Genomic DNA, 49,708 nt, shown 5'->3' with positions numbered 1-49,708 from the left:
TCTCCCCACGGGGGAGAGGGGAAAGGGAGCCGATCAGGGAATCTTCAAATCCTGAGTTCGACTTGAGTTTTTCAGGTCGCATTATTTAGAACAAACACCTCGGTCAGTCCCCTCGCCCCTCTGGGGCGGTCCGACGTTTCGGGAGGGTTAGGGTGAGGGGTCGGTTGCAAGTCGAACAAAAATCCAGGCCACGCACTGTCAAAAAAGCTTTTTGACAGCATCACATTTCAACAGGTTAGAATCGCTGGCACGCAGACTGCATGGTCAGTTTGCGCCCGCCTTTCAGCTTTCTGGAGTACTGCCTTTGAATGCGACGACCATCAACAGCCTGTTCTTGATCGGCGCGTTGCTGGTAGGTGCAAGCATTCTGGTGAGCTCACTTTCATCGCGCCTCGGTATCCCGATTCTGGTGATCATCCTCGCGGTGGGCATGTCAGCCGGCGTCGACGGCGCCGGCATTATTTTCGATAACTACCCAACGGCTTATCTGGTCGGCAACCTCGCACTGGCCGTCATCCTGCTCGACGGCGGCTTGCGCACCCGGGTTTCCAGCTTCCGCGTGGCTTTATGGCCGGCGCTGTCGCTGGCGACGGTCGGGGTTTTGATCACCACCGGGCTGACTGGCATGGCAGCCGCGTGGCTGTTCAACCTGAACCTGATTCAGGGCCTGCTGATCGGCGCTATCGTCGGCTCCACCGACGCCGCGGCGGTATTCTCGCTGCTCGGCGGCAAAGGCCTGAACGAACGGGTGACCGCCAGCCTCGAGATCGAGTCCGGCAGCAACGACCCGATGGCGGTGTTCCTCACCGTGACCCTGATCGACATGCTCGCCAGCGGCCAGACCGGTCTGCATTGGAGCCTGCTCGGGCACTTGATGCGTGAGTTCGGTATCGGGGCCGTCATCGGCCTGGGCGGCGGCTGGGTCATGCTGCAACTGGTTAACCGTATCCACTTGGCCACCGGCCTTTATCCGATCCTGGTCATTGCTGGCGGATTGGTCGTGTTTGCCCTGACCAACGCCTTGCACGGCAGCGGCTTTTTGGCGGTTTACCTGTGCGGCCTGGTCATCGGCAATCGCCCGGTGCGCAGCCGCCACGGCATTTTGCACATGCTCGATGGCATGGCCTGGCTGGCGCAAATCGGCATGTTCCTGGTACTGGGGCTGCTGGTAACGCCCCACGACTTGTTGCCGATTGCCCTGCCCGCTTTGGGCCTGGCGCTGTGGATGATTCTGTTTGCCCGGCCGTTGTCGGTGATCGTCGGCCTGCTGCCCTTCAAGGCGTTCCATGGACGCGAGAAGGCGTTCATTTCCTGGGTCGGGTTACGCGGCGCGGTCCCGATCATTCTGGCGGTGTTCCCGCTGATGGCCGGCCTGCCCAACGCCCAGCTGTATTTCAACCTCGCCTTCTTTATCGTGTTGGTGTCGCTGCTGGTGCAGGGCACGAGCTTGCCGTGGGTGGCGAAGCTTTTGAAAGTGACCGTTCCGCCGGAGCCGGCGCCGATTTCCCGCGCTGCCCTGGAAGTCCACGTCACCAGTGAGTGGGAGTTGTTCGTTTATCGCCTCGGTGCCGAGAAATGGTGCATCGGCTCGCCCCTTCGCGAACTGAAAATGCCCGAAGGCACCCGGATTGCAGCACTGTTTCGTGGCCAGCAACTGCTCCACCCGTCGGGTAGTACGGTGCTCGAAGTCGACGATTTGCTGTGCGTAATCGGCCATGAACACAACCTTCCGGCCCTCGGAAAACTCTTCAGTCAGGCACCGCAACGGGGCCTCGATCTGCGCTTCTTCGGCGACTTCGTACTCGAAGGAGACGCCCAGCTGGCTGCGGTTGCGGCGCTTTACGGGTTGAAAGTGGAAGGCATCGATCCGGACATGTCGCTAGGCCATTTCATTGCCCAGAAAGTGGGCGGCGCCCCCGTAGTCGGTGACCAGGTGGAGTGGAACAACACCATTTGGACCGTTGCGGTCATGGAAGGGAACAAGATCGGTAAAGTGGGCGTCAGATTCCCCGAAGGAAGTCGCCCCGGTCCGGGCTTGTTCCTTTAAACTCCAAACTTCGTCTCGCTTTCGATCGGTCTCTATGTCAACCCTGCGCACGTTTATCATCACGGCCCTGCTGGGCTTGAGTCTTTCTGTCGGTACATTGCAAGCGGCCGAACCGCCGTCCAGCGAAGCCGTGCAGGCGAACCTGGACAAGATCGCCGACCGCAAACTGCCGGAAGCCGATCAGAAAGCCCTGCAGAGCATCCTGCAAAGCACGCTGACACAGCTCAACAACCAGCGTGATTACGAGCAGAAACTGGCCGATCTCAAGCAGCAACTGGTCAACGCCCCTAAGCAGAACATCGAGAACCAGCGAGAACTGACCAAGCTCAAAGCCACCAAAGTGCTGCCAGTACCGCAGCGCTATGCCAAAGAGCCTATTCAGCAACTGGAGCAAATGCTCACCGAGCGCTCCACGCAGCAAAGTGATCTGCAGAAAGCCCTGGCCGAGGCCAACAGTCTGGTGATTACTGCCCAGACCCGCCCCGAGCGCGCACAGGCCGAAATTTCTGCCAGCCAGACACGCATCCAGCAGATCAACAACATCCTCAAGATTGGCAAGGACGCCGGCAAGACCTTGACCCCTGAGCAACGCGACCTGCTCAACGCCGAACTCGCGGCACTGAACGCCCTGATCCCGTTGCGTCGCCAGGAACTGGCCGGCAACAACCAGTTGCAGGACTTGGGCAACAGTCAACATGACTTGCTCTCGGAAAAATCCGATCGCCTGGATCAGGAAATCCAGGAGCTGCAAACCCTGATCAACCAGAAGCGCCTGGCCCAGTCCCAGGAGACGGTGACGCAGCAGTCAATCGAAGCGCAGAAGTCCGGCGGCAGCAGCCTGCTGGCTACCGAAAGCGCGGCCAACCTGAAGCTTTCGGACTACCTGCTCAAAAGTACCGACCGCCTCAACGAAGTCACCCAGCAGAACCTGCAGACCAAGCAGCAGCTGGACAACGTGACCCAGAGCGATTCGGCGCTGGACGAGCAAATCAACGTGCTCAAGGGCAGCCTGCTGCTCTCCAAGATTCTCTACAAACAGAAACAGTCACTGCCACGCCTCAGGCTCGACCGTGACCTGGCCGACCAGATCGCCGACATTCGCCTCTATCAATTCGAAGTCAGCCAGCAACGGGAACTGCTCAGCAACCCGGCGACCTACGTCGACAACCTGCTGTCGACTCAGCCTCCCGAGCAAGTCACCCCGCAACTGCGCAAGAGCCTGCTGGAACTGGCCACTACCCGCGCGGACCTGCTGGAACGGCTGAACCGCGAACTGAGTGCGGTGCTTAACGAGTCCATCACGTTGCAGCTCAATCAGAAACAACTGCTCAGCACCGCGCAAAGCCTGCGGGCGACCCTCGATGAGCAAATGTTCTGGATTCCCAGCAACAAGCCGCTGGACCTGGAATGGATGCGCGCCGTGCCGGAGCGCCTGGAACGCCAGGTCACCACGCTGCCGTGGGCTTCCAGCCTGAGCGAATTAAGTGATGGTCTGACCCAACGGCCGCTGCTGTTCCTGCCCTTGGCACTGTTGATCGGTGCCCTGCTGTGGCGGCGCAAAAGCCTGTATGCCCGACTGAGCAAGGTTCACCAGGACATCGGCCACTTCAAGCGCGACAGCCAGTGGCACACGCCGCAGGCAATCCTGATCAACATTCTGCTGGCGATGCCGGTCTCGCTGGGCTTGGCCTTGTGTGGTCTGGCCTTGCAAATCGACGCCCGCGGACAGAACGCGAACATGGGCGCGGCACTGCTGCAAATGGCCCAGGCCTGGCTAGTGTTCTACACCGCTTACCGGGTCCTTGCGCCGGGCGGCGTGGCCGAACTGCATTTCCGCTGGGAAAAACCTCAGGTCGAATTCCTGCAGGGCTGGGTCCGTCGACTCGGACTGGTGGTCATGGCGTTGGTCGCGGTGGTGGCGGTCGCCGAGCTGCAACCCGCGACCCTGGCCGATGACGTACTCGGCATGCCGGTGGTGCTGACCTGCTACGCGTTGATGGCCTGGCTGCTCAGCCGCCTGCTGATCAGCAGCCCGACTCACCAGAACGCTTCGCTGTTCCGCAAGGCCGTGGGGATCATGTTCACCGTCCTGCCTGTCGCGCTGTTCGTGGCGGTGTGCTTTGGCTACTACTACACCGCGCTGAAGCTCAGCGACCGGTTGATCAACACCCTTTACCTGCTGATGTTCTGGCTGGTGATCGAGGCCACCTTCGTACGCGGCCTCAGCGTTGCGGCACGCCGTCTGGCCTACCAGCGCGCCCTTGCCAAACGCCAGGCCGCGAAAGAGGCCGGCGACGGTGAAGCGGTGATCGAAGAGCCAACGCTGGATATCGAGAAGGTCAACGAACAGTCCCTGCGCCTGATCCGCCTGGCACTGCTTGGCGGTTTCATCGCGGCGCTGTACTGGGTCTGGTCGGACCTGATCTCGGTGTTCTCGTACCTGGACAACGTCACCCTCTACGAATACACCAGCGGCACCGGCGCCAACATGAGCATGGTGCCGATCAGCATTGGCGACATGCTCGGCGCGCTGATCATCATCGGCATCACCTTCGCCCTCGCGCGCAACTTGCCCGGGTTGCTGGAAGTGTTGGTGCTGTCGAAGCTGAACCTGGCTCAGGGCAGCGCCTATGCCACCACCACCTTGCTGTCCTACGTGATCGCTGGCATCGGCTTCGTCTCGACCCTGTCGACACTCGGCGTGAGTTGGGACAAGTTGCAATGGCTGGTGGCGGCGCTGTCGGTGGGTCTCGGCTTCGGGATGCAGGAGATCTTCGCGAACTTCATCTCCGGGATCATGATCCTGTTCGAACGTCCGGTGCGGATTGGCGACACCATTACCATCGGCAACCTGTCCGGTACGGTGAGCAAGATCCGCATCCGCGCCACGACCATCACCGACTTCGACCGCAAGGACATCATCGTCCCGAACAAGACGTTCATTACAGGACAACTGATCAACTGGTCCCTGACTGACACCATCACCCGAGTGACCCTCAAGCTCGGTGTCGATTACGGCTCGGACCTGGACCTGGTCAAGGAGTTGCTGCTCAAGGCTGCTCGTGAAAACCCACGGGTGCTGAAGGATCCCGAACCCCACGTATACTTCCTGAACTTCGGCGAAAGCACCCTCGACCACGAGTTGCGTATGCATGTGCGCGACCTGGGCGACCGTAACCCGGTGCTCGATGAGGTCAACCGCTTCATCAATCGCGAGTTCAAGAAACAGCACATCAATATCTCGTTCCGGCAGATGGAGGTTTACCTCAAGAACATCCAGGGCCAGGAATACAGAATGGTGCCCGTCGATCCGGAAGCCAAAACCATTGCGCCGCTGGTGGATGGCCAATCACCGTTACAGCCACCATCGGCCAAGCTCGACTAAGCGGCTTATCCCTAGCAGAATGCTCGGACATTCTGCTGGAGATGGCCGTTGAAAGCCCTCGACGAACTGACCTTCGATAACCGTTTCGCCCGCCTGGGCGATACGTTTTCCGCCCATGTGCTGCCTGAGCCCATCGACAACCCGCGTCTGGTGGTGGCAAGCCCCGCCGCCATGTCATTGCTCGATCTCGACCCTGACGTGGCCGAAACCCCGGAGTTCGCCGAACTGTTCAGCGGCCATAAGCTCTGGGCTGACGCGATCCCCAGGGCGATGGTCTATTCAGGTCATCAATTCGGTTCCTACAACCCACAGCTGGGCGATGGTCGCGGTCTGTTGCTGGGCGAGGTCTACAACGAGGCCGGCGAGCATTGGGACCTGCACCTCAAGGGTGCCGGCCAGACGCCTTTTTCGCGCATGGGTGATGGCCGGGCGGTGCTGCGGTCCTCGATCCGCGAATTTCTTGCCTCCGAAGCGCTGTATGCCCTGAACATCCCGACCACCCGCGCGCTGTGCGTCATCGGCTCCGACACGCCGGTGTGGCGCGAGAAGCAGGAACGCGCCGCCATGGTCCTGCGCATGGCGCCGAGCCATGTGCGTTTCGGGCATTTCGAATATTTCTACTACACCAAACGTCCCGAGAAGCAGAAAGAACTCGGCGACCACGTGCTGGCCATGCATTTCCCGGAATGCCTGGAACAGCCGGAACCGTACCTGGCGATGTTTCGCGAAATCGTCGAACGCAATGCCGAGCTGATTGCCAAATGGCAGGCCTATGGCTTCTGCCACGGCGTGATGAACACCGACAACATGTCAATCCTCGGCATTACCTTCGACTACGGCCCGTTCGCCTTCCTCGACGACTTCGACGCCCACTTCATCTGCAACCACTCCGATGACCAGGGCCGTTACTCCTTCAGCAACCAGGTGCCAATCGGCCAGTGGAACCTCAGCGCCCTCGCCCAGGCCCTGACGCCATTCATCAGCGTCGAAGCCCTGCGTGAAACCCTCGGCCTGTACTTCCCGTTGTACCAGGCCCATTACCTGGACCTGATGCGCCGCCGCCTCGGCTTCACCACGGCCGAAGACGATGACCAGAAACTGCTGGAGCACCTGCTGCAACTGATGCAGAACAGTGGCGTCGACTACAGCCTGTTCTTCCGCCGTTTGGGGGAAGAATCACCTGAACTGGCCGTCGCCCGTTTGCGCGATGACTTCGTCGACATCAAAGGCTTCGATGCCTGGGGCGAGCTCTACATCGCCCGAGTGGCGCGTGAGGGCGAGGCTGATCAGGAACAACGCCGCAAACGCATGCACGCCGTCAATCCGCTGTACATCCTGCGCAACTACCTGGCGCAGAAAGCCATCGATGCGGCGGAGAGCGGCGACTATTCAGAGGTTCGTCGTTTGCACGCGGTGCTGAGTAATCCGTTCGAGGAGCAGCCGGGGATGGAGAGCTATGCCGAGCGTCCGCCGGAGTGGGGCAAGCATTTGGAGATCAGTTGCTCTTCCTGAATCCGATCAGATAAAGATCTCCACCGACACTCCAAAGCGCTCGGCCAACCAGCGGATCTGCCGCAGGTTGAGCTGACGCTTGCCGCTCAAGATCTCGGATACCACCGACTGGGTGCCGACGCCGGGCAGATCGCTTTGGCTCAATCCGTGTTCGCGCATCATGTAGCCGAGAACGTCGACACCGCTGGGCTTCGGCATTGGGTGATGCTTGTGATCCCATTCCTCGATCCAGTCACCGATGATATCCACCAGACTCATCAACGGATGGGACTCATCATCGCCCGTCATCTCGAGCAACTCGTCTAGCGCCTGCGCCAACATGTCATAGTCATCTTCATTTTTTGGTTTGCGCAGCACAGGCGAGACGAACTCCCAATGCTCGGCAGCTCTTTTGATAAGAACACTCATGCTCGTTCCTCCTTCCATTTTCCGCGGTCATATTCGCGGTGATCCAGCACATGCTTGATGTAAAGCTTTTGCGATCGATACCTGACAACAGCGATCAGCCGCAACTTGTTGCCACCGATGTCAAAAACGTGAAACTCACCCACCTTGTCGATAGCAGGAAACAGAGCCCTCATCGCCGCGAAATCCGGCGGCTTGCTTCCTTTGGCCACTTGATACCAATGATCCAATGCGGAAGCTGCCTTTGGCCATTTAGTCTTGGCTTCACGTATTCGTTTTTCGGTGATGACATGCATGCAACATCCTTATCGCATTCTGCTATGGGGAGTTAATCACAGACCAAAAATATCGCAAGTTGCGATAATCCTGAGCAGACCAACGGTCTCGCTCAGTACGACTCAGCCTAGTTTTATCGCCGGACGCTGCACGATTGAAAATGTGAGCAGACGTCTCCACATAGAGATGATCGGCTTCTTCCCAGGATCATCCGCATGACTGACCCACTCCACATCCCCTGTCCCCACTGCAACGGCCTCAACCGCATCCCCGCCGAGCGCCTCAACGACCATCCAAAATGCGGTCGCTGCAAGGCCGAAGTTCTGCTGAATAAACCCTTTGAACTGAAGCAAAGCGATTACGCCAGCCAGATCAAAGGTGATCTGCCGTTGCTGGTGGACGTTTGGGCGGATTGGTGTGGGCCGTGCAAGTCGTTTGCGCCGGTGTTCGAGCAGGCGGCGGTGCAATTGGCGGGCAAGTGTCGACTGGCCAAGCTGGACAGCGAGGCGAACCAGCAGTTGTCGGCGCAACTGGGGATCCGTTCGATCCCGAGCCTGATTCTGTTCAAGAACGGCCGGGAAGTGGCGCGTCAGAGCGGCGCCTTCCCGTTACCGCAGTTGATGAGCTGGTTGCGTAGCCAAGGGATCTGACGACGAGCTGTCAGGCATTTTCCAGCAGGTTGTGCAGATCGACGAATTGCTGCGTCAGTTTATGACGCGGATCGAGGTGGATCAGCGGCGTGTTGGCCTGGTGGGATTCACGCATGCGCACCGAGCTGCCCAGGTACACCGGTAATACCGGCAGGCCTTCGGCGATCAGTTCGTCGAGAATTTGTTGGGGCAGGCTGGCGCGAGCCTGGAACTGGTTGACGACAATCCCTTCGACTTCCAGCCCTTCGTTGTGATCGTCCTTCAATTCTTCTATTTCTGCCAACAAGCCGTACAACGCCTGACGCGAGAAGCTATCGCAATCGAAGGGAATCAGCACACGATCAGCGGCAATCAATGCAGATACCGCATAGAAATTCAACGCTGGCGGGGTATCGAGGTAGATCCGGTCGTAATCGCCATCCAGCTCCTCGAGTAATTTGCGCAGCTTGTTGATCTTGTGTTTGGCCTCGAGCTTGGGCTGCAAGTCAGCCAGCTCGGCAGTGGCCGTGATGACGTGGAGGTTGTCGAACGGGGTTTCGTAGATATCAACCCGGTTTTTCCTGGAGAACGGCCCGGAAGACAGGGTCTGTTTGAAAAAATCGGCAATGCCCATAGGAATGTCATTACCGGTGAGGCCCGTCAGGTACTGAGTGGAGTTGGCCTGGGCGTCGAGATCCACCAAGAGGGTGCGATAGCCCTCGCTGGCACTGACCGCCGCCAGATTGCAGGCAATGCTGGATTTGCCTACGCCACCTTTCTGATTGAACACCACGCGCCGCATGTCAAAACCTCCGTGTATCAAAGAATGACCGAGTGTAGTAGTCCACGGCGCTGCTTAGCTACCTCGCCAGCATCGGGACTACACAGTCATCGGCAATCTCTCAATAAAAAAGCCGCTAACTCTGCCGTTGACCACTGACAGAGCCGACAGACATACCCACCACGATGTGGATAATGGCCAATTGACAGCCATACACGAACCAACCGGTACATTTCATTGAGCAAAATGTAACCATCATTTGCTACACGCCCGCTGCAACGGGATAATGCGCACCACTCGGCGCTAAGCGCTACGTAAGGTAGTTCGCGTTTTTTGCGACTCACCGCGTCAACGAAGCCCGCAGGGGCGGGATGAATGTCTGTGATCAATTTCAACATCGCCCAATGGCGCGCGTGGGCCCCTGGGCTCGAAAGCGTGGACGATTGGCAGGCCTGGAGCCGACAACCGGTCGTGCTTGCGAGCAGCGATGCCGCCCCCGACGTCTCGTTTCTGCCGGCCATGCAGCGCCGGCGACTCAGTCGTCTGGCGCGGATGGCGTTCAGTGTCGGCTGGCCCTTGGCCGATGGCCGCCAGGACCTACCGTTGGTCTTTATTTCTCGCCACGGCGAAACCCCGCGCACTTTCGATATTCTCAGCGATCTGGCTGCCGGTCAGCCGCTGTCGCCGACCCAGTTCAGCCTGTCCGTGCACAACGCGATCATCGGCCTTTGGTCGATCATGCGCGGCGAAACCAGCGAAATGACCGCCCTCGCTGCAGCCGGCGATGGCCTTGAAAACGGCATGCTAGAGGCCGCGGCTTTGCTTTCAGAGGGCGCTCCCGCAGTACTGCTGATCGTCACCGAAGAGCAACCGCCCGAAGCCTACTCGACCTGGATCGACGACGTGCCGTTCCCTTACGCGGTCGGCCTGCTGATCACCCCCGGAAATGACTGGCAGCTGTCCCTGAACAGCGCCTCGGATGAGTTGTCCAAAGCCCAATGGCCCCATGCACTGGACCTATTGCGTACCCTGCTCGGCCAGCAGACAACCTGCCAACATGCCTGGAAAAATCGTGTATGGACCTGGCAACGCAACCTGTAACCGAAAAAAACCGCGACGCCTACTACTGGCGCCTGCTGGCTACCGCCGCAAGCTTCACCCTGTTCGGGTTGGGCGGGCTGTGCCTGCGACTTGTGGTTTTCCCGCTGCTGAACTGCCTGCCCGGCGATGCCCGGACACACCGGCGGCGAGCGCGGCACACCGTCGCCCGACTGTTCTGGTTTTTTGTGCGATTCATGGCCCGCACCGGCGTGCTGACTTACGACATCCAGGGCGCCGAAAAACTCGGTCGACCGGGGCAAATGATCATTGCCAATCACCCGTCGCTGATCGATGTGGTGTTCCTGATCGGCCTGGTGCGCCACGCCAACTGCGTGGTCAAGAAAAGCCTCTGGGAGAACCCTTTTACCCGCGGCCCGCTGCGCTGCATCGAATACATCAGCAACGACGGCAGCATGGACATGCTCGATGCCGCTGCCGACGCGCTGAAAAGCGGCCAGACCCTGATCATCTTTCCTGAAGGTACCCGCACTCAGCCCGGTCAGGCGCCAGCCTTCCATCGGGGCGCTGCGGCAATCGCTCTGCGCGGTGCGAAAATCCTCACCCCGGTGATCATCAAGGTCAACCCGACCACGTTGACCAAGGCCGAGCCCTGGTATCGGATCCCAAAACGCCGTGTGCACTTCAGTTTCCGTGTCGGGGCCGATATAGACCCACAAGCCTTCGCCTCGCTGGGCCCTGCTCCTCAGGCCTCGCGCAAGCTCAATGACTATTTGCATCATTACTACATTAAGGAGCTCGCCGAAGATGAGCGATCTACACCGTGAAATCAAAGAACTGATCATCGACGCCCTGGGCCTTGAAGACATCAGCGCACAAGACATCGGCGACGACCAGACACTGTTCGGCGAAGGCCTGGGCCTGGATTCGGTAGACGCTCTGGAACTTGGCCTGGCCATCCAGAAAAAGTACGGCATCAAAATCGACGCCGACGCCAAAGACACCCGCAATCACTTCAGCAACGTGGCGAGCCTTGCGGCGTTCGTCACTGCAAAACAGGCAGCTTGAGACCGGACCATGCAAACTCGTGACGACATCTTCAACACCCTGCGCGATGCTCTGGTCGAACTCTTCGAGCTGGACCCCGAGCGCGTAAGCCTCGAATCCAATCTGTATCAGGACCTGGAAATCGACAGCATTGACGCGGTCGACCTGATCGATCACATCAAACGCCAGACTGGCAAGAAAATCGCTGCCGAAGAGTTCAAATCGGTGCGTACCGTCAGCGACGTGGTCGAGGCGGTCTACCGTCTGGTTCAGCCGGCCGCATGAGCCGACTGATCGGCCTCGGCCTGCTGCTGGCGGGCCTGCTGTACCCCTTCGCGGTGTATTTCGGCATGGAACATTTCGCGCCGTGGCAGTTTGGTCTGCTGCTGGGCAGCCTGTGGCTGGCCCGGGCACTGCTCGGTACGCGCAAGCCCGGCAGTTTGTGGATGGCGATCACTGCGATCACTTTTTGCCTGTTGCTGGCGCTGTTCGATAGCCCGCTGTTGCTGCGCTGGTACCCGGTGCTGATTAGCGCGTTCATGCTCGGGCTGTTTGGCCTGAGCTTGATCGTTGGCCCGCCGATCATCGAACGCCTGGCGCGTTTGCGTGAACCGCAACTGCCGGCCAAGGCGATTGTTTATACCCGCCAGGTGACGATCGTCTGGTGCGTGTTTTTTCTCTGTAACGGTTTGCTCGCCGCCGCCCTGACCCTCTGGGCGCCGCTAAGTTGGTGGATGTTGTACACCGGCCTGATTTCCTACGTATTGATGGGCCTGCTGTTTGCCATTGAATGGCTTATACGACAACGGGTACGAGGCCACCCATGAATTGGATAAAACTTGAGCACCTGTTGCTCAAGGCGCAACCGGAACGTGCCGTGACGGCCGAACCGGCACTGAATCACGCTCAGCTGTGCGAACAGGCGTTGAGCCTCGCCGCGGGCCTGCAAGCCCAGGGTGTGCGGCGCATTGCCGTGCACCTTGAGGATGCCGCCGACCTGGCGATTGCCCTGCTCGGTGCCTGGCGCGCCGGGGTCAGCGTGTTGCTGCCCGCAGACCTGCAAGCGCAGACTCGCCAGCGCTGGTCGACCGAAGTCGATCTGTGGCTGACCGATCAGGCCGATGACGCACACCTGAGCGATTACCGGCATCCGCCGTTGATGGCCGCCGCGCTGGATCTGGATCGCTGTTCGCTGAGCCTGTGCACGTCCGGTTCCAGCGGCGAGCCCAAGCGCATCGACAAAACCCTGCGCCAACTGGCCAATGAAGTCGAAGCGCTGGAGCAGCTCTGGGGTGCCGATCTTGGCGCGGCCTGCATCATCGGCAGCGTCGCCACTCAGCATATTTATGGATTGTTGTTTCGAGTGCTATGGCCGCTGTGCGCCGGGCGCTCGTTTGTGCGCAAGCAGCTGGCATTCCCTGAAGACCTGCAGCGCGCCAGCCGCGAACACCCGGTGTTCGCCTGGGTCGCCAGCCCGGCGCTGCTCAAGCGCATGGGCGACAACCTCGACTGGCCCGCGTTAAGTACGGTTCGCCGGGTATTTTCCTCCGGTGGTGCATTGCCGACCGAGGCTGCACAAAGCCTGCACCAACGCCTGCAACAGTGGCCGACGGAAATCCTCGGCAGCTCGGAAACCGGCGGCATCGCCTGGCGTCAGGGCCACGCGCTCTGGCAACCCTTTGCTGATATCGAGTTGAGCCAAGACAGCGACGGCGCCCTGCTCATTGCTTCGCCGTACTTGCCTCCCGGGCACATCGAACACACCGCGGATGCCGCGCGGATCGCTGCCGACGGCCGATTCGAACTGCTCGGACGGCTGGACCGGATCGTCAAACTGGAAGAAAAACGAATCTCACTACCGATGCTGGAACAGGCCCTTATGGCCCACGACTGGGTCGCCGAAGCGCGTCTTGGCGTGGTTCAGGAAAACCGCGCTTCATTGGGTGCGCTGCTGGTGCTGACCGAGTCAGGCCTGCATGCCTTACGCAATCAGGGTCGACGCACCCTCACGCAAGAACTGCGTCAGCATTTGAGCCAGCATTGCGAAGTTCTGGCGTTGCCACGACGCTGGCGCCTACTGCGGCAACTGCCGCTGAACGCTCAGGGCAAACTGCCCCAGGCCACTGTTGAAGCCCTGCTGCTGGCGCCGCGCCCAAAGGCGCCGGAAGTGCTGGATCAGGTCGAAGTCGATGGCGAATGGAGCCTGCAACTGGCAGTACCACCCGACCTCGCCTACTTCAGCGGCCACTTCCCTCAGGCGCCGGTATTGCCCGGTGTGGTGCAAGTGGAATGGGCGTTAACGCTGGGTCAGCAATTGATGGACCTGCCGGCAAAATTCGCTGGCATGGAAGTGCTGAAATTCCAGCAACTGGTGCGCCCTGGCGATGAAGTCCAGCTGCACCTGCGCTTCGACCCGACGCGCAGCAAGCTGTATTTCACCTATCGCAACGAGACCGCGACCTGCTCCAGTGGGCGGATCTTGCTGGAGGCTGCAGGCGATGCATAACCTTGGTGAGTGCGGCGCACTCAATCGCGAGCAAGCTCGCTCCCACATTGGATCTCTGTTCAACACGAATCCCCTGTGGGAGCGAGCTTGCTCGCGATGCAGACACCTCGGTCTTTCAGGTGAACACCAACATGCATAACCCCTGTGCAATCGTCCCGGTCTACAACCACGAAACCGCCATCACCACGGTGGTTGATGCGCTGCTCGCCACCAGCCTGCCATGCATTTTGGTGGACGATGCCAGCAGCCCGGCCTGTGCAAAGGTACTCGATCAATTGGCCCTTCGCGACAAGGTGTTCCTGATCCGGCTCAGCGCCAACCAGGGCAAGGGTGGCGCGGTCATGACCGGTTTTCGCGAAGCCTCGCGCCTGGGCTTCAGCCATGCCTTGCAGGTGGATGCCGACGGTCAGCATGATCTGCAGGACGTCCAGACCTTCATCGAATTGTCCCGCGCCCATCCCGAGGCGGTGATCTGCGGCTATCCGCGATACGACGCCAGCGTGCCGAAAGGTCGCTTGTACGCCCGTTACCTGACTCACGTCATGGTCTGGATCAACACCCTGTCGTTGCAGATTCGCGATTCGATGTGCGGCTTCCGTGTCTACCCGTTACCACCGACCCTGGCGCTGATCGATTCGGCGAAGATCGGCAAGCGCATGGACTTCGACTCGGACATTCTCGTACGGCTGGCCTGGCGCAATCTCCCCATGCAATGGCTGCAAACCAATGTCCACTACCCGCTGGATGGCGTCTCGCATTTCCGCCTGTTCCACGACAACGTGTTGATTACGAGCATGCACACGCGGTTGTTCTTCGGCATGTTGCTGCGGGCGCCCGTGATCCTCTGGCGGCGGTGGCGACCATGAGCACTGAAGCGGATAAAAAGCACTGGGCTGATCGCGAAGAGCGTGGCAGCTTCTGGCTGATGAAATTCACCGCATTCTGCGCCAAAGTACTTGGTCGAAAGGTGTTGAGCCCGCTGCTGTACGGCATCGTTCTGTACTTTTTCCTGTTCGGCCGCAGCGCCCGTCACAGCGCCTGGCAATACCAGCGGAGGCTCGCTGACTGGAGTGGTCGCAATGAATTGCGCCCGACCCATTGGCGAGTGTTCGGCCAGTTCATGGCCTTCGCCGATTCCATGCTCGACAAGCTCGACGTATGGAACGGCAAGTTGAGCATTGAGCAGATCGAGATCATCGACCCGGCCTTGCTGCGCAATCAACTGCGCGGCACCCGCGGGCAGATGCTGGTGGGCGCGCACCTGGGCAATCTCGAGGTCTGCCGCGCGCTGGCGGAGATCGGTGAAAAAGTCACGATGAACGTGCTGGTGCATACCAAGCACGCCGAACAATTCAACCGTTTGCTCGGCGAAGCCGGCGCGACCAATTTGCGGCTGATTCAAGTCAGCGAACTGGGCCCGCTGATCATGTTGCAACTCCATGAACGCCTTGAGCGCGGCGAGTGGCTGGCGATTGCCGGCGACCGCGTGCCGCTGCATGGCGGGCGTAGCGTGACCGTGGATTTCCTCGGCCATCAAGCCGCGTTCCCTCAGGGGCCATGGTTGCTGGCCGGCCTGCTGAAATGCCCGATCAACCTGATGCTATGCCTGAAGAAACCGACGGGCGACTATCGACTGACCCTCGAACCGTTCGCCGAGGCCGTGGTGTGGAAGCGCAGCGACCGCGAGCAGGTCATTCATCAGTGGGCCTCCCGCTATGCCGAACGCTTGGGTCACTATTGCCTTGAAGCGCCCCAACAATGGTTCAACTTTTACCCTTTCTGGAAGACCGATGACGACGCCAACGCTTGAGCCGGTAACCTTCGGCGAACTCCCTTTGCGCATCGAAGACGTGCTGGCCCTGGCCAACCGTCAGGTGCCGACGCAGTTGCAAAGCGACCCTGCGTACCGCGAGCGTATCGCCAAGGGTGCGCGATTCCTGGACTCCCTGCTGGACAAGGAAGGCGTGATCTACGGCGTGACCACCGGTTACGGCGATTCTTGCGTGGTCGCGGTGCCGCTGCATCACGTCGAGGCGTTGCCCCGTCACTTGTACACGTTCCACGGCTGCGGGTTGGGCAAGCTGCTCGACGCACAAGCCACTCGCGCCGTACTGGCGGCGCGTTTGCAGTCGCTGTGCCACGGCGTGTCCGGGGTGCGTGTGGAACTGCTGGAACGCCTGCAAGCCTTCCTCGAACACGACATTCTGCCGCTGATCCCGGAAGAAGGTTCGGTGGGTGCCAGCGGTGATTTGACGCCGTTGTCCTATGTCGCCGCGACCCTGTCCGGCGAGCGCGAAGTGATGTTCCGGGGTGAACGCTGGCAAGCGGCCGACGTGCACCGCGAACTGGGTTGGGAGCCGTTGGTACTGCGCCCGAAAGAAGCGTTGGCACTGATGAACGGCACCGCCGTCATGACCGGCCTAGCGTGCCTGGCCTACGCCCGCGCCGATTACCTGCTGCAACTGGCCACGCGCATCACCGCGTTGAACGTGGTCGCGTTGCAAGGCAACCCCGAGCACTTCGACGAGCGCCTGTTCGCCACCAAACCTCATCCTGGGCAGATGCAAGTCGCCGCGTGGCTGCGCAAGGATCTGGCGATCGACGCACCGACCGCGCCGCTGCATCGCCTGCAAGACCGTTATTCACTGCGTTGCGCGCCCCACGTCCTCGGCGTATTAGCCGACAGCCTGAACTGGCTGCGCTCGTTCATCGAGATCGAACTCAACAGCGCCAACGACAACCCGATTATCGACGCCGAAGCCGAGCGCGTGCTGCACGGCGGGCACTTCTACGGCGGACACATTGCGTTCGCCATGGACAGCCTGAAAAACCTGGTGGCCAACGTCGCCGACCTGCTCGATCGTCAACTCGCCCTGTTGGTGGACGAGCGTTACAACCATGGCCTGCCAAGCAACCTGTCCGGCGCCACCGCTGACCGGGCGATGCTCAATCACGGTTTCAAAGCCGTGCAGATCGGCACCAGTGCCTGGACCGCCGAAGCGTTGAAAAACACCATGCCGGCCAGCGTCTTCTCACGCTCCACCGAGTGTCACAACCAGGACAAAGTGAGCATGGGCACCATCGCCGCCCGCGATGCGATCCGTGTGCTGGAACTGACCGAACAGGTCGCCGCCGCCACCCTGCTGGCCGCCAACCAAGGCGTCTGGCTGCGCAGCAAGGCCGAGGATGCACGTCCATTGCCGCCAGCCCTGGCCGCCATGCACGAAGAGTTGGCGAAAGACTTCCCGCCGGTCATCGAAGACCGCGCGCTGGAAGGTGAATTGCGCCTGTGCCTGCAACGTATCGCCGAACAACACTGGAGGCTGCATGCGTAGCAAGGGAGTGCTTCACACCGATACGGAAATCCTCGTACCGTTCTTTGATGTCGACACCATGAACGTCGTCTGGCACGGCCATTACATCAAATACCTGGAAGTCGCCCGCTGCGCGCTGCTGGACAAGATCGGCCACAACTACACGGCCATGGTCGAGTCGGGCTACGCCTGGCCGGTGATCGATCTGCAATTGCGTTATGTGCGCGGCGCCGTGTTTGGCCAAAAACTCAACGTGCGCGCCAATCTGGTGGAATGGGAGAACCGTCTGAAGATCAGCTACCTGATCAGCGATCTGGAAACCGGCGAACGCTTGACCCGTGCCAGTTCCGTGCAGGTTGCCGTCGACATGAGCAGCCGCGAAATGCAGTTGGCCTCACCCAAGGTCTTCACCGATGCTGTTGAAAGGATGCTCGCATGACCCTGCTGAAAACCCTCTGTAACAGCTGGCGAAGCCTGCGTTGGCCGGTCCGCGCTCGGGCGCAGCAGTCGCCCTGCATTTCTCCTGATGCACCGCGTGTTCAGGTTTTACGACGGCTTCGCCGCCGAACGCAGCCTCGCGGGCTCGGCAGCTGCTACGGGTTCGTGGCGGGGCTGGTATTGATGCTGGGGTTTTCTTCGCTGGCGCAGGCTTTTGATTTGCAGCAGTTGAGCGATCAACTGGCAAAACCCGACGTGATCCACGGCAATTTCATCCAGGAAAAACACCTGCGCGCCCTGCCCCAGCCGCTGACCAGCAAGGGTACTTTCGTTCTCGCTAAAAACCACGGTTTGCTCTGGCTGCTGAAAACCCCGCTGCAACAGGATTACCGCATCAGCGCCAACGGCATCGCCCGGCGTGACGCCAATGGCTGGCAAATGCTGCCAAGCAAAAGTGCCGGCGCCGAGCAGAACCGCTTGTTCCTTGCCGTGCTGCAAGGCGACAGCAGCGGGCTGCAACGAGACTTCGAGCTTTCACTGAGCGGCGACGCACAGAACTGGAAGCTGACGCTGACCCCGCGCTCCATGCTGCTCAAGCAGGTGTTTACTCAGATCAACATTGCCGGCGGCGAACTGGTGCACAGCATCGAGTTGCTCGAAACCCAAGGCGATAGCACGCTTTTGCGCATGCAGGACAGCACCAGCACCCAACCGTTGAGCGACGCGGAGCAACATGACTTTGCCGAGTGAACGGAGGCTTCCGCGGCTATTTCTGATCCTGCTGCTGGCGGTGCTCGCGCTTGCCGGGTGGCAATGGCGTGACGGCGCCCCGCTGTCGGCCAACCTGATGGAACTGGTGCCGGGCACGGCGCCTGACGCGCTGGAATTGCGCGCCGAACAACGCATACAAGAACCGCTGAACCGCGAAATGCTGGTGCTGGTCGGCCACACCGATCGCCAGCAAGCGGTCGCGATGGCGCAGAAACTGGGTGAACAGTGGCAAGCCAGCGGCTTGTTCGAAAAGGTCCAGTGGAACCTGCAAGCCGACCTGCCGGCGCTGCGCACTCAATTGCTCAATGGTCGACTGGCGATGTTGTCAGCGGCTGACCGGCAGCAACTGATCGAGCATCCCGACGCCTTTATCCAGCAGCGAGTACAAGCGCTGTTCGACCCTTTCACCGGTTTCAGTCTGGTGCCGAGTCAGGATGACTGGCTGGGCCTGACCGGACGCATCCAGAACAGCCAGCCGCAGCACGGTTCGGTGCAACTGGACATCGGCAGCGGTGCGCTGGTCGCCGATGCCGACGGCAAGAGTTGGGTGCTGCTGCGCTCGCGAACCACGGGCAACGCCTTCGACATGAACTTGCCGCTGCAAGTGGCCGACCTGCTGCAGCACAGCCGTGAACAAGCCGCCCAGGCAAACGTTCAACTGCTGGCCGCCAGCGGACTGCTCTATGCGGCCAGTGGACAAAAACAAGCCACCCGGGAAATGACCTGGGTCGGTGGCGGTGCCACGGTGGGCATTCTATTGCTGTTGCTACTGGCCTTCCGGCGCTGGCGGGTGTTGCTGGCCTTCGTCCCGGTGCTGGTCGGCATGCTTTTCGGTGCGGTGGCCTGCGTGGCGCTGTTCGGCCATATGCATGTGATGACGCTGGTGCTCGGTTCAAGCCTGATCGGCGTGGCGGTCGATTACCCTCTGCACTACCTGTCCAAGAGCTGGAGCCTGAAACCCTGGCACAGTTGGCCGGCCTTGCGCCTGACGTTGCCGGGCCTGACGCTGAGCCTGATCACCAGTTGCATCGGTTACCTGGCCCTGGCCTGGACACCGTTCCCGGCGCTGACCCAGATCGCCGCGTTCTCTGCCGCCGGCCTGCTCGGCGCATATTTGTCCGCGGTGTGCCTGCTGCCGGCACTGCTCAAGGGCACAGAGCTGCGTCCAGCGCAGTGGCCACTGCGGGTGGCCGAGTTTTTGTTGGGGTGCCGTGAAGCGCTGCTCAAACTCGCGAGTACGCCGGTGCTGTTGGCGCTGCTGATTGCCTTTTGTGTGGGCGGCCTGTTGCAGCTCGACACTAAAAACGACATTCGCCAATGGGTCGGTGCACCGCAGCAACTGACTGACGAAGCACAAACCATTGCACGCATCACTTGCTATCAACCCACCAGCCAGTTCTTCCTGGTGCGCGCGGCCAATCAGCAGCAACTGCTGGAGCGCCAAACCGCGCTGAACGAGCGACTGGATCAGTTGGTCAATCTGGAAAAACTCCAGGGTTATCTGTCGCTCAATCAATTGGTCAGCCAACCCACCGAACAGCGCAAAGTGCGTGAAGCGCTGAACACGTTGCCGCAGTTCTGGCAGCCGCTGCTCGATGTCGGCGTGCCGGCCGAGGCGCTGCAAGCAGAGCTCACGAAGTTGCAGGCACTGCCCACCGAAGACATCGACGCAGCGCTGGTCGGTCCGCTGGCGGAACCCTATCGCACGCTGTGGCTGGGACCGACCGATGACGGTGTAGCGGCGATGGTCAGTCTGCAAGGCCTGAACAACCCCGCTCTGTTACAAGTCCAGGCGTTGGATTTGCCGGGCGTGGAACTGGTGGATCGCCTCGGTGAGTTGAACAAAGTATTCGCCGACACCCAGATCAGTGCCGCCGAGTTGAAACTCGCTTCCTGTGTGCTGATCGTGCTGGTGCTGATCCTGCCGTTCGGCTTTGGCGGCGCGCTGCGGATCGTCTCTCTGCCGCTACTGGCCGCGCTGTGCAGCCTGGCCAGTCTCGGCTGGCTGGGGCAGCCGCTGACGCTGTTCAGCCTGTTCGGCCTGCTGCTGGTGACGGCCATCAGCGTCGATTACGCGATCCTCATGCGTGAACAGGTCGGCGGCGCTGCCGTGAGCCTTCTGGGCACCTTGCTGGCGGCGCTCACCACTTGGCTGTCGTTCGGTTTGCTGGCGGTGTCCAGCACGCCGGCGGTGAGCAACTTCGGTCTGTCGGTGAGCCTGGGGCTGGCCTTCAGCTTCATCCTTGCGCCGTGGGCCGGACGCCAGGTTCACGCCGCCCCGGTCACGGAGTCAGCCGCATGATGATCGCCGTGTTCTGGGTCATGGCCCTGGCGCTGTTCGCCGTGGCCACCCGTGTCGGTCGTCACTTCGGCGTGATCCCGATTGTCAGCCAGTTGTTGCTGGCCACCTTCGGCCTGCCGCTGCTGATGTACTTCTGGATCGAACCCCAGTGGCAATTGAGCGGCGCTGTGCTGGTCGCGCCGGCCTGGCTGAAAAACCTCTACAGCCTGAGCTTTGCCTTGTTGCTGGGGCACATTCTCAGCGACGTGATCGACCTGCGACTCGACCGTCAAAGCCTGAAAATAGCCCTACCGAGTTTCTGCATTCCGTTTGGCTGCGGCCTCGCGACAGCGGTGTGGCTGTTACCGTCGCAACCCTGGATCAGTTCGCTGGCGGTCGGCCTGTTGTTCGCCATCACCGCGATTCCGGTGTTGTATCTGTACCTACGACACATCAAGTACCCGCCTGCCGCTACCCGGCGATTGGTGCAGACCGCGATCCTGATCGACCTCACTTGCTGGACCCTGTTCGCCATCGCCCAGGGCAGCCTGCACCTGAGCAGCCTCTTGCTGCCGCTGGCCGGCGCCTGCCTACCGTTGCTGCTGCGCCTGCTCGGCTTGCGCCAACCGTTGCTGCACAGCGGCTGCTTCTTCGCACTGCTGGTCGTGGCGGAACACTTTAAGCTCAATGCGCTGATTTTCGGCATCGGTTACCTACTGTGGATGGCCGCGCTAAAAGTGCCGCTGGTGCTGCCGTTGCCGGTGATCTGGATGAGCCACTTGCAGACGTATATCGCGATCCCGCTGATCCTCACGTTCGGCATCGTGCAGATCAACGTCCACGCGGCCATGGCCAGCCTCGGTTGGGTGCAACTGGCCGCACTGCTGCTGTTCCCGATTGCCAGCAAACTGCTGGGCAACTGGCTCGGCCTCGGCTGGGCCGGCGCCTCGTTTGAAGGCGCCAGTCGCTGGCGGGAAAGCGTCTTGCTGAATATTCGTGGCTTGAGCGAGATCGTCTTTCTCAACTTGCTGCTGCAACAACAACTCATCAGCCCGGCGCTGTACTTCGCGCTGATGGTGATGGGCTTGATCGCGACACTGCTGCCGGCACTCGCCGGCATGCACCGAACCCCTCTGAACATCGCCGTCCCGGCAAGGAGCCCCCATGCCAACAGTTGAAATGGAACATCGTCAGGTCGTGGTGATCGGTGCAGGTCCATCGGGCGCCATCGCCGCCGCGCTGCTCAAGCGCAAAGGTCACGATGTATTGATGATCGAACGCCAGCATTTCCCACGGTTTTCCATTGGTGAAAGCCTGCTGTCCCACTGCCTGGATTTCGTCGAAGAAGCCGGCATGCTCGAGGCGGTGAACGCCGCCGGATTCCAGTTGAAAAACGGTGCGGCATTCGCTTGGGGCGAGCAGTACAGCGCCTTTGATTTCGGCGAGACGTTCAGCAACGGCAAGCCGACCACCTTCCAGGTCCAGCGTGCCGATTTCGACAAGCTGCTGGCCGATCAAGCCGCGCTGCAAGGTGTGGAGGTTCGTTACGGCGAAGCCATCATCAGCGTCGATTTCACCCTGCCGAAACCGCAGCTCGACGTGCTTCGCGAAGACGGCAGCCAGTACCGCGTCGAAGCCGATTTCGTGCTGGATGCCAGCGGCTACGGCCGCGTGTTGCCGCGCTTGCTCGACCTTGAGGCGCCGTCAGATTTCCCGGTGCGCCAGGCCGTGTTCACCCATGTCGAAGATCACATCGACAACCCGACCTTCGAGCGGGAAAAAATCCTCATCACCACCCATCCGATCCACCGCGACATCTGGTTCTGGACCATCCCGTTCAGCAATGGCCGTTGCTCGGTGGGCGTGGTCGCGGCAGCCGAACACTTCGAAGGCCGCATGGAGAACCTGGACGAGTGCCTGCGCGGGTTTATCGCTGAAACCCCAAGCCTGGCCGGCGTGTTGAACAACGCCGTGTGGGATACGCCTGCTCGAACCATCGGCGGCTACTCGGCCAACGTCAAAACCCTCCACGGGCCAGGCTTTGCCCTGCTCGGCAACGCGGCGGAATTCCTCGACCCGGTGTTCTCCTCCGGCGTGACCATCGCCATGCGCTCGGCGAGCATGGCCGCCGCGGTTCTGCATCGCCAACTGCAAGGCGAAAGTGTCGATTGGCAAACTGAGTTCGCCCTCCCGCTCAAGCGCGGCGTCGACACCTTCCGTTGCTACGTCGAAGGCTGGTACGCCGGGACGTTCCAGGATGTGATTTACCATGAGGGTGGCTCGCCCGATATTCGCCGCATGATCAGTTCGATTCTGGCCGGTTATGCCTGGGACGAGCGTAATCCGTTCGTTGCCGAACCCAAGCGCCGGCTGCGGATGCTCTCGGAGCTCTGTGCAAAGGACGTCACATGAGCTACTTGAGCGACACTTACGTCGAAGAAACCCGCTTTGGTTTCTGGTTCCTGCGCAGCCACACCTGGCAGCACCATGTACTGCGGGTGGCAATTGCCGATTTGCGCAGCCTGTTCAGCGAAACACCGCCGAGCAACCCGGTGCTGCTGGATGCCGGTTGCGGTCAGGGCAAGTCGTTCCAGTACTTGCGCCAGACCTTTGCCCCCCAGCGCCTGATCGGTCTGGACGCCGACCCTCACAGCCTGAAGCTGGCCGGCGAAGAAGCCGTCCGTCAGGGCATGGAGGTGGAATTGACCGGCAGCGACTGCGCGAGCATCAACGTCCCGGACGCCAGCGTCGATCTGCTGTTCTGTCACCAGACCTTCCATCACCTGGTGCAGCAGGAACAGGCACTGGCCGAGTTCTACCGCGTGCTCAAGCCCGGTGGCTATCTACTGTTCGCCGAATCCACCGAGGCTTACATTGATACCTGGGTGATCCGCTGGTTGTTCCGCCATCCGATGCATGTGCAAAAGAGCGCCGCCGGGTATCTGGACATGATTCGCCAGCAGGGTTTCGAACTCGGCCCGAAAAACGTGTCTTATCCATACTTGTGGTGGAGCCGCGCCAAGGATTTCGGCCTGTTTGAACGCTTGGGTCTGCGCCGGCCGAAGCCCTTTGGCCAACGGGAAGAAACCCTGGTCAATGTGGTCGCGCGCAAACCCCTTGAAAGGTGTGTTTGATGTTCATTGTCAGTCGCTCAAACTACGACCCCTGTGGGAGCGAGCTTGCTCGCGATAGCGGTGGGTCAGCCAATATAACTGTTGAATGTAGAGCCCTCATCGTCGGATCGCCGCCCGGAGACAAGCTCGCTCCCACAGGGATAGCGGGCATCCTGAGATTTTTGCTCCTCGGCGCAGTCCTGTTGCTGAGCGCCTGTGCCAGCCGGGCGCCGCTGCCCGAGCAAACCCCGAACCTGTCGTTGCCGCTGCAATTGCACATCCAGCGTCTGGTGGCCGACCAACGGCAGGACTGGGTGCTGGTGATCCAGCGTGAAGGCCCTGGCATTCGCTGGTCGATGATGGACTTGCTGGGCATTCCACAGGCACGCCAGAAACTGGTAGACGGCGAGTGGCAGGCTGACGGTCTGCTACCGCCCAATCCGGAAGCGCGAGAGCTGTTCGCCGCGCTGCTGTTTGCGCTGACCCCCAAAGATGAACTGTCGGGCAACTATCCCGCCGCGTGGCAGCATGGCTCGCAACGGTCCTTGCCAGCGCACTGGGAAGTCCGCTACTCACAACCTATGAGCTTTGAATTGAACCTGCCCAAAGGCCCGAAATATCAAGTCACGCCGCTCAGCGGGGAGGCGCCATGACGGCCTACCTGAACGCCCTCGGGGTGATATGCGCCCTGGGCCGTGACAAATCCGAAGTCACTCGCAACCTGTTTGCCGGTGACTGTTCGGGCATGCGCAATGAGGCCGGCTGGGTGGCGGAACGGTCGTTGCCTGTGGCCGCGGTCCACGGCGAACTGGCGCCGATCCCGGCTGAGCTTGCGCCGCATGACACCCGTAATAATCAATTGCTGCTGGAAGCCGCGCTGCAAATTCGCGAAGACATCGACCAGGCGATCCAGACCTACGGGCGCGACCGCATCGGTATCGTTCTGGGCACCAGCACCTCGGGCATCGACGAAGCCAGCAGCGGTCTGGCCCATTACATCCGCGAGCATCAGTTCCCGGCCGATTACGACTACCAGCAACAGGAGCTCGGCGCTCCAGCAAACTTCCTCGCCGACTGGCTGCAATTGAGCGGCCCGGCCTATGTGATTTCCACGGCCTGCACTTCCAGCGCCCGAGCGCTGATGAGTGCTCAGCGACTGCTGGACCTGGGCGTGTGCGACGCGGTGCTGTGCGGCGGTGTCGACAGCCTGTGCAAGTTGACCCTCAACGGGTTCTCGGCGCTGGAAGCGGTGTCCGGGCAACGCTGCAATCCGTTTTCGGTGAACCGTAACGGCATCAACATTGGCGAAGCGGCGGTGCTGTTTTTGATGAGCAAGAATGTCGGCGACAGCCAGCCGATCGCCCTGCTCGGCAGTGGCGCCAGCTCCGATGCCCATCACATTTCCGCACCGGAACCCAGCGGCCGTGGCGCCCTGCAAGCGATGCGCAAAGCCTTGAGCCGAGCACAACTTCAGCCGCAGCAGATCGGTTACCTGAACCTGCACGGCACCGCCACTCAACACAACGACGCCATGGAAAGCCTGGCGGTGGCGACGCTATTCCCGACGGGTGTGCCGTGTTCGTCGACCAAACCCATGACCGGCCACACCCTCGGTGCGGCCGGCGCTCTGGAAGCGGCGTTCTGCTGGTTGAGCCTGAGTGCGGGCAATCGCGAGCACGCCCTGCCGCCTCACGTCTGGGACGGACAACCGGATCCCCAATTGCCAGCCCTGAATTGGGTGACCCCGGCCAATCGCCTGACGTCCATTGCACCTCGCTATCTGATGAGCAACTCCTTTGCCTTCGGTGGCAACAACGTCAGCCTGATTATCGGAGACGCCCCATGATTGACTGGCCGATCGCCGAACTGCTGCCGCATGCTGGCGACATGATCTTCATCGAACAGATCCTGTCGTTCGATGACGAGCAGATTTACACCCGTCTCACGGTCAGACCCAACGGCCTGTTCAACCGCCCGGACGGCAGCCTGCCGGCCTGGGTCGGCATCGAACTGATGGCTCAGAGCGTCGCCGCCTACGCCGGTTGCCATGCCCGTCAGCGTGGCGATGCGGTGGAGCTGGGGTTTCTGCTCGGCACCCGCAAATTTGAATGCAACGTCGAACACTTCCCCGCCGGCACCGAACTGACCATCCACGGCATCCGCTCGCTGGAAGACGACAACGGCATGGGCGTGTTCGAATGCCACATCACCGCCCCCGGCATTCACGCCACCGCTCGTCTGAACGTGTTCCGTCCGCCTCAGGCTGCTCAATACCTTCATGAAACCCAAGGAACCCAGCCATGACTGAATCCGTACTGATCACCGGTTCCAGCCGTGGCATCGGCCGCGCCATCGCTTTGCGCCTGGCTCAGGCCGGGCATGACATCGTGCTGCATTGCCGCAGTGGCCTGGCGGACGCTGAAGCCGTGAAGGCGGAAATCGAAGCCTTGGGGCGCAACGTGCGCATTCTGCAATTCGATGTATCCGACCGCGCCAGCTGCAAAGCCATTCTCGAAGCCGACGTGGAAAACCACGGCGCCTATTACGGCGTGGTGCTGAACGCCGGCCTGACACGCGACGGTGCTTTTCCGGCCCTGAGCGAAGATGATTGGGACATGGTGATGCGCACCAACCTCGACGGTTTCTACAACGTGCTGCACCCGGTGATGATGCCGATGATTCGTCGTCGCGCCGCCGGACGGATTGTTTGCATCACTTCGGTTTCCGGGTTGATCGGCAACCGTGGCCAGGTCAACTACAGCGCTTCCAAGGCCGGTTTGATCGGCGCGGCGAAGGCGTTGGCGATCGAGTTGGGCAAGCGCAAAATTACCGTTAACTGTGTCGCACCCGGCTTGATCGACACCGCGATGCTCGATGAAAACGTGCCGGTGGAAGAACTGATGAAAATGATCCCCGCACAACGCATGGGCACCCCGGAAGAGGTGGCCAGCGCGGTGAATTTCCTGATGTCGGCGGAAGCGTCGTACATCACCCGGCAGGTTCTGGCCGTTAACGGAGGCCTGTGCTGATGAAGCGCGTCGTCGTCACCGGCATGGCCGGCATCACCTCACTCGGCAGCGATTGGGACACCATCGCCGCTAACTTCGCGGCCAACCGCAGCGGTATCCGCCGGATGGACGAGTGGGATCGCTTCACCGAACTCAACACGCGCCTGGCGGGGCCGATCGACGACTTCAAAGTGCCAAGCCACTGGACCCGCAAACAATTGCGCAGCATGGGCCGGGTCTCGCGCCTGGCGGTCGGCGCGGCAGAACAGGCATTGGCCGATGCCGGGCTGTTGGGTGACGAAACGATCAAGGACGGGCGCATGGGCGTTTCCTGCGGCTCATCCACCGGCAGCACCGACGAGATCAAGGCGTTCGGCAACATGCTGCTCAATTCGGTGGCCGAGGGCCTGAATGCCAACTCCTATGTGCGCATGATGCCGCACACCACGGCGGCGAATATCAGCATCTTCTTCGGCCTTACCGGCCGGCTGATCCCGACCTCCAGCGCTTGCACCAGCGGCAGTCAAGGCATCGGTTATGCCTACGAGTCGGTCAAGTTTGGTCGCCTGCCATTGATGCTCGCCGGCGGCGCTGAAGAACTGTGCCCCACCGAAGCGATGGTCTTCGATGCGCTCTACGCCACCAGCCTGAAAAACGATGCGCCGCAGACTTCCCCACGCCCGTACGACAACGGCCGCGATGGCCTGGTGATCGGTGAAGGCAGCGGCATGCTGGTACTCGAAGAACTCGAACACGCATTGGCTCGCGGTGCGCACATCCACGCCGAACTCGTCGGTTTCGGCAGCAACGCCGACGGCCAGCACGCCACCCGCCCAGAGCAGGTCACCATGCGCCGGGCCATGGAACTGGCCCTGGAAGACGCCGGGTTACAGCCTTCTGACATCGGCTACGTGAATGGTCACGGCACCGCCACTGAACAGGGCGACATTGCCGAAACACTGGCAACGAGCGCGTTGTTCGGCGAGCACATGCCGATCAGCTCGCAGAAGAGTTTCCTCGGTCACACCCTCGGAGCCTGTGGTGCGCTGGAATCCTGGTTCAGCATCGAAATGATGAACCGCGACCTGTACATCCACACCCTCAACCTCGACGACGTCGACCCGCACTGCGGCAAGCTCGATTACCTGCGCGGCGAGTTCCGGCAGATGAGCAACCAGTACGTGATGAACAATAATTTTGCGTTTGGCGGGGTTAACACGTCGCTGATCTTCCGGCGCTGGTCGTAAGACTCCGCGAACTTGATCGTTCCCACGGGAGCGTGGGAACGATCCGCTGTGTAGAGCTGACGCTTACTGAGCTTGAATCAATTTGCTTTCAGCGACGCCAGCGCGGCCTGTCTTGTCGTCGACGACTTGCAGGTTGTTGCGCGCCTTGATGAAACCCACTTTCACTTCCTGCCAGACAAAGTAGTTCTTGCCGGCTTCTGCGGTGAGTTTCAGTTCAGAATCGTTTTCCGCCGAAGACACCAGGGTCTGTTGACCGGCCGGGACGGAAAGCATCAGGTAAGACTTGGCGACGGTCTGCCCTACCGGCTTGCCATTGAGCGCGACCGGCATTTTCACGCCTGCACCCATACTCTCGTTGCGATAAACATAGATATTGGCTTTATCCGGGGTGACCTGGAAGGTCTTGGCCTGAGCATCCTGGCTTTCATCAGCCATTTTTACCGAAGCACAACCACCGGTCAGAGCGGTCAATGCCAGCAAAGCGGTGAAGGTTAACTGCTTGAACATCCTGTATCTCCATTGTTTTGATGAGTCCAACAACAGTTATCGGCCGTGCCCAACAAAACCTTGAAGCGCTATGGCGTCAGCCATTCGATCAAAGTAACTGCTCCTTTTTTAGTGAACTTGCGGACGCTTTCGCGAGCAAGCTCGCTCCCACAGTGGATGGGTGGTGGAACAAAAATAGGTTCACACCGCAAATCCCTGTGGGAGCGGGCTTGCCCGCGATTGACTGCGAAGCAGTCACGCCTTCAGCGGCTCAACCTTCCGCGTCAACAACTCCACAAACGCCTTGGCCATCGGCGACTTCTGATCCTTGCGCTGCACCAGCCACACCGCCGACACCGCCTCTGGATCGAGCAGAGGCCGATAGACCACCCCTTCGATGCGCATCCGCTGATAAGACGCCGGCAGCACCGAAACACCCAACCCCGCCGCCACCAACCCGATGATCGTCATCGCCTCGCCAGCCTCTTGCGCGAAGTGCGGACTGAAACCGGCATCCCGGGCCAGGCTGAGCAATTGTGCGTACAGACCACTGCCATAGCTGCGTGGGAAAAATACAAAGGGTTCGAGCGCCAGGGCTGACAGAAACAAGCCTTCCTCACTATCGGTCACCAACGGATGCTTGGAGCTGAGCACCGCCACCAGCGGCTCACGCATCAGCTCCACCACGCTGAGCGAGTCCGGCAACCCAAGCGGCCGCATGATCCCAACTTCAATCGACTCATCCACCAACGCATCGGCGACCTGGGTGCTGCTCATCTCCCGCAGGTTCAGGTGCACCGCCGGGAATCGCTGGCGAAACGAAAAAATCGCCTGAGGGATAGTCGAGTTGAACGGCGCCGACGAGGTGAAGCCAATCTTCAGTTCGCCCAGCTCACCCAACTGCGCCCGCCGTGCAACATCCGCCGCCTTGTCGACCTGCGCCAACACCAGTCGCGCCTCTTCCAGAAACAGCCGGCCGGCTTCACTGAGCTCGACCCGACGATTGGTGCGCTCGAACAACCGCGCGCCCACCTCCTGCTCCAGCGCCTGAATCTGCTGACTCAGCGGCGGTTGCGAGATGCCCAGCACCTGGGCGGCGCGGCCGAAGTGCAGTTCTTCGGCAACAGCAATGAAGTAGCGCAGGTGACGCAATTCCATGAAAACTCCATTAGGTCGTAAAACCTATCAAACAGGTCGAACAATATATTGGATTGAATCATTAGGCAGCTATATGCTTTTTTCATTGCCTGACCGGCTGCGTCCTCCGAGGTCCGAAGTGAAAACTGCTGTCGCTCCACTTGCCCATGAAGTTCCGCCCGCAGCGGTGGACGATGTTGTCGCCGAACTCAAGGAGATCTACATCGAAAAAGGCACACCGATGTTCATGCGCACGGTGTTGGCGCTGTTCTGCGGCGGATTCGCGACCTTCGCTCTGCTCTATTGCGTGCAGCCTATGATGCCGCTGCTGTCCCATGAGTACTCCATCAACGCGGCCCAGAGCAGCCTGATCCTGTCGGTCGCCACCGGCATGCTCGCCATCGGCCTGCTGATCACCGGCCCGATCTCTGATCGCATCGGGCGCAAACCGGTGATGGTCGCGGCGCTGTTTGCCGCCGCGCTCTGCACAATCGCCAGCTCAATGATGCCGAGCTGGCACGGCGTGTTGCTGATGCGCGCGCTGATAGGGTTGTCGCTGAGCGGTCTGGCAGCAGTCGCCATGACTTACTTGAGCGAAGAGATCCACCCGCAGCACATCGGCCTGGCCATGGGTTTGTACATCGGCGGCAACGCGATTGGCGGGATGTGCGGACGCTTGATCACCGGCGTGTTGATCGACTTCGTCAGCTGGCACACGGCGATGCTGGTGATCGGTGGTCTGGCGCTGATCGCGGCGGCAGTGTTCTGGAAAATCCTCCCCGAGTCGCGCAACTTCCGCGCCCGCTCACTGCACCCGCGAAGCCTGATTGACGGCTTCACCATGCACTTTCGCGATGCCGGCCTGCCGCTGCTGTTCCTCGAAGCTTTTGTGCTGATGGGCGCGTTCGTCACCCTCTTCAACTACATCGGTTATCGCCTGCTGGCCGAGCCGTACCACATGGATCAGGCCTTCGTCGGGCTGCTCTCGGTGGTGTATCTGTCGGGCATCTACAGTTCAGCGAAAATCGGCTCGTTGGCCGACAAACTGGGCCGGCGCAAAGTGCTTTGGGCGACGATCGTCCTGATGCTCGCAGGCCTCGCCCTGACCATGCTCACGCCGCTGCCGGTGGTGATCATCGGGATGCTGATCTTCACCTTCGGCTTCTTCGGCGCCCATTCGGTGGCGAGTAGCTGGATTGGGCGTCGTGCGATCAAGGCCAAAGGGCAGGCGTCGTCGCTTTATCTGTTCAGCTATTACGCCGGCTCGAGCATCGCCGGGACGGCGGGCGGGGTGTTCTGGCACATCGGCGGGTGGAACGGGATCGGGTTGTTCATTGGCGGGTTGCTGGTGATTGCGCTGCTGGTGGCGTTGAAACTGGCGAAGTTGCCGCCACTAGAAAATGTGAAAGCCTGACGCAATTCCAGTGTAGGAGTGAGCCTGCTCGCGATAGCGGAGTATCAGCCAATACATTCGGCGACTGATTCACCGCTATCGCGAGCAGGCTCACTCCTACATTAAAAACAAAAACGCCCGGCATAAGCCGGGCGTTTTTTATCGGGCAACAATCACTCGTGATACTGCGCCGACAGTTCATGCACCGCGCGCAGGAAGGCGCCAGCGTGTTCCGGGTCGACTTCCGGGGTGATGCCATGGCCGAGGTTGAACACGTGGCCGCTGCCTTTGCCATAGCTGGCGAGGATGCGCCCGACTTCCGTGCGGATGGCTTCTGGCTTGGCGTAGAGCACGGTCGGGTCCATGTTGCCTTGCAGCGCGACTTTGCTGCCGACACGATCACGGGCGCTGCCGATGTCGCAGGTCCAGTCCAGGCCGAGCGCATCAGCGCCAGCGTCGGCAATGCTTTCGAGCCACAGGCCGCCGTTCTTGGTGAACAAAATGACCGGCACTTTGCGGCCTTCATGTTCGCGGATCAGGCCGCTGACGATTTTGCGCATGTAGGCCAGGGAGAATTCCTGGTATGCCGCCGCCGAAAGGCTGCCACCCCAGCTGTCGAAGATCTGCACCGCTTGCGCGCCGGCCATGATCTGGCCGTTGAGGTAGCTGGTGACCGTCTGCGCGAGTTTATCCAGCAGCAGGTGCAAGGCTTGCGGGTTGTCGTAGAGCATGGTTTTGGTCTTGCGGTAGTCTTTCGACGAGCCGCCTTCGACCATGTAGGTGGCCAGGGTCCATGGGCTGCCGGCGAAGCCGATCAGCGGCACGCGGCCGTTCAGTTCGCGGCGAATGGTGCTGACCGCGTCCATGACGTAGCCGAGGTCTTTGTGCGGATCAGGAATCGGCAGCGCTTCGATGTCAGCCATCGTGCTGATGACTTTCTTGAAGCGCGGACCTTCACCGGTTTCGAAGTACAGGCCTTGGCCCATGGCATCGGGGATGGTCAGGATGTCGGAGAACAGGATCGCCGCGTCCAGTTGCGGATAGCGGTCGAGCGGCTGCATCGTGACTTCGCAAGCGAACTCCGGGTTCATGCACAGGCTCATGAAGTCGCCGGCCTTGGCACGGCTGGCGCGGTATTCCGGCAGGTAGCGACCGGCCTGACGCATCATCCAGACAGGCGTGACGTCTACGGGTTGCTTGAGCAGGGCGCGAAGGAAACGGTCGTTCTTCAGGGCAGTCATGTCGGCATCCGGAAAAAAAGTGCGGGCATTTTCTCAGAGCGCGACGCAAAAGGCACGGTTGCAGGTCAGCCTTTTGTCTATCGGGTCAATTTGTCGCGGTGGAATGCGGTCTTCCCGACACCGCAAAACAACTGTAGGAGTGAGCCTGCTCGCGATAGCGGAGTGTCAGTCATTGCATCTGGTGACTGATTCACCGCCATCGCGAGCAGGCTCGCTCCTACAGGTTTTTGTGTCGCTTGGTTAGACGCCCAGGTAATCCAGGATCCCTTCGGCGGCATTGCGGCCTTCGAAGATCGCCGTCACCACCAGGTCAGAACCGCGAACCATGTCGCCACCGGCGAAGATTTTCGGGTTGCTGGTCTGGTGCTTGTACTGACCTTGCTCCGGGGCCACAACGCGGCCCTGGCTGTCGGTCTGGATGCTGTGCTGTTCGAACCACGACGCCGGGCTCGGACGGAAACCGAACGCGATGACCACGGCGTCGGCCGGGATGATCTCTTCGGAACCCGGAATCGGCTCAGGGCTGCGACGGCCACGGACGTCCGGCTCGCCGAGACGGGTCTCGACTACCTTCACGCCTTCGACGCGGTCTTCGCCGACGATGGCGATTGGCTGGCGGTTGTAGAGGAATTTCACGCCTTCTTCCTTGGCGTTCTTCACCTCTTTGCGCGAGCCCGGCATGTTCGCTTCGTCACGACGATAAGCGCAGGTCACCGACTTGGCGCCCTGGCGAATCGACGTACGGTTGCAGTCCATCGCCGTGTCGCCGCCACCCAGTACCACCACCTTCTTGCCTTTCATGTCGACGAAATCTTCCGGCGACTTTTCAAAGCCCAGGTTGCGGTTGACGTTGGCGATCAGGAAGTCCAGCGCGTCATGCACGCCCGGCAAATCTTCACCGGCAAAGCCGCCCTTCATGTAGGTGTAGGTGCCCATGCCCATGAACACGGCATCGTATTCTTCGAGCAGTTGCTCGACGGTCACGTCCTTGCCCACTTCGGTGTTCAGACGGAACTCGATGCCCATGCCGGTGAAGACTTCGCGACGATTGCTCAGTACGGTCTTTTCCAGCTTGAACTCGGGGATACCGAAGGTCAGCAGACCGCCGATTTCCGGGTTCTTGTCGAACACCACCGGGGTCACGCCGCCGCGTACCAGCACGTCGGCACAACCCAAACCTGCCGGGCCTGCGCCGATGATCGCAACACGCTTGCCGGTCGGTATGACCTTGGACATGTCCGGGCGCCAGCCCATGGCGAACGCGGTGTCGGTGATGTACTTCTCGACCGAACCGATGGTCACCGCGCCGAAGCCGTCGTTGAGGGTGCAGGCACCCTCGCACAGACGATCCTGCGGGCACACCCGGCCGCACACTTCCGGCAGGGTGTTGGTCTGGTGCGACAGCTCGGCGGCCTGGAGGATGTTGCCCTCGGCCACCAGCTTCAGCCAGTTCGGAATGAAGTTGTGCACCGGGCACTTCCATTCGCAATACGGGTTACCGCAACCCAGGCAGCGGTGGGCCTGATCGGCCGAATGCTGGGGTTTGAAGGGTTCGTAGATCTCCACGAACTCTTTCTTGCGTTGACGCAACAGTTTCTTCTTCGGATCCTTGCGCCCGACATCGATGAACTGGAAGTCGTTATTCAGACGTTCAGCCATTGTTAAAACCTCATCAAACTCTTCAGGCGCATATCACTGCGGGTTGGCACGGGTGCTGGAAAGCAACGATTTCAGGTTGGCAGCCTTGGGCTTGACCAGCCAGAAACGACGCAGATAGTCATCGAGGTTTTCAGCGAGGTTACGACCCCACTCGCTGTCGGTTTCCTCGACGTATTCGTTCAGCACGCGTTGCAGGTGGCTGCGATAGGCTTCCATCGCCTCACCGCTGATCCGCTGGATTTCCACCAGTTCGTGGTTGACCCGGTCAACGAAGGTGTTGTCCTGGTCGAGCACGTAGGCGAAACCGCCGGTCATGCCTGAGCCGAAGTTGTAACCGGTCTTGCCCAGTACGCAGACGAAACCACCGGTCATGTACTCGCAGCAGTGATCGCCCGTGCCTTCCACCACGGTGTGAGCACCGGAGTTACGCACTGCGAAACGCTCGCCCGCGGTACCGGCAGCAAACAGCTTGCCGCCAGTGGCGCCGTACAGGCAGGTGTTGCCGATGATGGCACTGTCCTGAGTCTTGTAGACACTGCCCTTCGGCGGAACGATGACCAGCTTGCCGCCGGTCATGCCTTTGCCGACGTAGTCGTTGGCGTCGCCTTCCAGGTACATGTTCAGGCCGCCAGCGTTCCACACACCGAAGCTCTGACCGGCCGTCCCTTTGAAGCGGAAGGTGATCGGCGCATTCGCCATGCCCTGGTTGCCGTGCTTGCGAGCGATTTCACCGGAGATCCGCGCGCCGATCGAACGGTCGCAGTTGCAGATATCCAGGGCAAAATCGGCGCCGCTCTTGTCGTTGATGGCCGCGGTGGCCATGTCGACCATTTTCTCGGCCAGCAGGCCTTTGTCGAACGGTGGGTTGCGGTCGACCTGGCAGAACTGAGGTTTGTCTGCCGGGATGTGATCGCTGCCCAGCAATGGCGTCAGGTCCAGGTGTTGCTGCTTGGCGGTCTGGCCTTCGAGGATGTCCAGCAGATCGGTACGACCGATCAGCTCTTCGAGGGAGCGCACGCCCAGCTTGGCCAGCCACTCACGGGTTTCTTCGGCGACGTAGGTGAAGAAATTCACCACCATGTCGACGGTGCCGATGTAGTGATCCTTGCGCAGCTTCTCGTTCTGAGTCGCGACGCCGGTAGCGCAGTTGTTCAGGTGGCAGATACGCAGGTATTTGCAGCCCAGCGCGATCATCGGCGCGGTGCCAAAGCCGAAGCTTTCAGCGCCGAGGATGGCAGCCTTGATCACGTCGAGGCCGGTTTTCAGGCCGCCGTCGGTTTGTACCCGCACTTTGCCGCGCAGGTCGTTGCCGCGCAGGGTCTGGTGAGTTTCGGCCAGGCCGAGTTCCCACGGAGCGCCCGCGTATTTGATCGAGGTCAGCGGCGACGCACCGGTGCCACCGTCGTAGCCGGAGATGGTGATCAAGTCCGCGTAGGCCTTGGCCACACCGGCAGCGATGGTGCCGACGCCTGCTTCTGCTACGAGTTTCACCGAGACCAGGGCCTTCGGGTTGACTTGTTTCAGGTCAAAAATCAGCTGCGACAAATCTTCGATCGAATAGATGTCGTGGTGCGGCGGAGGCGAAATCAGGGTCACGCCCGGCACTGCGTAACGCAGCTTGGCGATCAGACCGTTGACCTTGCCGCCGGGCAACTGACCACCTTCGCCGGGCTTGGCGCCCTGAGCGACTTTGATCTGCAGCACTTCAGCGTTGACCAGGTATTCCGGGGTCACACCGAAACGGCCAGTCGCAACCTGTTTTATTTTCGAGCTCTTGATGGTGCCGTAACGCGCCGGGTCTTCGCCGCCTTCGCCGGAGTTGGAACGCGCACCGAGGCGGTTCATGGCTTCGGCCAGGGCTTCGTGAGCTTCCGGCGACAAGGCGCCGAGGGAGATGCCCGCGGAATCAAAGCGCTTGAGCACCGATTCCAGCGGTTCGATCTCGCTGATGTCCAGCGGCGTGTCCAGGGTTTTCACCTTGAACATATCGCGGATCATCGACACCGGACGGTTGTCCACCAGCGCCGTGTATTCCTTGAACTTGCTGTAGTCGCCCTGCTGCACAGCGGCTTGCAGGGTGTTGACCACGTCCGGGTTGTACGCGTGATATTCGCCACCGTGGACGAACTTCAGCAGACCACCCTGTTGGATCGGCTTGCGCGGGCTCCAGGCTTCGGCTGCCAGGGCTTTCTGCTCGGCTTCGATGTCGACGAAACGCGCACCTTTGATGCGGCTCGGAACGCCACGGAAGCTCAGGTCGCAGACTTCTTCAGACAGGCCGATGGCTTCGAACAGCTGCGCACCGCGGTACGAGGTGATGGTCGAGATGCCCATCTTCGACAGGATCTTCAGCAGACCTTTGGTGATGCCTTTGCGGTAGTTCTTGAACACCTCATAGAGGTCGCCCAGGACTTCACCGGTGCGGATCAGGTCGCCCAGCACTTCGTAGGCCAGGAACGGATAGACCGCCGAGGCGCCGAAACCGATCAACACGGCGAAGTGGTGCGGATCGCGAGCGGTGGCGGTTTCCACGAGGATGTTGGAGTCGCAACGCAGGCCCTTTTCGGTCAAGCGGTGGTGCACCGCGCCGGTGGCCAGGGAAGCGTGGATCGGCAACTTGCCCGGGGCAATGCGACGGTCACTCAGCACGACCTGGGTACGACCGGAGCGCACAGCTTCTTCAGCCTGATCGGCGACGTTGCGGATCGCCGCTTCGAGGCCGACGCTTTCGTCGTAGTTGAGGTCGATGATCGCGCGCTCGAAGCCCGGACGATCGAGGTTCATCAGCGAGCGCCACTTGGCCGGGGAAATGACCGGCGAGCTGAGGATCACGCGCGAGGCGTGTTCCGGCGACTCCTGGAAAATGTTGCGCTCGGCACCGAGGCAGATTTCCAGCGACATGACGATGGCTTCACGCAGCGGGTCGATCGGCGGGTTGGTGACCTGCGCGAACTGCTGGCGGAAATAGTCGTACGGCGTGCGCACGCGCTGGGACAGCACGGCCATCGGCGTGTCATCGCCCATCGAGCCGACGGCTTCGTAGCCTTGCTCGCCGAGCGGACGCAGCACCTGGTCACGTTCTTCGAAAGTGACCTGGTACATCTTCATGTACTGCTTGAGCTGGTCAACGTCGTAGAACGCCGAACCGTGGTCGTTGTCTTCCATGGTCGCCTGAATGCGCAGGGCATTCTTGCGCAGCCATTGCTTGTACGGATGACGGGACTTCAAGCGGTTGTCGATCGCGTCGGTGTCGAGGATCTGGCCGGTTTCAGTGTCCACGGCGAAGATCTGACCCGGGCCAACGCGGCCCTTGGCGATCACGTCTTCAGGCTGGTAGTTCCAGACACCGATTTCGGAGGCCAGGGTGATGAAACCGTTCTTGGTGGTGACCCAACGCGCCGGACGCAGACCGTTACGGTCGAGCAGGCACACCGCGTAACGACCGTCGGTCATTACCACGCCGGCCGGGCCGTCCCACGGTTCCATGTGCATCGAGTTGTATTCGTAGAACGCACGCAGATCCGGGTCCATGGTTTCGACGTTCTGCCACGCAGGCGGAATGATCATCCGCACGCCACGGAACAGGTCGATACCACCGGTAACCATCAACTCGAGCATGTTGTCCATGCTGGAGGAGTCGGAGCCAACGCGGTTGACCAGCGGGCCGAGTTCTTCCAGGTCCATCAGATCATTGGTGAACTTGGTGCGACGGGCCACGGCCCAGTTGCGGTTGCCGGTGATGGTGTTGATCTCGCCGTTGTGGGCGAGGAAGCGGAACGGCTGAGCCAGCGGCCATTTCGGCAGGGTGTTGGTCGAGAAGCGCTGGTGGAACACGCAAATCGAGGTTTGCAGGCGCTGGTCGCTGAGGTCTGGATAGAAGGCGGTCAAATCCGCCGGCATCATCAGGCCTTTATAAATGATGGTCTTGTGCGAAAAGCTGCAGACGTAGTGATCGACGTCGGCGGCGTTGGCCACGGACGAGCGACGACGGGAGGTGAACAGCTTGACGGCCATGTCCTGATCGCTCAGGCCATCACCGGCGATGAACACTTGCTCGATCTGCGGCAGGCGCTCAAGGGCCAGGCGGCCGAGGACGCTGGTGTCGATCGGCACTTTGCGCCAGCCGACGAGGGTCAGGCCAGCAGCGAGGATCTCGCGGTTCATGTTCTCGCGAGCGGCTTCGGCTTTGACCGGGTCCTGGTTGAAGAAGACCATGCCCACCGCATATTGCTTGGGCAGTTCGACGCCGAAGGTTTCCTGGGCGATGGCTCGCAGGAACACATCCGGCTTTTGAATCAGCAGACCGCAACCGTCACCGGTCTTGCCGTCGGCGTTGATCCCACCGCGGTGGGTCATGCAGGTCAGGGCCTCGATGGCCGTTTGCAAAAGGGTATGACTGGGCTCGCCCTGCATATGGGCTATCAGGCCGAAACCGCAGTTATCCTTGAATTCATCTGGTTGGTACAGACCTGCTTTCATAGACACTTTCTCACCAGGCTGCCTCTTATCGAGGCAAATTTCTTTTCAATTCAACCACTTACCATCCGCGCCGAACGTACGCCAGCTTTGCGGGGGCAAAAGGGAGGTCATTGTACACACCGACACAGAGGCTCACAAATTTGACGACGAAATGTCGCAAATCTATGTCGCATTTGTGAAAGGTTTAAAGCGATATGCTGTGCTAGTCAAAACTTTTTTAATTTTGACCGCAACGACTCAAAGACTACTGTGACGCAGACACCACAAGGCACGCGGCCTGTAGAGGCGGCATGCGCTTGTAGAAATTTTGAGGTGCCGGGAGAGGCGGCCTGGGTAAGGCCGCCGAATCTTCAGCGAGTTGTTGCCAGTTCCTGTTGGACGCTGGCGACAGTGCGAGGCCAAGGTTTACCAGCCTGAACCTTCGCTGGCAAGGCCTTGATGGCGGTAACGGCTGCATCGCGGTTGGCGAAGTTACCGTAAGTGATGACGTAAAGCGGCTTGCCGTTGAGGACTTTCTTGAAATAACGGTACTCGCCGCCCTGCTCCTTGACGAAGGATTGCGCGGCCGCTTCGGAGCTGGTGCCGAGGATCTGCACCACGTAGTTGCTCGTCGGTTGACCGGCGTACCAAGTGCCACCGGCGGCTTTCGCGGCAGCGGCGACTGGTTTCTCGGCTGGCTTGGCGACAGCAACGGCGGCTGGCTTGGCTGGCGCTGGAGCCGGCTTCACGGCAGGCGCTACCGGGACTGGCTTGGCCGTCGCGACCTGAGTCGGAGCAGGCACAGGCTTGGCGGCAGGTGTCGGTGCCGGGCCAGGCTGGACGCCCGCAGGCGGCGCGGTGGTGGTCACGGTCGGCGGCGTAGCGCTCGAACCTTCGACCGGCACGCCGTCGTCGCCTTCGGTGATGCCACCGGCGGCTTCGGCCAACGGACCACGCATGACCGGCTGCGAGTTGCCGACCAGCGGCAATGGCATCGGCTGCGAGTTACCGGCGAATTCGACGGCAGGCGCGCCGCCGCTGTTAGGTTGTGGCGTGCCCTGGCCGAGCGGCAGTTGCGCCTGCTCGTTGGCAGGTGCGCCAGTGGTCGGTGCTTTGCTGCGACCCGGCATCAACCAGGCGGCGGCTACCGCGACCACGACAACGGCGGAAATCGCCAATACGTGTTTCTTCGGCATGTTGAACCCCATACTTGGACGCTTCACCGCAGAGCGGCTGGCAATCATGGCTTCGATCATCGCATCGCGGGCAACCTGGTTGATGGTGCCAGGCCAACCGTCGGAGCTTTCGTGAATATCAGAGATCTGATCTGCGGTGAAAAGTTCGATACCCCGGCCAGCGCCTTCGAGCCGCTGCTCCAGATATTCGCGGGTTTCTTCTTCGGTGTAAGGCTGCAATTCGATGACGTGGAAACGCTCTTCCTCGAGGGTCAGCGCCTCCAGTTGAGCAATCAGCGACGACTCGCCGAACAGAAACACATGCGGGCGACCTTCCGGTGCACCGGCGGCCAGGGCCAGCAAGGCTTCCAGCGCGGACTCGTCGAGTTGCTCGGCGTCATCCACCAGCAAATAGACTTCCTGCCCCGTCAGCGCAAGCTGCACCACTTGAGCCAGAATCGCGCCGATCTCGGCCTGGGCGACGTTCAGCGCCTGAGCCACCTGACGCAGCACGCCGGCCGAATCACCGGCGCCACGGGCGGAAACCACCACGCTCTGCACCGACTGTTTGTTGGTGCTGGCCACCAGGGCCTGACGCAGCAGCGTCTTGCCACTGCCTTGCGGGCCGGTGACGACCAGCAGCAACTGACTGTAGCGTGCCAGGTGATGCAGTTGTCCCAGCACCGGTTTGCGCTGGGCCGGGAAGAATTTGAAGCCAGGCACCCGTGGAGAAAAAGGGTCATGACTCAACTGGTAATGGCCGAGGAAAGCCTCGTCGGCGTGCAAACTAGTCATCGGGATCTTATTAACCTTTAAGCTGAGCCAGAGCGCGGTAATCCGCTCCCAGCGTGGCCTGTAAAACCTCTTTCGGATAATCGTCGGTCACCACCGCTTCGCCCATGTGGCGCAGCAGCACCAGGCGCAAACGACCGTCGATCACTTTCTTGTCAATTGCCATGTGTTCGAGAAAATCGGCTTCAGTCATCTCTTCAGGCGGGATGACCGGCAGGCCGGCACGCTGGAACAGACGGATACCGCGATCGCGCTCTTGCTCGCTGATCCAGCCCAGGCGCGTGGACATTTCCAAGGCCATTACGGTGCCAGCAGCGACCGCCTCACCATGTAGCCAGACACCATAGCCCATGTGGGTTTCGATGGCGTGGCCGAAGGTGTGACCCAGGTTGAGCGTGGCGCGGACACCGGTCTCCCGTTCGTCGGCACCCACCACCGCAGCCTTGGCCGCGCAAGAGCGCTCGATGGCGTAAGTCAGGGCGACCTGGTCCAGGGCGCGCAGGCGATCGACGTTGTCTTCAAGCCAGGTCAGGAACGGCTCGTCGCAGATCAGCCCGTATTTGATGACCTCGGCAAGCCCGGCGGACAGTTCGCGGGCCGGCAGGGTATTGAGGGTAGCGGTATCAATCAGCACCACATTCGGCTGATAGAAAGCGCCGACCATGTTCTTGCCCAGCGGATGGTTGATCCCGGTCTTGCCGCCCACCGAAGAGTCGACTTGCGACAGCAGCGTGGTCGGGATCTGGATGAAATCGACACCCCGCTGGTAGCAGGCAGCCGCAAAACCGGCCATGTCACCAATCACGCCGCCACCGAGGGCGATGACCGTGGTACGGCGGTCGTGCCGTGCGGTCAGCAGACCGTCAAAAATCAGTTGCAGGGTTTCCCAGGTCTTGAACGCTTCGCCGTCCGGCAGCACCACGGAAACCACCGAGAACTGTGCGAGGCTGCGGGTCAGACGCTCGAGATAGAGCGGCGCAACGGTCTCGTTGGAGATGATCGCCACTTGCCGTCCGCGAATATGCGGGGCCAGCAGCTCAGGCTGATCCAACAAACCTTCGCCAATATGAATCGGGTAGCTGCGCTCGCCTAGATCGACCTTGAGTGTCTGCATGTGTCCCCACAGTGAAGATGGAATCAGGCGTCCTGCCTTGAGTTAACGAATGTCCACGGCGTCTGCTGGTGTGACGCCGTTCGGTAGCCATCCGCCACAACCTTGAGCGGCCATGACAGGACGCCGAGGATAGCGCATTTCGCGCTGCGCTTTAACGGGGAGGTAGCTGCTGCAAGCGTTCGAGAATATCGAGCACCACCATTCGCGGCGGTCGCTCATCGGTTTCCACCACCAGATCGGCGATTTCACGATAAAGCGGATCGCGGATCGCCAGCAGATCCCGAAGGGTCTTGGCCGGATCGGCAGTACGCAACAGGGGTCGATTGCGATCACGGGACGTGCGGCCCACCTGCTGCTCGACAGACGCATGCAGATAGACCACCCGACCACCGGCGTGCAACGCCCGCCGATTGGCCTCGCGCATCACCGCGCCACCACCGGTCGCCAGCACCACGCCATCGCAGCCGCACAGCTCGGCAATCATCGCCTGCTCGCGGTCACGAAAGCCCGGTTCGCCTTCTTTATCGAAAATCCACGGGATATTGGCGCCCGTGCGCAATTCAATTTCCTTATCGGAATCTTTGAATGGCAGGCGCAGCTCTTTGGCCAGCAACCGGCCGATGGTGCTTTTTCCAGCCCCCATCGGTCCAACAAGAATCAAATTTCGCACAGAATCAATGACTCACAGCAATCGCCTGGTTATTCATGATACGCGGAGTGAGAAATACCAGCAGCTCGGATTTTTTCTCCGAAACCACGTCACGCCGGAAAAGGCGGCCAAGATACGGCACATCACCGAGAAATGGCACCTTATCTACAACCTTGCTCTGAGTATTTGAGAAAACTCCGCCAATCACGATGGTCTCGCCGTCGTTGACCAGGACCTTGGCATTGACCTCGTTTTTCTTGATCGGCGGCACATCCTGCACCTTGTTCAGGTAGTCCGGTTCATCCTTGGTGACCTTGACCTCCATGATGATCCGGTTGTCCGGAGTGATTTGTGGCGTCACTTCCAGCGACAGCGAGGCCTCCTTGAACGACACCGAAGTAGCACCGCTGGAGCTGGCCTCCTGATAGGGAATCTCCGTGCCTTTGAGGATTTTCGCGGTTTCCTTGTCCGACGTAACCACCTTGGGCTGCGAGACGATTTCGCCGTTGCCGGTCTTCTCCATGGCCGTCAGCTCAAGATCCAGCAGCACATTGTCGGTGATGAAGGCGATACCGAGCCCCGAGGTATTGGCGGCGGTGCCCATGTCGACGAACGGCGAGTTGGTGCTGGTGCTGCCAGGTGTACCGATAGTCGATGAAGCATTCGCCCCGTTGCTGACGCCTGAGGTGTTCCAGTTGCCTTTGTTCTGCAACGAACCGCCCCAGCGCACGCCGAGGCTTTTGTCATAGTCGACGTTGGCTTCGACGATGCGTGCCTCGATCATCACCTGACGCACCGGGATATCCAGTTGCGCGACGATACGGCGCAGTTCGTCGAGGCGATCCTGGGTCTGGTAGGCAATGATGTTGTTGGTCCGCTCATCCACCGTGATCGAACCCCGCTCGTCGGCTTTCGCCTCGGCACTGGTCACCGACTGAAACAGCTTGGCAATATCGGCAGCTTTGGCGTAGTTGACCTGCAACAGCTCGCGACGCAGGGGGGCCAAGTCGGCGATTTGCTTCTGCGACTCCAGTTCCTGACGCTCGCGGGCGGCAATTTCATCGGCCGGTGCGACCAGCAAAACGTTACCGATCTTGCGTTTATCCAGGCCCTTGGTTTTCAACACCAGATCCAGCGCCTGATCCCACGGTACGTTCTGCAAACGCAGCGTAATGCCGCCCTGCACCGTGTCGCTGGCCACCAGATTGAGATTGGTGAAATCAGCGATCAGTTGCAGCACCGAACGCACATCGATGTCCTGGAAATTCAGCGAAAGCTTTTCACCGGTGTAGGCGAAGCGCTCGGTGTTGCGTTTCTGCAAGTCATCGACCGTCATCGGCCGGATGCTGACCGTCAGCTTGTTGTCGGTCTGGTAAGTCGAGTAATCGAAGGTGCCGCTGGGCTCAATGCTGATCGTGGCCCGATCGCCCGTGGCGCTGGCGTTGACGAACTGCACTGGCGTGGCGAAATCCTTGACGTCCAGACGTACACGCAACGGTTCAGGCAATTGGGTCTTGGCGAAACCGAGGATGATCTTGCCGTCGCGCTCCTGAATGTCCGGGGCAATGGAAGGATCCGACAGATCGATGACCACATTGCCTTCGCCCTGGGTGCCGCGCTGGAAATCCACACCCCGGATGGCCTTGCCTACCGGCGCATAGGCTTTCGCCGGAGCTGGCATTGCAGTCGCGGCGCGCGGTGTTTTGGGCGCCGGGCTGGAGGCCGTTTTGTTGGCACCTTGGCCGACCACCACGAACAGCGTGTTGCCTTCGACCCGCGCGTTGTACGGCGTCAACTGGGTCAGATTGATGATCAGCCGCGTACGGTCCTTGGCTTCCACGACCGTGGCGCTGCGGGCATTTCCGCCACCAAGATCACGATTTTTGCTTTTTAGCTGACTGACGACGCCGGGCAGATCCAGCGCAATCCGTGCAGGCGATTCCGTGGTGTAACCGTGAGGCGTCGGTGGCGGCCCATCGAACGACAACTTCAACTCGACGCGGTCCCCCGGCAGCGCGGCGACATCCAGCGCTTTGAGGTTGGCCGCTAGTACCATCGGCGACAGCAACGCTATCCATAGCGAAATACCGAAGGTTGAGAAAATCCTGTTCATTATTCGAGTTCCACTATGAGTGTTCTTTCAAAGGGATGGTCCGCGGCCGCTCCAGCCAGGCGCCTTCGCCGTCAGGAACGATTTCGACCACATCGACCTGCGAGCCACTGATGGCGACGATCCGCCCATCGTTACGCCCCAGGTAATCGCCGACTTTCAACCGATGCACCCCGCCTGCCCCGCGCAGCAGCGCAAAGGAGCCGGTCGCATTGGCGATCGTTCCGACCATTTCAAACTGCTCGATGTTGAAACCTTCGAGGTACTGCTTGACCCGATTCGGGTCAGGTTTGACATTGCGCGAGCCGTGTTTCTGGCCGGCCAGATCGATTCTGATCTGTCGCGAAAACGGGCTTCGCAGGTTGGCGGCGCTGTAGGTGAATGTTGGGTAAGACCGAAACGTCGGCGTTGGTTCAATCTTGCCAGGCGCACGTAAACGCATTTCGTTCATGTACGCATCCAGGTCGCTGAAGTCATTATCACTGCCGCAACCAGCCAGGACGGCGACCAGCGCAACCATCGAAAAACAACGAATCGGGCTCATTCTTGCAGTCCCTTGTCGTTGTAGCGGTAGGTCTTGGCGAGGATGCTCATGCGCAACTTCGGACCACCTTCCGGATTGGCCGGCGCAAGGTCGAAGTCATGCAGGGTGACAATCCTTGGCAGCCCGGCGACGCCGCTGACGAAGGTGGCCAGGTCGTGATAGGCACCGGTAACGGTGATCTGGATCGGCAGCTCGATGTAGAACTGCTGCGTGTTCTCCGGCAGCAGTTTGATCTCTTCGAACTCCAGGCCACTGCCCAGGCCAGTGCGAGTGATGTCCTCCAGCAGGCCGGGCACTTCGGTGTCACTGGGCAATTGCCGCAGCAACACGCCAAAGGAGTTCTCCATTTCCTTCATCTGCTGCGTATACAGCTCCAGATTCGCCGCCATATGGGCTTTGTTGGCGAATTGCTCCTTGAGGGTCGACTCTTCCTCGCGCTTGAGATCGAGGTGGCTCTGAAGGTCGCTGATGGAAAAACTGTAGCCCAGCGAAAGCACCAGGATCATGAGCAGGAAAGCCGCCAATGCCTTGATGGCTGGCGGCCAGGACCCCATGTTATTGGTGTCCAGGTCATTGATGTCGATCTTGCGCAGGCCTTCGAACCAGTCAGACAGCCTCATTTGCCGCCCTCCGCAGCGGCGGGCTGAGTCTGACGAACGGTCAGCTGAAAGACGTTGGCCTGATCCACCTGACCAGCGGTCGTCGCTTTGACTTCCGTCAGGGTCGGTGCATTGAACCAGTCTGACGCATCGAGATTACGCATCAGGTCCGAAACACGATTGTTGGACTCTGCCGCGCCCGTAATGGAAAGGATTTTGCCGGCCATTTTCACCTCGGTGAAGTACACCCCGTCCGGCAAGGTACGCGCTAACTGATCGAAGATCCGCCCGCTGACCGGACGGTTGCCTTGCAGGTCCTGAATGATGCGCATGCGCTCCACCAGTTGCTGGCGACGGGCCTTCAAATCGCTGATCTGGTTAATCCGCTCGTCGACCACGGCAATCTGTTTGCCGATGTAATCGTTACGAGCCACTTGCCGATCGATAGCGCCGCTGATGGCCTGGCTCGCGATCAGCACCGCGCCCACGGCGCCCACCATCACACCGACCAGTGCCAGCAAAAAGCGTTTGCGGCGCGCTTCACGCAGCTCTTCGCGCCAGGGTAAAAGATTGATCCGCGCCATCAGTCGAAACTCCTGAGGGCCAGCCCGCAAGCGATCATCAGTGCCGGCGCATCGCTGGCCAGGGCACCGGCGTTGACCTTGCTGCTCAGGGCCATGTTGGAGAATGGGTTGGCCACCTGCGTCGCCGTACCCAATCGTTGCTCGATCAACCGGTCCAGCCCCTGGACCGATGCGGTACCCCCGGCCAACAGAATGTGATCGACCGAGTTGTACTGACCGGAGGCGAAGAAAAACTGCAACGAACGCGACACCTGCTGCACCAGCGCATCGCGAAACGGCTGCAACACCTCACTGACGTAATCGTCTGGCAAACCACCCTGCTTCTTCGCCAGCCCCGCCTGCTCAATGGTCAAGCCATAACGTCGCTGGATTTCCTCCGTCAGTTGACGACCGCCGAACAATTGCTCGCGGGTGTAGATGATCCGCCCCTGGTGCAGCACGCTCAGGGTGGTCATGGTGGCGCCGATATCGACCACCGCTACCGTCAGACGCTCCTGAGAAGCCGCCAGTTGGCTCGCCAGCAATCCGTAGGAACGCTCCAGCGCATAAGCTTCGACGTCGACCACGCGGGCTGTCAGGCCGGCCAGGGCCAGTGCCGCTTCCCGGACCTCGACGTTCTCCTTGCGACAGGCCGCCAGCAGCACATTGACTCGCTCGGGATTGCGCGCAGAAACGCCCTGGACCTCAAAATCGATGGCCACTTCGTCCAATGGATAAGGGATGTATTGATCGGCCTCGATCTTCAGCTGGTTTTCCATTTCGTCGTCGGAAAGACCGGCGTCCATCTCGATGGTTTTGGTAATCACCGCCGAACCGGCCACGGCCACGGCCACGTTCCTGAGGTTGGTTCTGGCCTTGAGCAGCACGCGCGCGAGTGCCTGCCCTACGCCTTCGAGCTCGGCGATATTTTTCTCGACCACCGCGTTGGTGGGTAAAGGTTCCACCGCATAGGCCTCGACCCGATAGCGGTCGCCCTGGCGGCTGAGCTCCAGAAGCTTGACCGACGTGGAGCTGATGTCGATCCCCAGAAGCGTATTGGCCTTTTTATTGAAGAGTCCTAGCACTACCAATTCCCTATGACTATCCGTGTCTTACGGACTCTGTAATATCCATTGCGTTCAAACCACCCGTCTTGACAGCAGCGCAAATGACGCTCTCGACGGAAAAATGCTTATAATGCCCAGCGTTTTTCTCCGGTTTTTACTTCAAGCGCGGGTCGTTCCCTGTTTATCTGAACCCTGATGCCTAATTCATTCTTTGCCCTGGATGTCCAAAAGCCTTGATTCGTCTGCTGAAATTTTTCGGTTGGTCCATCGTCGCCGTTTTCTGCGGACTGCTCCTCGGTCTTAGCGGCGCCTATCTCTACCTTAGTCCGGGTTTACCGTCCGTGGAGGCGCTGAGAAGCATCCAGTTGCAGATTCCTTTGCGGGTCTACAGCAGCGACAACAAGCTGATCGCAGAATTTGGCGAAATGCGCCGCACACCGATCCGGTTCGCCGACATTCCCCCCAATTTCATTAATGCGTTACTAAGTGCTGAAGACGACAACTTCGCCAATCACTACGGTGTCGACCCCAGCAGCCTGATGCGCGCGGCCACCCAGTTGGTAAAAAGCGGACACATTCAGTCCGGCGGCAGCACCATCACCATGCAGGTGGCGAAGAACTTCTTCCTGACCAGCGAACGCAGTTTCTCGCGAAAAACCACCGAAATTCTCCTGGCCCTGCAGATTGAACGGCAGCTGACCAAGGACGAGATTCTTGAGCTGTACGTCAACAAGATCTATCTGGGCAACCGCGCCTACGGTATCGAAGCCGCCGCCCAGGTTTACTACGGCAAGTCGATTCGTGACGTCAGCCTCGCGCAGATGGCGATGATCGCGGGTCTCCCGAAAGCCCCCTCGCGCTTCAACCCGCTGGCCAATCCGGCTCGCAGCAAGGAACGTCGCGACTGGATCCTTGGGCGCATGTACAAGCTCGGCAAAATCACCGAAGCCGACTACACCACCGCGATCAACGAGCCGCTGAACGCCAGTTATCACGTGCCGACCCCGGAAGTGAATGCGCCGTACATCGCTGAAATGGCCCGCGCCGAAATGGTCGGCCGTTATGGCAGCGACGCCTATACCGAGGGTTTCCGCGTCACCACCACGGTGCCGAGCAACCTGCAGGAAATGGCCAATACCGCGGTTCACGAAGGCCTGATGACCTACGACCAGCGCCATGGTTATCGCGGACCGGAGTCGCGCCTGCCGGGCAAGACTCGCGAGGCCTGGGCAATCGAGCTGACCAAACAGCGCACCATCAGCAGCCTTGAACCTGCCATCGTCACTCAGGTCGACAAGACCGGCCTGCAAGTGATGACCCGTACCGGCGACGAACACGTCGGCTGGGACAGCATGAAATGGGCGCGTCCATTCCTGAATACCAACAGCATGGGTGCCAATCCGAAGCAGCCTTCGGACGTCGCCCAGGTCGGCGACCTGATTCGTGTGCAGCGCCAGCCGGACAACTCGCTGAAATTCAGCCAGATCCCGCAGGCTCAGGGCGCGCTGGTTTCCCTCGATCCGCAGAACGGTGCCATTCGCTCCCTGGTCGGCGGCTTCGCCTTTGAACAGAGCAACTACAACCGCGCCATGCAGGCCAAGCGCCAGCCGGGTTCGAGCTTCAAGCCGTTTGTCTACAGTGCCGCACTGGATAATGGCTACACCGCCTCCAGCCTGGTGAACGACGCACCGATCGTGTTCGTCGACGAGTACCTGGACAAGGTCTGGCGCCCAAAGAACGACACCAACACGTTCCTCGGCCCGATCCGCTTGCGTGAAGGCCTGTACAAGTCGCGCAACCTGGTTTCGATCCGGTTGGTGCAAGCCATGGGCGTTGGCAAGACCATCGATTACATCACGCGCTTTGGCTTCAACAAGCAGGACCTGCCGCCCAACCTGTCGCTGGCCTTGGGCACCGCGACGCTGACGCCAATGGAAATCGCCACCGGCTGGAGTACTTTCGCCAACGGCGGCTACAAGATCAGCCCCTACATCATCGACAGGATTGAAAGTCGCAATGGCGACACGCTATTCGTCGCCAACCCGCCGAGCGTCCCGAAAGGCAACGTCGCGACCGACGGCATCGCCGCCCCTGCTGCGGCCAGCGCCTTCACCGTCAACGCAACCCCGGGCGAAGCCTTGACTGCCCAGCCAGCGCCACAAACGCCGGCCGTGGCCGAGCGCGTCGTCGATGGTCGTACCACTTTCATCCTCAACAGCATGCTCGAGGACGTGATCAAACTCGGCACCGGCCGCCGCGCCCTGGCCCTGGGCCGTAGCGACATTGCGGGCAAGACCGGTACCACCAACGAGTCCAAGGACGCCTGGTTCTCTGGGTACAACGCCGATTATGTGACCACTGTCTGGACCGGTTTCGACCAGCCTGAAAGCCTGGGTCGCAAGGAGTTCGGCGGTACCGTCGCCCTGCCGATCTGGATGAGTTACATGGGCGCCGCACTCAAAGGCCTGCCGCCGCATACGCAGCCAGAGCCGGAAGGCATTCTCAGTCTTCGAGTTGACCCGGTCAGCGGCCGTGCAGCCACCCCAGGCACGCCAGGCGCCTACTTCGAGTTGTTCAAGGCCGAAGACACGCCACCGTCGGCGAACGAGCTGGGCAACGGCACTGCGCCGGGCAGCCCACTGCCAGCGGATGAAGCGGCGCCGATCGATTTGTTCTGATCGCCTGAAGCTGCAAAAAGCCCCGCCTTCGAAAGAAGAGCGGGGCTTTTTTGTATCTGCAATTTCTGTACAGCCTGAAAAACTATTCGCCAGTGATGGCCTCATCGCGAGCAAGCTCGCTCCCACATTGGAATGCGTACTCCTGTGGGAGCGAGCTTGCTCGCGATGAGGCCATTACTACCGCTACAAAACTCCCAGACATAAAAATGTATGGTCAGCCCATC

Annotated in this window: 42 protein-coding genes; 26 read left to right on the top strand and 16 right to left on the bottom strand. The window is 60.5% G+C overall.

The genetic code is table 11. The features are described 5' to 3' along the window. The first annotated feature begins 304 nt into the window (after positions 1 to 304). The 3 genes from VD17_RS11890 to selO are packed head-to-tail and all read left to right on the top strand — an operon-like array spanning position 305 to position 6,944. Positions 305 to 2,047 (top strand): potassium/proton antiporter, encoded by a 1,743-nt coding sequence (locus tag VD17_RS11890; protein ID WP_008149642.1) that lies wholly within the window; start codon positions 305 to 307, stop codon positions 2,045 to 2,047. Positions 2,048 to 2,081: 34 nt separating this feature from the next. Further along, on the top strand, positions 2,082 to 5,432 hold the full coding sequence (gene mscK / locus VD17_RS11885) for a mechanosensitive channel MscK (protein WP_046053990.1): 3,351 nt from the start codon (positions 2,082 to 2,084) through the stop codon (positions 5,430 to 5,432). 48 nt (positions 5,433 to 5,480) lie between these two features. Then, the gene (gene selO / locus VD17_RS11880) at positions 5,481 to 6,944 is read left to right on the top strand and encodes a protein adenylyltransferase SelO (RefSeq protein ID WP_046053989.1); all 1,464 of its coding nucleotides are present in this window, start codon (positions 5,481 to 5,483) and stop codon (positions 6,942 to 6,944) included. 6 nt (positions 6,945 to 6,950) lie between these two features. Here the strand turns inward: selO and VD17_RS11875 are convergent, their stop codons facing one another. Next, on the bottom strand, positions 6,951 to 7,352 hold the full coding sequence (locus VD17_RS11875; protein WP_046053988.1) for a helix-turn-helix domain-containing protein: 402 nt from the start codon (positions 7,350 to 7,352) through the stop codon (positions 6,951 to 6,953). Beyond that, positions 7,349 to 7,645 (bottom strand): type II toxin-antitoxin system HigB family toxin, encoded by a 297-nt coding sequence (locus VD17_RS11870; protein ID WP_046053987.1) that lies wholly within the window; start codon positions 7,643 to 7,645, stop codon positions 7,349 to 7,351. Before VD17_RS11870 ends, VD17_RS11875 begins: the two co-directional genes overlap by 4 nt. A gap of 195 nt (positions 7,646 to 7,840) precedes the next feature. Here VD17_RS11870 and trxC point away from each other — a divergent pair, with 195 nt between their 5' ends. Beyond that, a complete protein-coding gene (gene trxC / locus VD17_RS11865) occupies positions 7,841 to 8,275 on the top strand; it encodes a thioredoxin TrxC (RefSeq protein ID WP_046053986.1) in 435 nt (144 codons plus the stop codon). 10 nt (positions 8,276 to 8,285) lie between these two features. On the opposite strand, the gene VD17_RS11860 is transcribed toward trxC, so the two are convergent. Further along, complete coding sequence (locus tag VD17_RS11860; protein WP_046053985.1) at positions 8,286 to 9,056, bottom strand: ParA family protein; 771 nt, start codon at positions 9,054 to 9,056, stop codon at positions 8,286 to 8,288. 354 nt (positions 9,057 to 9,410) lie between these two features. Here VD17_RS11860 and VD17_RS11855 point away from each other — a divergent pair, with 354 nt between their 5' ends. From VD17_RS11855 to VD17_RS11760, 20 genes are all read left to right on the top strand, one after another. Beyond that, entirely contained in the window at positions 9,411 to 10,136 is a 726-nt protein-coding gene (locus VD17_RS11855) for a beta-ketoacyl synthase chain length factor (protein ID WP_046053984.1), read from the top strand. Further along, positions 10,112 to 10,921: a lysophospholipid acyltransferase family protein gene (locus VD17_RS11850; protein ID WP_046053983.1), complete on the top strand. Its 810-nt coding sequence runs from the start codon at positions 10,112 to 10,114 to the stop codon at positions 10,919 to 10,921. The genes VD17_RS11855 and VD17_RS11850 overlap by 25 nt, the downstream gene beginning before the upstream one ends. Further along, positions 10,902 to 11,162, top strand: a complete 261-nt coding sequence (locus VD17_RS11845; RefSeq protein ID WP_008149626.1) for a phosphopantetheine-binding protein — start codon at positions 10,902 to 10,904, stop codon at positions 11,160 to 11,162. Before VD17_RS11850 ends, VD17_RS11845 begins: the two co-directional genes overlap by 20 nt. Positions 11,163 to 11,171: 9 nt before the next feature. Further along, the gene (locus tag VD17_RS11840; protein WP_007992314.1) at positions 11,172 to 11,426 is read left to right on the top strand and encodes an acyl carrier protein; all 255 of its coding nucleotides are present in this window, start codon (positions 11,172 to 11,174) and stop codon (positions 11,424 to 11,426) included. Beyond that, the gene (locus tag VD17_RS11835) at positions 11,423 to 11,968 is read left to right on the top strand and encodes a membrane protein (protein WP_046053982.1); all 546 of its coding nucleotides are present in this window, start codon (positions 11,423 to 11,425) and stop codon (positions 11,966 to 11,968) included. The genes VD17_RS11840 and VD17_RS11835 overlap by 4 nt, the downstream gene beginning before the upstream one ends. Next, positions 11,965 to 13,647, top strand: a complete 1,683-nt coding sequence (locus VD17_RS11830; protein WP_046053981.1) for an acyl-CoA synthetase family protein — start codon at positions 11,965 to 11,967, stop codon at positions 13,645 to 13,647. Before VD17_RS11835 ends, VD17_RS11830 begins: the two co-directional genes overlap by 4 nt. A gap of 131 nt (positions 13,648 to 13,778) precedes the next feature. After that, the gene (locus VD17_RS11825; protein WP_046053980.1) at positions 13,779 to 14,513 is read left to right on the top strand and encodes a glycosyltransferase family 2 protein; all 735 of its coding nucleotides are present in this window, start codon (positions 13,779 to 13,781) and stop codon (positions 14,511 to 14,513) included. Next, a complete protein-coding gene (locus VD17_RS11820) occupies positions 14,510 to 15,457 on the top strand; it encodes an LpxL/LpxP family acyltransferase (RefSeq protein ID WP_046053979.1) in 948 nt (315 codons plus the stop codon). Before VD17_RS11825 ends, VD17_RS11820 begins: the two co-directional genes overlap by 4 nt. Then, a complete protein-coding gene (locus tag VD17_RS11815) occupies positions 15,438 to 16,982 on the top strand; it encodes an HAL/PAL/TAL family ammonia-lyase (RefSeq protein WP_046053978.1) in 1,545 nt (514 codons plus the stop codon). The genes VD17_RS11820 and VD17_RS11815 overlap by 20 nt, the downstream gene beginning before the upstream one ends. Continuing rightward, positions 16,975 to 17,400, top strand: coding sequence for an acyl-CoA thioesterase (locus tag VD17_RS11810; protein WP_033055401.1), 426 nt, complete (start codon positions 16,975 to 16,977; stop codon positions 17,398 to 17,400). Before VD17_RS11815 ends, VD17_RS11810 begins: the two co-directional genes overlap by 8 nt. A gap of 182 nt (positions 17,401 to 17,582) precedes the next feature. Beyond that, on the top strand, positions 17,583 to 18,149 hold the full coding sequence (locus VD17_RS11805; RefSeq protein WP_046053992.1) for an outer membrane lipoprotein carrier protein LolA: 567 nt from the start codon (positions 17,583 to 17,585) through the stop codon (positions 18,147 to 18,149). Then, entirely contained in the window at positions 18,133 to 20,472 is a 2,340-nt protein-coding gene (locus VD17_RS11800; RefSeq protein ID WP_046053977.1) for an MMPL family transporter, read from the top strand. Before VD17_RS11805 ends, VD17_RS11800 begins: the two co-directional genes overlap by 17 nt. Beyond that, entirely contained in the window at positions 20,469 to 21,629 is a 1,161-nt protein-coding gene (locus tag VD17_RS11795; protein ID WP_046053976.1) for a hypothetical protein, read from the top strand. Before VD17_RS11800 ends, VD17_RS11795 begins: the two co-directional genes overlap by 4 nt. Continuing rightward, positions 21,616 to 22,863: an NAD(P)/FAD-dependent oxidoreductase gene (locus VD17_RS11790; protein WP_046053975.1), complete on the top strand. Its 1,248-nt coding sequence runs from the start codon at positions 21,616 to 21,618 to the stop codon at positions 22,861 to 22,863. Before VD17_RS11795 ends, VD17_RS11790 begins: the two co-directional genes overlap by 14 nt. Next, positions 22,860 to 23,585: a class I SAM-dependent methyltransferase gene (locus VD17_RS11785; protein ID WP_046053974.1), complete on the top strand. Its 726-nt coding sequence runs from the start codon at positions 22,860 to 22,862 to the stop codon at positions 23,583 to 23,585. Before VD17_RS11790 ends, VD17_RS11785 begins: the two co-directional genes overlap by 4 nt. Continuing rightward, the gene (locus VD17_RS11780) at positions 23,585 to 24,217 is read left to right on the top strand and encodes a hypothetical protein (RefSeq protein WP_185753140.1); all 633 of its coding nucleotides are present in this window, start codon (positions 23,585 to 23,587) and stop codon (positions 24,215 to 24,217) included. Before VD17_RS11785 ends, VD17_RS11780 begins: the two co-directional genes overlap by 1 nt. Then, positions 24,214 to 25,410 (top strand): beta-ketoacyl-[acyl-carrier-protein] synthase family protein, encoded by a 1,197-nt coding sequence (locus VD17_RS11775; protein WP_046053973.1) that lies wholly within the window; start codon positions 24,214 to 24,216, stop codon positions 25,408 to 25,410. The genes VD17_RS11780 and VD17_RS11775 overlap by 4 nt, the downstream gene beginning before the upstream one ends. Next, positions 25,407 to 25,868 (top strand): hotdog family protein, encoded by a 462-nt coding sequence (locus VD17_RS11770; RefSeq protein ID WP_046053972.1) that lies wholly within the window; start codon positions 25,407 to 25,409, stop codon positions 25,866 to 25,868. Before VD17_RS11775 ends, VD17_RS11770 begins: the two co-directional genes overlap by 4 nt. After that, a complete protein-coding gene (fabG, locus tag VD17_RS11765) occupies positions 25,865 to 26,593 on the top strand; it encodes a 3-oxoacyl-ACP reductase FabG (RefSeq protein WP_046053971.1) in 729 nt (242 codons plus the stop codon). The genes VD17_RS11770 and fabG overlap by 4 nt, the downstream gene beginning before the upstream one ends. Further along, complete coding sequence (locus VD17_RS11760) at positions 26,593 to 27,819, top strand: beta-ketoacyl-ACP synthase (protein ID WP_046053970.1); 1,227 nt, start codon at positions 26,593 to 26,595, stop codon at positions 27,817 to 27,819. Before fabG ends, VD17_RS11760 begins: the two co-directional genes overlap by 1 nt. 63 nt (positions 27,820 to 27,882) lie before the next feature. On the opposite strand, the gene VD17_RS11755 is transcribed toward VD17_RS11760, so the two are convergent. Both VD17_RS11755 and VD17_RS11750 read right to left on the bottom strand, forming a co-directional pair. Further along, entirely contained in the window at positions 27,883 to 28,326 is a 444-nt protein-coding gene (locus VD17_RS11755) for a DUF2846 domain-containing protein (RefSeq protein WP_046053969.1), read from the bottom strand. 234 nt (positions 28,327 to 28,560) lie between these two features. Then, positions 28,561 to 29,463: a LysR family transcriptional regulator gene (locus VD17_RS11750; RefSeq protein ID WP_046045626.1), complete on the bottom strand. Its 903-nt coding sequence runs from the start codon at positions 29,461 to 29,463 to the stop codon at positions 28,561 to 28,563. A 166-nt stretch (positions 29,464 to 29,629) separates the two neighbouring features. Between VD17_RS11750 and VD17_RS11745 the strand changes: the two genes are divergently transcribed. Beyond that, entirely contained in the window at positions 29,630 to 30,856 is a 1,227-nt protein-coding gene (locus VD17_RS11745) for an MFS transporter (protein ID WP_440130566.1), read from the top strand. Positions 30,857 to 31,008: 152 nt separating this feature from the next. Here the strand turns inward: VD17_RS11745 and hemE are convergent, their stop codons facing one another. The 11 genes from hemE to VD17_RS11690 all read right to left on the bottom strand — a co-directional run bounded on the left by hemE (position 31,009) and on the right by VD17_RS11690 (position 46,824). Continuing rightward, on the bottom strand, positions 31,009 to 32,076 hold the full coding sequence (hemE, locus tag VD17_RS11740; RefSeq protein ID WP_008149581.1) for a uroporphyrinogen decarboxylase: 1,068 nt from the start codon (positions 32,074 to 32,076) through the stop codon (positions 31,009 to 31,011). Between the two features lie 240 nt (positions 32,077 to 32,316). Further along, entirely contained in the window at positions 32,317 to 33,735 is a 1,419-nt protein-coding gene (locus tag VD17_RS11735; protein WP_046053967.1) for an FAD-dependent oxidoreductase, read from the bottom strand. A 33-nt stretch (positions 33,736 to 33,768) separates the two neighbouring features. Further along, positions 33,769 to 38,214: a glutamate synthase large subunit gene (gltB, locus tag VD17_RS11730; RefSeq protein ID WP_046053966.1), complete on the bottom strand. Its 4,446-nt coding sequence runs from the start codon at positions 38,212 to 38,214 to the stop codon at positions 33,769 to 33,771. Positions 38,215 to 38,564: 350 nt separating this feature from the next. Next, positions 38,565 to 40,163: an AAA family ATPase gene (locus tag VD17_RS11725; protein WP_046053965.1), complete on the bottom strand. Its 1,599-nt coding sequence runs from the start codon at positions 40,161 to 40,163 to the stop codon at positions 38,565 to 38,567. Positions 40,164 to 40,173: 10 nt separating this feature from the next. Then, complete coding sequence (gene aroB / locus VD17_RS11720; protein WP_033055371.1) at positions 40,174 to 41,274, bottom strand: 3-dehydroquinate synthase; 1,101 nt, start codon at positions 41,272 to 41,274, stop codon at positions 40,174 to 40,176. Between the two features lie 151 nt (positions 41,275 to 41,425). Continuing rightward, positions 41,426 to 41,944, bottom strand: coding sequence for a shikimate kinase AroK (gene aroK, locus VD17_RS11715; RefSeq protein ID WP_010464421.1), 519 nt, complete (start codon positions 41,942 to 41,944; stop codon positions 41,426 to 41,428). A gap of 4 nt (positions 41,945 to 41,948) precedes the next feature. Continuing rightward, the gene (pilQ, locus tag VD17_RS11710; protein ID WP_046053964.1) at positions 41,949 to 44,036 is read right to left on the bottom strand and encodes a type IV pilus secretin PilQ; all 2,088 of its coding nucleotides are present in this window, start codon (positions 44,034 to 44,036) and stop codon (positions 41,949 to 41,951) included. 13 nt (positions 44,037 to 44,049) lie between these two features. Beyond that, positions 44,050 to 44,577 (bottom strand): pilus assembly protein PilP, encoded by a 528-nt coding sequence (locus VD17_RS11705; protein WP_046053963.1) that lies wholly within the window; start codon positions 44,575 to 44,577, stop codon positions 44,050 to 44,052. Beyond that, positions 44,574 to 45,197: a type 4a pilus biogenesis protein PilO gene (pilO, locus tag VD17_RS11700; protein WP_046053962.1), complete on the bottom strand. Its 624-nt coding sequence runs from the start codon at positions 45,195 to 45,197 to the stop codon at positions 44,574 to 44,576. The genes VD17_RS11705 and pilO overlap by 4 nt, the downstream gene beginning before the upstream one ends. Then, positions 45,194 to 45,760 (bottom strand): PilN domain-containing protein, encoded by a 567-nt coding sequence (locus VD17_RS11695; protein WP_046053961.1) that lies wholly within the window; start codon positions 45,758 to 45,760, stop codon positions 45,194 to 45,196. The genes pilO and VD17_RS11695 overlap by 4 nt, the downstream gene beginning before the upstream one ends. Then, a complete protein-coding gene (locus tag VD17_RS11690; RefSeq protein ID WP_046053960.1) occupies positions 45,760 to 46,824 on the bottom strand; it encodes a pilus assembly protein PilM in 1,065 nt (354 codons plus the stop codon). The genes VD17_RS11695 and VD17_RS11690 overlap by 1 nt, the downstream gene beginning before the upstream one ends. Before the next feature lie 218 nt (positions 46,825 to 47,042). Here VD17_RS11690 and VD17_RS11685 point away from each other — a divergent pair, with 218 nt between their 5' ends. Continuing rightward, on the top strand, positions 47,043 to 49,484 hold the full coding sequence (locus VD17_RS11685; RefSeq protein WP_440130565.1) for a penicillin-binding protein 1A: 2,442 nt from the start codon (positions 47,043 to 47,045) through the stop codon (positions 49,482 to 49,484). Positions 49,485 to 49,708: the final 224 nt, after the last annotated feature.

This window comes from Pseudomonas fluorescens (assembly GCF_000968015.1).
Classification (GTDB): domain Bacteria; phylum Pseudomonadota; class Gammaproteobacteria; order Pseudomonadales; family Pseudomonadaceae; genus Aquipseudomonas; species Aquipseudomonas fluorescens_W.
The sequence above is the reverse complement of the archived record's forward strand: the minus strand, read 5'-3'. Positions and strand labels throughout refer to the sequence as shown.

Bases quoted from the DNA above. Each gene is read 5' to 3' on its own strand.
- VD17_RS11860 (WP_046053985.1), bottom strand. From the start codon at position 9,056: ATGCGGCGCGTGGTGTTCAATCAGAAAGGTGGCGTAGGCAAATCCAGC.
- VD17_RS11825 (WP_046053980.1), top strand. From the start codon at position 13,779: ATGCATAACCCCTGTGCAATCGTCCCGGTCTACAACCACGAAACCGCC.
- VD17_RS11845 (WP_008149626.1), top strand. From the start codon at position 10,902: ATGAGCGATCTACACCGTGAAATCAAAGAACTGATCATCGACGCCCTG.
- VD17_RS11785 (WP_046053974.1), top strand. From the start codon at position 22,860: ATGAGCTACTTGAGCGACACTTACGTCGAAGAAACCCGCTTTGGTTTC.
- VD17_RS11815 (WP_046053978.1), top strand. From the start codon at position 15,438: ATGACGACGCCAACGCTTGAGCCGGTAACCTTCGGCGAACTCCCTTTG.
- VD17_RS11870 (WP_046053987.1), bottom strand. From the start codon at position 7,645: ATGCATGTCATCACCGAAAAACGAATACGTGAAGCCAAGACTAAATGG.
- VD17_RS11725 (WP_046053965.1), bottom strand. From the start codon at position 40,163: ATGACTAGTTTGCACGCCGACGAGGCTTTCCTCGGCCATTACCAGTTG.
- pilQ (WP_046053964.1), bottom strand. From the start codon at position 44,036: ATGAACAGGATTTTCTCAACCTTCGGTATTTCGCTATGGATAGCGTTG.
- VD17_RS11735 (WP_046053967.1), bottom strand. From the start codon at position 33,735: ATGGCTGAACGTCTGAATAACGACTTCCAGTTCATCGATGTCGGGCGC.
- VD17_RS11760 (WP_046053970.1), top strand. From the start codon at position 26,593: ATGAAGCGCGTCGTCGTCACCGGCATGGCCGGCATCACCTCACTCGGC.
- VD17_RS11770 (WP_046053972.1), top strand. From the start codon at position 25,407: ATGATTGACTGGCCGATCGCCGAACTGCTGCCGCATGCTGGCGACATG.
- VD17_RS11850 (WP_046053983.1), top strand. From the start codon at position 10,112: ATGGACCTGGCAACGCAACCTGTAACCGAAAAAAACCGCGACGCCTAC.
- hemE (WP_008149581.1), bottom strand. From the start codon at position 32,076: ATGACTGCCCTGAAGAACGACCGTTTCCTTCGCGCCCTGCTCAAGCAA.
- VD17_RS11780 (WP_185753140.1), top strand. From the start codon at position 23,585: ATGTTCATTGTCAGTCGCTCAAACTACGACCCCTGTGGGAGCGAGCTT.
- trxC (WP_046053986.1), top strand. From the start codon at position 7,841: ATGACTGACCCACTCCACATCCCCTGTCCCCACTGCAACGGCCTCAAC.
- VD17_RS11795 (WP_046053976.1), top strand. From the start codon at position 20,469: ATGATGATCGCCGTGTTCTGGGTCATGGCCCTGGCGCTGTTCGCCGTG.
- VD17_RS11755 (WP_046053969.1), bottom strand. From the start codon at position 28,326: ATGTTCAAGCAGTTAACCTTCACCGCTTTGCTGGCATTGACCGCTCTG.
- VD17_RS11750 (WP_046045626.1), bottom strand. From the start codon at position 29,463: ATGGAATTGCGTCACCTGCGCTACTTCATTGCTGTTGCCGAAGAACTG.
- VD17_RS11790 (WP_046053975.1), top strand. From the start codon at position 21,616: ATGCCAACAGTTGAAATGGAACATCGTCAGGTCGTGGTGATCGGTGCA.
- VD17_RS11835 (WP_046053982.1), top strand. From the start codon at position 11,423: ATGAGCCGACTGATCGGCCTCGGCCTGCTGCTGGCGGGCCTGCTGTAC.
- VD17_RS11875 (WP_046053988.1), bottom strand. From the start codon at position 7,352: ATGAGTGTTCTTATCAAAAGAGCTGCCGAGCATTGGGAGTTCGTCTCG.
- VD17_RS11805 (WP_046053992.1), top strand. From the start codon at position 17,583: ATGCTGGGGTTTTCTTCGCTGGCGCAGGCTTTTGATTTGCAGCAGTTG.
- mscK (WP_046053990.1), top strand. From the start codon at position 2,082: ATGTCAACCCTGCGCACGTTTATCATCACGGCCCTGCTGGGCTTGAGT.
- pilO (WP_046053962.1), bottom strand. From the start codon at position 45,197: ATGAGGCTGTCTGACTGGTTCGAAGGCCTGCGCAAGATCGACATCAAT.
- VD17_RS11820 (WP_046053979.1), top strand. From the start codon at position 14,510: ATGAGCACTGAAGCGGATAAAAAGCACTGGGCTGATCGCGAAGAGCGT.
- VD17_RS11840 (WP_007992314.1), top strand. From the start codon at position 11,172: ATGCAAACTCGTGACGACATCTTCAACACCCTGCGCGATGCTCTGGTC.
- VD17_RS11705 (WP_046053963.1), bottom strand. From the start codon at position 44,577: ATGAGCCCGATTCGTTGTTTTTCGATGGTTGCGCTGGTCGCCGTCCTG.
- VD17_RS11800 (WP_046053977.1), top strand. From the start codon at position 18,133: ATGACTTTGCCGAGTGAACGGAGGCTTCCGCGGCTATTTCTGATCCTG.
- fabG (WP_046053971.1), top strand. From the start codon at position 25,865: ATGACTGAATCCGTACTGATCACCGGTTCCAGCCGTGGCATCGGCCGC.
- aroB (WP_033055371.1), bottom strand. From the start codon at position 41,274: ATGCAGACACTCAAGGTCGATCTAGGCGAGCGCAGCTACCCGATTCAT.
- VD17_RS11830 (WP_046053981.1), top strand. From the start codon at position 11,965: ATGAATTGGATAAAACTTGAGCACCTGTTGCTCAAGGCGCAACCGGAA.
- VD17_RS11810 (WP_033055401.1), top strand. From the start codon at position 16,975: ATGCGTAGCAAGGGAGTGCTTCACACCGATACGGAAATCCTCGTACCG.
- VD17_RS11695 (WP_046053961.1), bottom strand. From the start codon at position 45,760: ATGGCGCGGATCAATCTTTTACCCTGGCGCGAAGAGCTGCGTGAAGCG.
- VD17_RS11855 (WP_046053984.1), top strand. From the start codon at position 9,411: ATGTCTGTGATCAATTTCAACATCGCCCAATGGCGCGCGTGGGCCCCT.
- gltB (WP_046053966.1), bottom strand. From the start codon at position 38,214: ATGAAAGCAGGTCTGTACCAACCAGATGAATTCAAGGATAACTGCGGT.
- VD17_RS11775 (WP_046053973.1), top strand. From the start codon at position 24,214: ATGACGGCCTACCTGAACGCCCTCGGGGTGATATGCGCCCTGGGCCGT.